The sequence below is a fragment of the Mycolicibacterium komossense genome (genome assembly GCF_025822605.1).
GTDB classification, from domain to species: Bacteria; Actinomycetota; Actinomycetes; order Mycobacteriales; family Mycobacteriaceae; genus Mycobacterium; species Mycobacterium komossense.
In genome coordinates this window covers 1-57517 of sequence record NZ_JACKTY010000018.1, presented here as the reverse complement: position 1 = coordinate 57517, position 57517 = coordinate 1, and the positions used below count along the sequence as shown (strand labels likewise).

The 57517-nt window shown below is 66.7% G+C and carries 52 protein-coding genes (1 of these 52 cut by a window edge); 19 read left to right on the top strand and 33 right to left on the bottom strand.

Translation table 11 applies throughout. The annotated features are described in order from the left end of the window. A protein-coding gene (locus H7J73_RS06510; RefSeq protein WP_264066454.1) for an ABC transporter permease crosses the window boundary here: on the top strand, positions 1-278 show its end. Its footprint begins 520 nt before the window's first position; the window shows 278 of its 798 coding nt (coding positions 521-798); its start codon lies off the left edge, out of view; its stop codon occupies positions 276-278. Here the strand turns inward: H7J73_RS06510 and H7J73_RS06505 are convergent. Then, complete coding sequence (locus tag H7J73_RS06505; RefSeq protein ID WP_264066453.1) at positions 275-1912, bottom strand: amidohydrolase; 1638 nt, start codon at positions 1910-1912, stop codon at positions 275-277. The genes H7J73_RS06510 and H7J73_RS06505 overlap by 4 nt on opposite strands. A gap of 184 nt (positions 1913-2096) precedes the next feature. On the opposite strand from H7J73_RS06505, the gene H7J73_RS06500 reads away from it, so the two are divergent. Both H7J73_RS06500 and H7J73_RS06495 read left to right on the top strand, forming a co-directional pair. Beyond that, positions 2097-3320, top strand: a complete 1224-nt coding sequence (locus tag H7J73_RS06500; protein WP_264066452.1) for an alpha/beta hydrolase — start codon at positions 2097-2099, stop codon at positions 3318-3320. Positions 3321-3362: 42 nt separating this feature from the next. Further along, positions 3363-4781 (top strand): WS/DGAT/MGAT family O-acyltransferase, encoded by a 1419-nt coding sequence (locus tag H7J73_RS06495; RefSeq protein WP_264066451.1) that lies wholly within the window; start codon positions 3363-3365, stop codon positions 4779-4781. 59 nt (positions 4782-4840) lie between these two features. Here H7J73_RS06495 and H7J73_RS06490 read toward each other — a convergent pair whose 3' ends face one another. The 3 genes from H7J73_RS06490 to H7J73_RS06480 are packed head-to-tail and all read right to left on the bottom strand — an operon-like array spanning position 4841 to position 8455. Then, on the bottom strand, positions 4841-6082 hold the full coding sequence (locus H7J73_RS06490) for an alpha/beta hydrolase (RefSeq protein WP_435405439.1): 1242 nt from the start codon (positions 6080-6082) through the stop codon (positions 4841-4843). Continuing rightward, positions 6075-7709 carry an acyl-CoA ligase FadD12 gene (fadD12, locus tag H7J73_RS06485; protein WP_264066448.1) on the bottom strand — a complete coding sequence of 545 codons (1635 nt, stop codon included), beginning with the start codon at positions 7707-7709 and terminating at the stop codon, positions 6075-6077. Before fadD12 ends, H7J73_RS06490 begins: the two co-directional genes overlap by 8 nt. Positions 7710-7714: 5 nt before the next feature. After that, entirely contained in the window at positions 7715-8455 is a 741-nt protein-coding gene (locus tag H7J73_RS06480; protein ID WP_276030997.1) for a 1-acyl-sn-glycerol-3-phosphate acyltransferase, read from the bottom strand. Positions 8456-8654: 199 nt separating this feature from the next. Here H7J73_RS06480 and H7J73_RS06475 point away from each other — a divergent pair, with 199 nt between their 5' ends. After that, on the top strand, positions 8655-9431 hold the full coding sequence (locus tag H7J73_RS06475; RefSeq protein ID WP_264066447.1) for a crotonase/enoyl-CoA hydratase family protein: 777 nt from the start codon (positions 8655-8657) through the stop codon (positions 9429-9431). Positions 9432-9496: 65 nt separating this feature from the next. After that, positions 9497-10336: an arylamine N-acetyltransferase family protein gene (locus H7J73_RS06470; protein WP_264066446.1), complete on the top strand. Its 840-nt coding sequence runs from the start codon at positions 9497-9499 to the stop codon at positions 10334-10336. Here H7J73_RS06470 and H7J73_RS06465 read toward each other — a convergent pair. The 3 genes from H7J73_RS06465 to H7J73_RS06455 are packed head-to-tail and all read right to left on the bottom strand — an operon-like array spanning position 10333 to position 13493. Further along, positions 10333-11418, bottom strand: coding sequence for an acyl-CoA dehydrogenase family protein (locus H7J73_RS06465; RefSeq protein ID WP_264066445.1), 1086 nt, complete (start codon positions 11416-11418; stop codon positions 10333-10335). The two genes, H7J73_RS06470 and H7J73_RS06465, sit on opposite strands and share 4 nt — an antisense overlap. A 60-nt stretch (positions 11419-11478) precedes the next feature. Continuing rightward, complete coding sequence (locus H7J73_RS06460; protein ID WP_264066444.1) at positions 11479-12651, bottom strand: acyl-CoA dehydrogenase family protein; 1173 nt, start codon at positions 12649-12651, stop codon at positions 11479-11481. A gap of 14 nt (positions 12652-12665) precedes the next feature. After that, positions 12666-13493 carry a PaaI family thioesterase gene (locus H7J73_RS06455; protein ID WP_264066443.1) on the bottom strand — a complete coding sequence of 276 codons (828 nt, stop codon included), beginning with the start codon at positions 13491-13493 and terminating at the stop codon, positions 12666-12668. A 71-nt stretch (positions 13494-13564) separates the two neighbouring features. On the opposite strand from H7J73_RS06455, the gene H7J73_RS06450 reads away from it, so the two are divergent. The 4 genes from H7J73_RS06450 to H7J73_RS06435 are packed head-to-tail and all read left to right on the top strand — an operon-like array spanning position 13565 to position 16895. Next, on the top strand, positions 13565-14488 hold the full coding sequence (locus tag H7J73_RS06450; RefSeq protein WP_264066442.1) for a helix-turn-helix domain-containing protein: 924 nt from the start codon (positions 13565-13567) through the stop codon (positions 14486-14488). Between the two features lies 1 nt (position 14489). Continuing rightward, complete coding sequence (locus H7J73_RS06445) at positions 14490-15035, top strand: dihydrofolate reductase family protein (protein WP_264066441.1); 546 nt, start codon at positions 14490-14492, stop codon at positions 15033-15035. Between the two features lie 47 nt (positions 15036-15082). Further along, a complete protein-coding gene (locus tag H7J73_RS06440) occupies positions 15083-16585 on the top strand; it encodes a class I adenylate-forming enzyme family protein (protein WP_264066440.1) in 1503 nt (500 codons plus the stop codon). A gap of 10 nt (positions 16586-16595) precedes the next feature. Beyond that, positions 16596-16895: a hypothetical protein gene (locus H7J73_RS06435; protein ID WP_264066439.1), complete on the top strand. Its 300-nt coding sequence runs from the start codon at positions 16596-16598 to the stop codon at positions 16893-16895. Positions 16896-16952: 57 nt separating this feature from the next. Here H7J73_RS06435 and H7J73_RS06430 read toward each other — a convergent pair whose 3' ends face one another. From H7J73_RS06430 to H7J73_RS06420, 3 genes are all read right to left on the bottom strand, one after another. Beyond that, positions 16953-18137 carry a thiolase family protein gene (locus H7J73_RS06430; protein ID WP_264066437.1) on the bottom strand — a complete coding sequence of 395 codons (1185 nt, stop codon included), beginning with the start codon at positions 18135-18137 and terminating at the stop codon, positions 16953-16955. A gap of 182 nt (positions 18138-18319) precedes the next feature. Next, positions 18320-19792: an aldehyde dehydrogenase gene (locus tag H7J73_RS06425; protein ID WP_264066435.1), complete on the bottom strand. Its 1473-nt coding sequence runs from the start codon at positions 19790-19792 to the stop codon at positions 18320-18322. A 55-nt stretch (positions 19793-19847) separates the two neighbouring features. Further along, positions 19848-20612, bottom strand: a complete 765-nt coding sequence (locus tag H7J73_RS06420) for a class I SAM-dependent methyltransferase (RefSeq protein ID WP_264066434.1) — start codon at positions 20610-20612, stop codon at positions 19848-19850. Between the two features lie 37 nt (positions 20613-20649). On the opposite strand from H7J73_RS06420, the gene H7J73_RS06415 reads away from it, so the two are divergent. After that, on the top strand, positions 20650-21828 hold the full coding sequence (locus tag H7J73_RS06415) for a glycosyltransferase family 4 protein (protein WP_264066433.1): 1179 nt from the start codon (positions 20650-20652) through the stop codon (positions 21826-21828). Here H7J73_RS06415 and H7J73_RS06410 read toward each other — a convergent pair. Both H7J73_RS06410 and pgfA read right to left on the bottom strand, forming a co-directional pair. Continuing rightward, complete coding sequence (locus tag H7J73_RS06410; RefSeq protein ID WP_264066431.1) at positions 21825-23546, bottom strand: MmpA family trehalose lipid delivery protein; 1722 nt, start codon at positions 23544-23546, stop codon at positions 21825-21827. The genes H7J73_RS06415 and H7J73_RS06410 overlap by 4 nt on opposite strands. A gap of 12 nt (positions 23547-23558) precedes the next feature. Continuing rightward, entirely contained in the window at positions 23559-24770 is a 1212-nt protein-coding gene (gene pgfA, locus H7J73_RS06405; RefSeq protein ID WP_264066430.1) for a cell envelope lipid trafficking protein PgfA, read from the bottom strand. Between the two features lie 179 nt (positions 24771-24949). Here pgfA and H7J73_RS06400 point away from each other — a divergent pair, with 179 nt between their 5' ends. Then, positions 24950-26086: an acyltransferase family protein gene (locus H7J73_RS06400; RefSeq protein ID WP_264066665.1), complete on the top strand. Its 1137-nt coding sequence runs from the start codon at positions 24950-24952 to the stop codon at positions 26084-26086. Here the strand turns inward: H7J73_RS06400 and H7J73_RS06395 are convergent. Genes H7J73_RS06395 through H7J73_RS06380 form a run of 4 tightly spaced genes read right to left on the bottom strand, consistent with a single transcriptional unit; the run spans position 26052 to position 32980 of the window. Then, on the bottom strand, positions 26052-27539 hold the full coding sequence (locus H7J73_RS06395) for an AMP-binding protein (protein WP_264066664.1): 1488 nt from the start codon (positions 27537-27539) through the stop codon (positions 26052-26054). The genes H7J73_RS06400 and H7J73_RS06395 overlap by 35 nt on opposite strands. A 1-nt stretch (position 27540) precedes the next feature. Then, positions 27541-28518 (bottom strand): phosphotriesterase family protein, encoded by a 978-nt coding sequence (locus H7J73_RS06390; RefSeq protein WP_264066428.1) that lies wholly within the window; start codon positions 28516-28518, stop codon positions 27541-27543. Positions 28519-28537: 19 nt separating this feature from the next. After that, the gene (locus H7J73_RS06385) at positions 28538-32785 is read right to left on the bottom strand and encodes an alpha-(1->3)-arabinofuranosyltransferase (RefSeq protein WP_264066663.1); all 4248 of its coding nucleotides are present in this window, start codon (positions 32783-32785) and stop codon (positions 28538-28540) included. A gap of 21 nt (positions 32786-32806) precedes the next feature. Beyond that, positions 32807-32980 (bottom strand): DUF2613 domain-containing protein, encoded by a 174-nt coding sequence (locus tag H7J73_RS06380; RefSeq protein WP_264066427.1) that lies wholly within the window; start codon positions 32978-32980, stop codon positions 32807-32809. A 178-nt stretch (positions 32981-33158) separates the two neighbouring features. Here H7J73_RS06380 and H7J73_RS06375 point away from each other — a divergent pair, with 178 nt between their 5' ends. Continuing rightward, positions 33159-34337 (top strand): glycoside hydrolase family 3 N-terminal domain-containing protein, encoded by a 1179-nt coding sequence (locus tag H7J73_RS06375; protein ID WP_264066426.1) that lies wholly within the window; start codon positions 33159-33161, stop codon positions 34335-34337. Positions 34338-34429: 92 nt separating this feature from the next. Beyond that, complete coding sequence (locus H7J73_RS06370; RefSeq protein ID WP_264066425.1) at positions 34430-35077, top strand: TetR/AcrR family transcriptional regulator; 648 nt, start codon at positions 34430-34432, stop codon at positions 35075-35077. 9 nt (positions 35078-35086) lie between these two features. Here the strand turns inward: H7J73_RS06370 and H7J73_RS06365 are convergent, their stop codons facing one another. The 3 genes from H7J73_RS06365 to H7J73_RS06355 form a co-directional block, all read right to left on the bottom strand. Beyond that, positions 35087-36163, bottom strand: a complete 1077-nt coding sequence (locus tag H7J73_RS06365; protein ID WP_264066424.1) for a GGDEF domain-containing protein — start codon at positions 36161-36163, stop codon at positions 35087-35089. A 114-nt stretch (positions 36164-36277) separates the two neighbouring features. Next, on the bottom strand, positions 36278-37132 hold the full coding sequence (locus H7J73_RS06360) for a MaoC/PaaZ C-terminal domain-containing protein (protein WP_264066422.1): 855 nt from the start codon (positions 37130-37132) through the stop codon (positions 36278-36280). Next, the gene (locus tag H7J73_RS06355; RefSeq protein WP_264066421.1) at positions 37132-38550 is read right to left on the bottom strand and encodes a 3-oxoacyl-ACP reductase; all 1419 of its coding nucleotides are present in this window, start codon (positions 38548-38550) and stop codon (positions 37132-37134) included. The genes H7J73_RS06360 and H7J73_RS06355 overlap by 1 nt, the downstream gene beginning before the upstream one ends. 95 nt (positions 38551-38645) lie before the next feature. Here H7J73_RS06355 and H7J73_RS06350 point away from each other — a divergent pair, with 95 nt between their 5' ends. Then, positions 38646-39947, top strand: coding sequence for an acetyl-CoA C-acetyltransferase (locus H7J73_RS06350; RefSeq protein WP_264066662.1), 1302 nt, complete (start codon positions 38646-38648; stop codon positions 39945-39947). A gap of 276 nt (positions 39948-40223) precedes the next feature. After that, positions 40224-41111 carry a GNAT family N-acetyltransferase gene (locus tag H7J73_RS06345; protein ID WP_264066661.1) on the top strand — a complete coding sequence of 296 codons (888 nt, stop codon included), beginning with the start codon at positions 40224-40226 and terminating at the stop codon, positions 41109-41111. Positions 41112-41133: 22 nt separating this feature from the next. On the opposite strand, the gene H7J73_RS06340 is transcribed toward H7J73_RS06345, so the two are convergent. Continuing rightward, positions 41134-42969 (bottom strand): acyl-CoA dehydrogenase, encoded by a 1836-nt coding sequence (locus tag H7J73_RS06340; RefSeq protein WP_264066420.1) that lies wholly within the window; start codon positions 42967-42969, stop codon positions 41134-41136. Positions 42970-43195: 226 nt separating this feature from the next. Between H7J73_RS06340 and H7J73_RS06335 the strand changes: the two genes are divergently transcribed. Both H7J73_RS06335 and H7J73_RS06330 read left to right on the top strand, forming a co-directional pair. Then, positions 43196-44281: an NAD(P)H-dependent amine dehydrogenase family protein gene (locus H7J73_RS06335; RefSeq protein WP_264066418.1), complete on the top strand. Its 1086-nt coding sequence runs from the start codon at positions 43196-43198 to the stop codon at positions 44279-44281. A 13-nt stretch (positions 44282-44294) separates the two neighbouring features. Then, on the top strand, positions 44295-44783 hold the full coding sequence (locus tag H7J73_RS06330) for a flavin reductase family protein (RefSeq protein WP_264066417.1): 489 nt from the start codon (positions 44295-44297) through the stop codon (positions 44781-44783). Positions 44784-44922: 139 nt separating this feature from the next. Here the strand turns inward: H7J73_RS06330 and H7J73_RS06325 are convergent, their stop codons facing one another. The 5 genes from H7J73_RS06325 to H7J73_RS06305 all read right to left on the bottom strand — a co-directional run bounded on the left by H7J73_RS06325 (position 44923) and on the right by H7J73_RS06305 (position 49135). Beyond that, entirely contained in the window at positions 44923-45102 is a 180-nt protein-coding gene (locus H7J73_RS06325) for a hypothetical protein (RefSeq protein ID WP_264066690.1), read from the bottom strand. A 75-nt stretch (positions 45103-45177) separates the two neighbouring features. Continuing rightward, a complete protein-coding gene (locus H7J73_RS06320; protein ID WP_264066416.1) occupies positions 45178-45927 on the bottom strand; it encodes a succinate dehydrogenase/fumarate reductase iron-sulfur subunit in 750 nt (249 codons plus the stop codon). Positions 45928-45929: 2 nt separating this feature from the next. After that, entirely contained in the window at positions 45930-47858 is a 1929-nt protein-coding gene (locus tag H7J73_RS06315; protein ID WP_264066415.1) for a fumarate reductase/succinate dehydrogenase flavoprotein subunit, read from the bottom strand. 45 nt (positions 47859-47903) lie between these two features. Then, positions 47904-48725, bottom strand: a complete 822-nt coding sequence (gene sdhC, locus H7J73_RS06310; RefSeq protein WP_264066414.1) for a succinate dehydrogenase subunit SdhC — start codon at positions 48723-48725, stop codon at positions 47904-47906. Positions 48726-48835: 110 nt separating this feature from the next. Then, positions 48836-49135, bottom strand: a complete 300-nt coding sequence (locus H7J73_RS06305; protein WP_264066413.1) for an Rv0250c family protein — start codon at positions 49133-49135, stop codon at positions 48836-48838. 164 nt (positions 49136-49299) lie between these two features. Here H7J73_RS06305 and H7J73_RS06300 point away from each other — a divergent pair, with 164 nt between their 5' ends. Both H7J73_RS06300 and H7J73_RS06295 read left to right on the top strand, forming a co-directional pair. After that, the gene (locus H7J73_RS06300; protein WP_264066412.1) at positions 49300-50067 is read left to right on the top strand and encodes an isocitrate lyase/PEP mutase family protein; all 768 of its coding nucleotides are present in this window, start codon (positions 49300-49302) and stop codon (positions 50065-50067) included. Positions 50068-50119: 52 nt separating this feature from the next. Further along, positions 50120-50515, top strand: coding sequence for a hypothetical protein (locus H7J73_RS06295; RefSeq protein WP_264066411.1), 396 nt, complete (start codon positions 50120-50122; stop codon positions 50513-50515). Between the two features lie 102 nt (positions 50516-50617). Here the strand turns inward: H7J73_RS06295 and H7J73_RS06290 are convergent, their stop codons facing one another. From H7J73_RS06290 to H7J73_RS06255, 8 genes are all read right to left on the bottom strand, one after another. Continuing rightward, complete coding sequence (locus H7J73_RS06290; protein WP_264066410.1) at positions 50618-51958, bottom strand: FAD-dependent oxidoreductase; 1341 nt, start codon at positions 51956-51958, stop codon at positions 50618-50620. Positions 51959-52053: 95 nt separating this feature from the next. Next, positions 52054-52599, bottom strand: a complete 546-nt coding sequence (locus H7J73_RS06285; protein WP_264066409.1) for a GNAT family N-acetyltransferase — start codon at positions 52597-52599, stop codon at positions 52054-52056. Positions 52600-52623: 24 nt separating this feature from the next. Then, positions 52624-53502 carry a 5-oxoprolinase/urea amidolyase family protein gene (locus H7J73_RS06280; protein WP_264066408.1) on the bottom strand — a complete coding sequence of 293 codons (879 nt, stop codon included), beginning with the start codon at positions 53500-53502 and terminating at the stop codon, positions 52624-52626. A gap of 2 nt (positions 53503-53504) precedes the next feature. Then, positions 53505-54116: a 5-oxoprolinase subunit B family protein gene (locus H7J73_RS06275; RefSeq protein WP_264066660.1), complete on the bottom strand. Its 612-nt coding sequence runs from the start codon at positions 54114-54116 to the stop codon at positions 53505-53507. Continuing rightward, a complete protein-coding gene (locus tag H7J73_RS06270; protein WP_264066407.1) occupies positions 54116-54808 on the bottom strand; it encodes a queuosine precursor transporter in 693 nt (230 codons plus the stop codon). The genes H7J73_RS06275 and H7J73_RS06270 overlap by 1 nt, the downstream gene beginning before the upstream one ends. Positions 54809-54851: 43 nt before the next feature. Further along, complete coding sequence (locus tag H7J73_RS06265; protein WP_435405431.1) at positions 54852-55841, bottom strand: ABC transporter substrate-binding protein; 990 nt, start codon at positions 55839-55841, stop codon at positions 54852-54854. Between the two features lie 50 nt (positions 55842-55891). Continuing rightward, the gene (locus tag H7J73_RS06260; RefSeq protein ID WP_264066406.1) at positions 55892-56689 is read right to left on the bottom strand and encodes an SDR family oxidoreductase; all 798 of its coding nucleotides are present in this window, start codon (positions 56687-56689) and stop codon (positions 55892-55894) included. Between the two features lie 238 nt (positions 56690-56927). Further along, on the bottom strand, positions 56928-57517 hold a 590-nt coding region (locus H7J73_RS06255), incomplete at its 5' end, for an HNH endonuclease signature motif containing protein (RefSeq protein ID WP_264066405.1).

Below are 57517 nucleotides of genomic sequence, written 5' to 3'. Positions count from 1 at the left end.
CGGGCCCGGTCCGGGTGCTGTTCCGGATCACCCTGCCCCTGTTGATGCCCGCCCTCGGCGCCGCAGCCGGCCTGGCCGTCGCATTGTCGATGGGTGAGCTCGGCGCCACCGTCATGGTGTACCCCGCGACCTGGAAGACGTTGCCGGTGACGATTTTCGGGCTGACCGACCGGGGGCAGGCATTACAGGCGGCCGCGTGCACGACAGTGCTGCTGTTGGTCACCCTGGTGGCCCTGCTGGTGCTTGGCCGAATCCGCGGCCGCGCCGCCCTGCGCTAACTGCGCGCGTAGACGGTGCGGCCTTCCTTGATCGTCTCCAGCACGGCGATGTCTTTGATCGCCATCGGGTCGACGGTCAACGGATTACTTTCCAGAACAACCAGATCCGCGAGCTTGCCAACCTCGATCGAGCCCTTGTCGGCCTCCTCGAAGTACTGGTGCGCCGCGTCGATGGTGATGGTCTTGAGCGCCTCCAACGCAGTGATCCGCTGATCGGCGCCGATCACCTCACCGCTGCGCGCGACGCGGTTGACGGCGGTCCAGAGCAGGAACATCTGATCGAGTGGGGTCACCACGAAATCGGTGTGATTGGTTGCCCGCAGCCCGCGGTCCAGCGCAGCACGGACCGGACTGAGGAAATCGGCCTGCTCCCGGCCGCGCAGCCGGATGTGCGCATCGCCGAAATAGAAGGTGTGTTCGGTGAAAAACGACGGGATGATCCGGTATTCGACAAACCTGTCGAGTTGGTCGGCGCGAACGAACTGGGAGTGGATCGCCACGGTGCGGCGGTCCTTGCCGGGATCGTCGCCTGCCGCGGCCGCGTGCGCGTCGAGCAGCATGTCGATCGCGGCGTCACCGTTGGCGTGGATGTTCAGCGGTAGCCCCAGGGCGTAGACCTTGGCGAACCAGTCATCGACGGTGGTCTGCGGGAAGCCTTGCTCGCCACGCCAATTCTGTTGACCATCAGGGCCTTCCACCAGGTAGGGCGTCGTGAAATACGCGGTCCGGCCCTGTGGCGAGCCATCGATGGTGATCTTGACGCCGCCGAGCTTGAACCGATCGCGGTAGGTGCCGAACGTCTCGGGCGGGTTGTCGGTGAGCACGGCGTCCAATTCCAGGATGAAGGGGAACGCGATGACGTCGATCACCGTGGCACCGCCGGCGGCGGCCCGTTGCATCAACGCGATGTCGCCGGCATGCGACAGTCCCTCATGGGCGGTGGTGAACCCGAATGACGCATACATCTGCTGCGCGGCGATACTCCACTCGATCTCCTGGGTGGGCGTCGGTTTGGGCATCGCGGCCATGATCGGCAGAAAGGCAGTCTCCATCACCAGCCCGTCGGGCTCCTGAGAGCCCGGCTTGCGCACGATGACCCCACCGGGAGGTGTCTCGGTCTCGGCCGAAATACCGTACAGCCGCATCGCCGCCGAGTTGAGCACCGCTCCATGCATCGACACGTGCCCGATCACCAGCGGATTGTCCGGGAAGTCGGCGTCGAGATCTTCTTTGTGCAGGGTCCGGCCGTCTGGCATCGCGCTGTCGTCGTAGCCGTACGCGACGATCAGCTCACCGGCCGGTATCGCGCGCGCTCCGCGAAAGTCGTTGAGCGCAGTCAGTATTGACTCCACATCGGCTCCGGGTCCGGCCGGCGGGGGGAAAAGGTTGACCTGGTTGACCACCGTGAGCGCACTCAGATAGTGACTGTGCGGATCGATGAACCCTGGGAGCAGGGTGGCGCCCTGCAAGTCTTTGACCTCGGTGTCCGGCCCGCGGTGTGCCTCGACGGCAGCGCGGTCGCCGACCGCCACGATGCGGCCGGCGGTGACCGCGACCGCTTCCGCGGCCGGATTCGCATCGTTGATCGTGACAATCTCACCGTTGGTGTAAATGACGTCCGCGTAGGCGACCATGTGTTCTTCATACCCTGCATTGCCTCATCGCGGCGTGTCGTCGATTGCACGTAGGCGTGTCGCCTCGGAAGTGGGCCTCCCCACCTCGGCAAACACCCATGACCGGAAAATCTGTAAACAACGGGGTAGACAGTTTCGAAATTTTGTCGATACCGCCAGGTGGTTCGGGGGTACTCTCCGACCCATGACGGTTCGACCGGAAACCCGCTATCCCGGGCCCACGCTGTGTTCCCGAGCGCGGTGGCTGCTCCACGCCAGTCCGGCTGACTACCTGTTGGCGGCAAGCGTGGCCTCGGCCTCACTGCCGGTGGTCGGCAAACAACTGGAACCCCTCGGCGGTTACACGGCCATGGGGGTCTGGGGTGCCCGTGTCATCCCTGAGATGCTCTCGGCCACCGTCCGCTCGTGGTTCACCCCCGGTATCGGCGAGATCCGTCAGCAGGAGCGCGACAAGACCCATGCCGTGTCCGATGCGGCACTGCGCGGTGTCGTACCCGCCGAGGACCTCGACATCGAGTGGCCGGTGCCAGAGAAGGCGCCCCCGCTCTGGAATGCACTCAAGCATCGTCGTCACCTGCACCGGGCGTCCGTGCGCTACGGAGACGATCCCGAACAACTGCTCGACGTCTGGCGCCGCACGGACCTTCCCGCCGGGCCCGCGCCAGTGATGATCTTCGTTCCCGGCGGTGCCTGGGTGCACGGCAGCCGGATCCTGCAGGGCTACGCGCTGATGTCGCACCTGGCCGACCTCGGCTGGGTGTGCCTGTCGATCGACTATCGCGTCTCGCCGAGCCATCGCTGGCCCCAGCACATGGTTGATATCAAGGCTGCCATCGCCTGGGCCCGCGCGAACGTCGACAAGTTCGGCGGTGACCGGGATTTCGTCACCATCGCCGGCTGTTCGGCAGGCGGACATCTGGCCGCACTGGCCGGGCTGACCGCGGGCGATCCCGAATTCCAGGGACATCTGCCGGACGGGTCGGACACCTCGGTCGACGCCGTGGTCGGCATCTACGGCCGCTACGACTGGGAGGACCGATCCACCGCGGAACGGGCCAGGTTCGTCGAATTCCTCGAGCGCGTGGTCGTCAACAAGAAGATCAAGCGGCACCCCGAGATCTTCCACAATGCTTCACCGATCCACCGCGTGCATTCCGAGGCACCGCCGTTCCTGGTGATCCACGGCAGCGCGGACACCGTCATCCCCGTCGCGCAGGCTCGGAGTTTCGTCGAACGCCTTCGCGCAGAATCGCGCTCGGTGGTCAGTTACGTGGAACTGCCTGGCGCCGGGCACGGCTTCGATATGACCGACGGTGCTCGCACCGGGTCGATGGCCACCGCAATCGGGCTGTTTCTCAACCAGATTCACCGCACCCGCAACATGATGAGAGCCAAAGAGGTCGTTTAACCTGCGCCCGCTTGTAGGGTCCTCCTTGAGGGAGGTGAACCGGTGAAGAGACTGACCGGGTGGGACGCTTTTCTGCTGTATAGCGAAGCGCCAAACGTCCACATGCACACCATCAAAGTCGCGGTGATCGAGTTGCAGGATCTCGGTGACCGGACCTTCGGTGTCGAGGAATTCCGTCAAGTCCTCGGCAGCCGGATGCACAAGCTCGACCCGTTCCGCTACGAGTTGGTCGATATTCCGTTCAAGTTCCACCGCGCGATGTGGCGCGAGAACTGTGACGTGGACCTCGCGTACCACATCAGGCCATGGCAGTTGCCCGCTCCCGGCGGGCGTCGTCAACTCGACGAGGCGATCGGCGAGATCGCCAGTACCCCACTGGATCGTCGCCGACCGTTGTGGGAGATGTACTTCGTGCAGGGCCTGGCCAACGGTCGCATCGCGGTGGTCGCCAAGATCCACCACGCGCTGGCCGACGGCGTGGCCTCGGCCAATTTGATCGCGCTCGGCCTCGACCTGCAATCGAGCCCGGACAGCACCGACGAGGTCTACCAACCCGACCCGCCCCCGACCAGGGGGAAGTTGTTGGGCTCGGCTTTTCGTGACCATCTGCGGCAGATCGGCCGGGTGCCGGCGACGATCAAGTACACCGCGCAAGGGATGAACCGGGTCCGGCGCAGCAGCCGCAAGTTGTCCCCCGAGCTGACGCGCCCGTTCACGCCGCCACCGAGTTTCATCAATCACAAGCTCACCCCGGAGCGACGGTTCGCCACCGCTACTCTGTCGCTGGCCGACATCAAGCAGACCAGCAAACACCTTGGGGTGTCGATCAACGATCTGGTGCTCGCGCTGTCCGCCGGGGCATTGCGAAAGATGTTGCTGCACTACGACGGTCAGGCGGAGCACCCGTTGCTCGCCTCGGTGCCGGTCAGCTTCGACTTCAACCCGCAGCGGATCTCCGGCAACTTCTTCACCGGTGTCCTGATGCCCATCCCGGTGGATCTCGATCAGCCGCTGGCGCGGGTGGAGCAGGCGCACACCACCGCGGTGATGGCCAAGGAGAGCAATCATCTGATCGGCCCGGAGCTGGTCAGCCGCTGGTCGAACTACGTGCCACCGGTGGCGCTGGAAAAGCTGTTCACGTACCTGTCGAGCCGTGACATGCAGAACAAGATACTGAACCTGAACATCTCAAATGTGCCGGGTCCGCGGGAGCGCGGCCGCGTCGGCGGGGCGCTGGTCACCGAGATCTACAGCGTCGGACCGCTGACGGCGGCCAGCGGGCTCAACATCACGGTGTGGAGCTACGTCGACCAGCTCAACATCTCGGTGATCGCCGACGGCGCCACCGTCGACGATCCACATGAGGTCACGGACGCGATGATCGACGAGTTCATCGAAATACGCCGTGCTGCAGGGCTTCCTGAGGAGCTGACGGTCGTCGAGACGGCGATGGCGCGCTGACTGCCGAGCCGACCGATTCTGCCGAGGGACGAGACAGATTAGGAGCGAGGCAACCGGAACTAGTCTTTTCGCCCGCGGGTGGCATGCACCCAGGACAGGAAGTGCTCGATCGCGTCGGCGGTGTGGTGCCCCCGCGGCGAGCCGAAGAAATCGAACGCATGCTGGGCGTATGGCGCTTCCGAATAGGCCACCGGGGACGTCGACACCTCGCGCAGCGCCTTGGCGAACGCTCGACCCTCGTCGACCGGGATGATCGAATCGTCGGTGCCGTGCAGGATGAAAAACGGTGGGGCATCGGGCCGTAACCGGGTGATCGGGGACGCGTCGAGATACTCCTGTCGGAACTGGGCGATCGGTTTCTTCACCACGAATCTCTGCAGAAATGCGATGAACTCCGGGCGGCCAGTGCCTTCGTCGGTGAACCAGTCGTAGCGGCCGTATACCGGGACCGCAGCCACCACGGAAGTGTCCGCGTCCTCGAAACCGGGCTGGTATTGCGGGTCGTTCGGAGTCAGCGCTGCCAGTGCCGTCAAATGGCCGCCGGCCGAACCGCCGCTGATGGCAACGAAATCGGGGTCACCCCCGTAGTCCGCGATGTTCTCCTTTACCCAGGCCAGGGCGCGTTTGACGTCGATGATGTGGTTGGGCCAGGTGTGTCGCGGGCTGACTCGGTAGGCCATCGAGACGCAGATCCATCCGCGTTCGGCGAGATCACTCATCAACGGGTACGCCTGCGGCCGGCGCATACCGATAGCCCAAGCGCCGCCGGGAACCTGCAGCAGCACCGGCGCTTTTCCGTCCAGCGGCAGGTCGCTGCGCCGCCAGATATCGGCGAGGTTGGCCCGGCCGTGCGGGCCGTAGCGTACGGTGCTCGACCGGGTGACGTAGCGGTGCCGAGACCACCCGGTCCGCAACACGCCGGATCGGCGGCGAGCGGCGGCCGCCGGTTGCGAAGTGGCCTGGACCGACGCGTAATCGTCACCGAGCGCCGCGCGCAGGCCGGCCTCCAACGGTTCGGCGGACTTCACATTGCGAAAGTGGATGAGCCCCAACAGGCCCCACGCCGTAGCGGTCAGCGCCAGCGCGGCCTTGCCCTGGCGGCCGGCGAAGTCACCGCGCAGTCCCCGGCGGGCGGCATCGAGCGCCGACCCGGTGAACAGCAGCGGAGCGTTCTCGCTGGTCGGCCAGCCGAGGAAGAAGATCGGGATGGTGAGATAGCCCTGACGCGCGAGTGGCCGCACGCCGTTGGCCGCCGTCAGGAGTTCTGCCACCGCACGCAGCAGCGGCCGCGGCTTACGAATCACGGGCCAGATCCTGCAGTTCCCGACGCGCCACCTTGCCGGTGTTGTTTCGGGGCAGTTCGTCGAGCACCGTAATGCTGCGCGGCACTTTGTAATTCGCGAGGTTATCGCGCACGTGCTGCTTGAGAACTTCCGGGGAGGCACTCCCACCGCTGCGAAGGACCACGAACGCGGCCAGGCGTTCGCCGTAATCCGCGTCCTCGACGCCGATCACGCTGGCCTCGGCGACATCGCCGTGGGTCATCAACGTCTTCTCCACCTCGATCGGGTACACATTCTCGCCACCGGAGACGATCATCTCGTCGTCGCGGCCGACGACGAATAGCCGGCCCGCCGAATCCAGGTACCCAACATCGCCCGAAGCCATGTATCCGTCGTGGAAATCTCTTGTGTTCCCCGAGGTGTATCCGTCGAACTGCGAGCTGTTGCGCACGTAGATGCCACCGACCTCGCCGGTCGGCACCTGCGTGAAGTCGTCGTCCAGGATCCGGATGTCGGTACCCTCCGCCGGTTTTCCTGCGGTATCGGGTGCGGCGCGCAGATCCGCCGGCGTCGCGGTGGCGATCATGCCCGCCTCGGTCGCGTTGTAGTTGTTGTAGATGACGTCGCCGAATTCGTCCATGAACTTGACCACGACGTCCGGGTGCATCCGGGAACCCGATGCGCTGGCGAATCGCAGTGAGCGCCCGCTGTACTTGCGCCGGACGTCGTCGGGCAGGGCCATGATCCGGTCGAACATCACCGGAACCACACACAATCCATAGGCTTGATGGCGGTCGACCAGTTCCAGTGTCGCCTCCGGATCGAATTTGCGCCGAGTGACGACGGTGCAAGCCATCGAGGCCGCGAACACCAACTGCGAGAACCCCCACGCGTGGAACATCGGCGCGACGACGACGACGGTCTTCTCGGTGCGCCACGGGGTCCGAGACAGGATCGCCTTCAGCTCAGCGACACCGCCGCCGGAATGCTTGGCGCCCTTGGGTGTTCCTGTCGTACCCGAGGTCAGCAGGATCAGCTTGCCGCTACTGTCGCTCTTGGCTGGATGCCGGCCCCGGTTGGCCGCGATCAACTTCTCCACAGTCGTGTCGTATGCGTCAGGCGCGTCGGTCCAGGCGATGATCCGGACGGTGTCCGCCCGGTCGGCCAGAGCGCGATCGACGGTGGCAGTGAATTCCTCGTCGTAGATCACCACGTCGACGCCCTCACGCTCGACCACCTCGGCCAGCGCAGGACCGGCGAAAGAGGTGTTGAGCAGCAGGACATTTGCGCCGATCCGGTTGGCCGCGACCAGCGACTCGACGAAGCCCCGATGGTTGCGGCACATGATCCCGACGGTGCCTGCGCCGCCGTCCAACCCCTGAAGTCCGGCGGCCAGTGCGTCGGAGCGGGCGTCGATCTCGGCGTAGGTCAGCGTGCCGAGTTCGTCGATCAACGCTGCGCGATCCGGGCAGCGCTGCGCTGACATTGCGAAACCGCTTGTGACAGACAGGCCCTCACGCTGTGCGGCGGACATGATGCGCAGGTACTTATCGGGTCGCAGAGGTGCGATCACTCCGGCGCGCACCATGGTCACCAGCAGATCGCCGACAGCGGCGGCCCGGTCCAGTCCGGGGATCCCGAGCATTCGCGCTATCCGATCACGGGTAGCCGGCGCTCTTTGGCCAACTGATCGAGTGCCTTCTGCATCACATACCGTACGTGCGCGTCGACCTCGTCGATATCGGGGTCTTCGCCGAACTCGGCGACGATGTCGATGGGCTCCAGCACCTGCTGCACGATCTTGGTTGGCAGCGGCACGTTCACCGGGAGCACTGCCGAGAGACCGAACGGGAAGCCGATCGACACCGGCAGAATCTTGGCGCGCAGCAGCTTGTCGAGGCGCAGCAGCTTGGCCACGCCGGTGCCGCGGGTCAGGTAGATCTGACTCTCCTGGCCACCGATGCCCACCGTCGGCACGATGGGGACGCCGGCGTTGAGCGCCGCTCGGACGTACCCGGTGCGGCCGCCGAAGTCGATCTTGTTCCTGGCAGTGGTGGGCCGGTAGACGTCGTAGTCGCCGCCGGGGAAGACCACGACGACGCCCCCGGTGCGCAGTGCCTCGTCGGCGTTCTCGTGGTTGGCCGGAATGAACCCGGTTTTGCGGAAGAAGTCCGCGGTCGGTCCGGTGAAGATCAGGTCGAAGCTCAGTGTGTAGACGGGGCGGTCGTAGCCGAAATAGTCGTAGAACCCGGTGGCGAACACCGGCACATCCATCGCGAACAGGCCCCCGGAGTGGTTGGACACCACCAGTGCGCCGCCCGGCGGGAAGGACTCCAGGCCGCGGACCTCGGATCGGTGCCAGCCTTTGATCACCGGTCGGAGCAGGCCCATCACCCGTTCGGTCAGGCCCGGATCCCACTTCGTGACCGCCCCCGCGGTCTCGGTGATGTCCACGTCGCTCGGTTCCACGGGGCCCCCTTGCGGATTGAAACGTGTTCTAGTTTTGTATCGTACCGAGGGTGCTGGTTTGCGGGAACGCCGGGTTCGGGTCGGATCCCGTCAGTCTTACTGTGCGGTTTACGATGTGCGCGTGAGCGAAGAAGCGGCAGAATCCGAAGTCCTCGTCGAGCAGCGTGACCGGATCCTGGTCATCACCATCAACAGGCCCAAAGCCAAGAACTCGGTGAACAAAGCGGTCAGCCAGGGACTGGCCGACGCGATGGACCGGCTCGACGCTGATCCGGACCTCTCGGTTGCTGTGTTGACGGGGGCCGGCGGCTCGTTCTGCGCCGGAATGGACCTCAAGGCTTTCGCCCGGGGTGAGCGCTGCGATATCGAAGGCCGCGGGCTGGGCTTCACCGAGCGCCCGCCGGTCAAACCGCTGATCGCCGCGGTCGAAGGCTATGCGCTGGCCGGTGGCACCGAGGTTGCGCTCGCCACTGACCTGATCGTCGCCGCCAAAGACGCCGCGTTCGGCATTCCCGAGGTCAAGCGCGGCCTGGTCGCCGGCGGTGGCGGCCTGCTGCGGCTGCCGCAGCGCATCCCGTATGCCGTCGCAATGGAGCTGGCGCTGACCGGCGACAACCTACCCGCCGCGCGCGCCTACGAGCTGGGCCTGGTCAATGTGCTGGCCGAACCGGGCGGCGCGCTCGATGCGGCTCTGGCGCTGGCGGAGAAGATCACCGCCAACGGACCACTGGCCGTCGCCGCGACCAAGCGGATCATCGTCGAGTCGCGCAACTGGTCGCCCGAAGAGCAGTGGAAAGAGCAGATCAAGATCCTGATGCCGGTGTTCGCGTCCAAGGACGCCACCGAAGGTGCGGTGGCCTTCGCCGAGAAGCGCCCGCCGAAGTGGACGGGCACGTAGGCGGTCAGCTGCGACCGCCAAAAATGGCTTGACCTCAACCCGACTTGAGGCGGCACCATGTACCCATGGCGGACCTGACGGGCTATTTCACCCGTATCGAATACACCGGGCCGACCGATCCGACGACAGACACCCTGGCGGCACTGGTCACCGCACACGGCGAGCACATCCCGTTCGAGAACCTCGACCCCCTGATGGGCATCCCGGTCGCCGATCTGAGCGTTGACGCTCTGGTCGACAAGATGGTACGCAGACGTCGCGGCGGCTACTGCTACGAGCACAACGGGCTGCTCGGATATGTGCTGGCGGACTTGGGATTCGAAGTCGAGCGGTTGACCGGCCGGGTGGTATGGCGCAACCAGGTGTGGCTCGACGGTCCGCCGCCGGCGGAGACCCATCAGGTGCTGGCGGTGCGCCCTCCCGGCGACTCCGAGCGCTACCTGGTCGACGTCGGGTTCGGCGGGCAGACGCTGACTTCGCCAATCCGGTTGGTGGCCGACGAGATTCAACAAACCCGTCATGAGCCCTACCGGTTACGCCGATACGGCAACGGTCCGGCCGACGGGTATGTGCTGGAGGCGTCGATCCGTGACGAGTGGCGCGCGCTGTATACCTTCACCGACCAACCGCGGCTGCAGATCGATCTGCAGCTGGGCAGCTGGTATGTGTCGACCTACCCGGAGTCGACGTTCGTGGTGGGGCTGAGTGCGTCGCTGATCACCGCGGCCGCCCGCTGGAATCTGCGGGGCCGCAACCTGACTGTCCACCACCGGGACGGGCCCACGGAGAAGACTCGGCTCGACAATGCCGCTCAGGTGCTGGATGTGCTGATGAACCGGTTCGGCATCGACGTCGGCGGTATCGGCGACGTGCATGCCCGCATCACCGAGGTACTGGATTCCTAACGCGCTCCGGTCAGGACGTCCCACAGTTCGCCGTCGGGCGCGTCGAGAGCGGCTCGTCCGAGGCGGCGTGCGTAGTGCCCGGTGCTGCCGAACTCGTCGATCCAACTGTGTGCGCGGTTCGTCGACGACCACAACTGGTGCTCGATGGTCACCCCGATCGCACCGTGCAACTGATGCGCGATGGTGTTGACGACGGGCACCACGCGACCGAGTACCACTTTCGCCACGGTCACCGCGTAGTCGGTCTGGGGCGCCGCGAAGCCGTGATCGGCGGCCGCCATCACCGCCAGAGTTGTTGCGGCCCTGGCTCGTTCAATCTCGCCAGCCAGCCCGGCCAGGGAATGCTGCACGGCCTGGAACTTACTCAGGGGACGGCCGAACTGCACCCGGTCCCTGGTGTAGGCCACCGACAGCTCTGCCGCCGCGTCGAGCGCGCCGATGATCTGCACGCATCGCGCCCATGCTCCGCGCCGCGTCAGTTCCTTGGCCGCCACTGGTCCCACCGGGAGAAAGTCCTCGGCGAACAGCTCGAACTCGATATCGTCGCGCGGCTCTCCGCCGAGGTTGCAGCCGTCGGTGATGGTCAGGTCGTCCGGACGGGCGGCGCCGACGAGAAGTCCGTCGTCGATCGGGATTGCCAGCACCACCGTGGAAGCGGCGCGCGTCCACGGCACCCGCGCAGCGGAGCCGATCACCCGGCCGTCGGTCACCGTGGCGTCGGCGACCACCACCGTCAGGGGACCCGTTTCGGAAACCTCGACGCCGGCCTCGGCGGCCAGCCACGCGGCCAGCAGGTCTGTCTCCGCGATCGGTGCCGCGACGGCATGACGGGCCAACCCGCGCAACAGAACTGCCGACTCGATCGGGCCCGCACCGAGATCCGGCGTGGTGGTGAGCCGGGTCAGTCCGGTGTCTTCCAGGTTGCCCCATGCGGTGTCGTCGAACTTCTCGGGCAGGCCGCGCCGGCCCAGCCGTGCCTCGAAGGACCTGGAGCCGATGTCGTCGACGAGGGCGCGAAGGTCGGCGGTGTCGTCGTCACCGGTGGACCCGGCGAAGACACCGCCGGCCAATACGTCGCTCATCTGGCTTTTCCGCTCTTCGCGCAGGCGCTCATCTGGCTTTTCCGCTCTTCGCGCAGGCGCTCATCGCAACCCCATCCCTCTCGCGATCACACCACGCAGCACCTCGTTGGTCCCGCCACGCAATGTGAATGCCGGTGAATGCGCTCGCGCGGTGGCGAGCATCGCGCGTAAGGCCGGCTGCGCAGCCGAATTGGCGTCGACATAGTCCAGCAGATCGGCGACGAGCACCACCGAGTCTTGTTCGAACCGGGTGCCGAGATCCTTCACCAGGGCCGCCTGGTTGGCTGCCGACTCACCTGCGGTGAGCGCGCGGGCCACCGACACCGACAACTGGCGCAGCGAGATCAGCCGGGCGACGAGATCACCCACCTCGGCGGCCGTGCGCTCGTCGACGGCCTGCTGCGACAGCGCACGGATGAGGCCGAGGATCAGCGGGGCCGTCGAGAGGATCCGTTCCGGCCCGCTGCGTTCGAACGACAACTCCGCGGTGACCTGATGCCAACCGTCGCCGATCTTGCCGATCACCTCGGAGTCGGCCACGAACACGTCGGTGAAGGTCGTCTCGTTGAAGTGGTGGCCGCCGTCCATCATCACGATCGGCTCGACGGACACCCCGTCGGCATCCAGCGGCACCAGGAACTGGCTGAAGCCGGCATGTCGATGCTCGGTGTCCAGCGGGGTGCTGCGGGCCAGTACCACGATCGCGTGCGCCAGATGCGCGCCACTGCTCCAGACCTTGCGGCCGTTGAGGATCCAGCCGCCGTCGGTTGCTACGGCGCGCGTGGTGGCGGCGGCCAGATCAGAGCCGGCCTGCGGTTCGCTCATACCGATGGCGGAGAAGAACCGGCCCGCGGTGATCTCAGGGAGAATCCGTCGGCGCTGCTCCTCGGTGCCGTAGGCCAACAGTCCCGGGGCTACCTGCCGGTCGGCGAACCAGTGCGCGGCCACCGGCGCCCCGGCCAGCAGCAGCTCTTCGGTCACCACGTAGCGGTGCAGATGGCCCAGCCCGTGCCCCCCATACTCGGTGGGGATGGTCAGCCCGAGGAAACCCGCACCGCCCAGCCGGGCGCTGAAGTCTGCGTCCCACTGGGAAAGCCAGGCGTCGACCGCCGGCTGCCAGCCGAATTCGGCACGGTCGGCGGCCACGAAATCGCGTATCGACGCTCGCAACACCGACAGCTCGGGTTCATTGGCGCACAGCGCAGCAAAACTGGATTCAGCACCCACAAGCATTGTCTACACCGTCCTCACACGTAGGCGGTGAGCCGGGCGGCCAGAGCCACCTTCCCGCTGTCATCGACGGCGGTGGCATCGGCGACGGCGGTGTTGCGGCCGATCCGCATCGCCGTCCCCAGGTAGCGCGACTGCGCGCCGGAGAAGAACGGGCGCAGGAAATTGACCCGCAGTGACGCGGTCCGCATCGGCGCAGGGCGCCCGGTGTTGATGGCGGCCGAGGCTGCCAGTTCCAGCCCGGCCGAGGCGACACCACCGTTGACGATGCCCAGTGAGTTGTTCAAGATCGGGTCGACGCACTGCGCCAGTACGGTCGATCCGTCTTCGTCGTCGCGCACCTGGACCGCCATCAGATCGGCCAGTGGCGCCCGAGGCGTCGGGAGCGCGAACGGCGGCGGCGTCTGGGGCATGCCTTCGCCGGCCGGGAGATAGAACGAACGCACCGTGCCGCCGCCGACGGTGACGTCGCCGCAGGTGAAGACGCAGACCGACAACGCCGTCGCGCCTTTGGGCCCGAGCGGTCGGGAGTTGGCGATCACCGGGAGTTCCGGGTTGCCGAAGATGACCGCGGCACCGTCGGGGCTGAGCTCCACGGTCAACTCGCTGGTGACCGTCCATTCGGTGTTGGAGCGCCGGTAGTGGTTGCTGTTTCCGCCCGCGGCGTCGAGCAGGATTGCCAGCGGCCCGATGGTCGGGGCGCCGGTGAAGGGGTTCAGCAGATCGGCCACGGGCATCGACAGAATCGAAATACCCTCGGCCACATCATTTTCCAGATGCCGGATATCGAAGCGCCGCAGAATGTTCTCCGGTGTCTCGATATCGTGCTGGTCGGCGTCGCTCACTCGAGGCAGATTATCGGTTCAGCAGGAATTGTCATGTCCTATGTCGGGGCCGGCGACGATACTCGGTGACTGTGAGCGCAGAACCGACTTCGTGCGCACCCGGCCGCGACCGGTTGCGCGAACTGCTCGACGCCGTAGTGGAGGGCGGGAACACCAGCGTCGAGGGGATGGCCCGCAGCACGTATGTGTCCGAATTCCACTTCTCGCGCGAGGTCAGGAGGCTCAGCGGAGAGTCTCCCGCGGCGCTGCGCCGGCGGATCATGCTGGAGCGGGCAGCGTGGCGACTGCAGCGCGGCGAGGCGGTGGCGACCGTGGCGGCCGACGAGGGCTGGTCTTCGGCCGAGGTGTTCTCCCGGGCTTTCCGGCGCAGCTTCGGGATCCCGCCATCGCGGGTCGGCGCCGAGTTCCGGCTGCCTGCGCCCAACGGACTGCACTTTCACCCGCCGCATTCACTGTGGCTCGACGGAAACACCGCCTCGGCTGATATCCCGGCGTTGATGATCGCCCACGACATCGCCGATACCGGCTACCTGATCGGACGAGCCGCCGAATTGTCGAATACTCAATGGCGGCAGCCGCTTTCACCCAATCAAGTGGTGCTGGACTGGGACGGTCCCGAGTCCAGCGTTGCCGCGGTGCTTTGCGGGACGGTCTGGGCCAAAGAGGTCTGGTTGGCCAGCATCGAAGGCCGGGACTTCCCGTCGCGCGCTGCCACCGACCCGGCCTCTGTCGACGCGCGCTCGCTGGCGGTCCACCACGACGACATCGGCGCGCACTGGTCGGCAATGGTGGCCACCATGACCGCCGACGGCCGGCTGGCCGACACCGTCATCGACGCCCTGTGTGATCCGCCGGAGTCGTTTCAGCTCTACGGCATCGTCGCGCACGTGCTGACCTACGCGGCGCACCGCCGAGAGCTGGTCCGCGCGCTGCTGTCCCGCCTTGATGTACCGACCCGGCCCGGCGACCCGCTGGACTGGATGAGGGGCAACTGAAATGTCGACCGTCTATTTCACCGCGTCCAGCCTGGACGGTTTCATCGTCGATGACGCCGGCAGTCTGGACTGGCTGCTATCCCGGGATATCAACGCCGGCGAGGAACTTTTCGGATATGAGGCGTTCGTCGAAACGGTCGGTGCCCTGGTGATGGGATCGACCACTTATGAATGGCTGGTCGAGAACCAGCCGGGGGAGTGGATGTACGAGCAGCCCACCTGGGTGCTGACCCATCGCCCGCAGATCGTGGCCGACGGTCATCGGGTGCACGTGCACGCGGGGTCGGTAGCGAGTCTGCATCCGGAGTTGGTGGCGGCGGCCGCACCCAGAGACATCTGGGTGGTCGGCGGCGGGGATATCGCGGCGCAGTTCGTGGCGGCTGACCTGGTCGACGAGATGATCGTCTCGTATGCACCGTGCAGCCTGGGTTCCGGCGCCCCGGTGCTGCCCGTTCGGTCCGAGTGGGCACTGGCCGAGTCGGGGGTGAACGGCGACTTCCTCTGTGCCCGCTGGGTGCGCGGGGCGGGACCGTCCGTACCCACATGAGAATGTTATTCTCCAAATATGGCTAACTGCGTTCACGTCGGGGCGCGATGAGTATCTCGCTGCTGCTGGAGATGGCGCTGTCGGGCGATCCGGACCGGGTGGCCGTCGTCTCCGGGGACGTCCGGCTGACCACTCAGGAGCTCAGCGACCTGGCCGACGGGGGCGCCGGCGTCATTGCCGAATCGGGCTGCGAACACGTGGCCTACGTCGGCGCGGGTGGCGTCATGCTGCCGCTGCTGCTGTTCGCCTCGGCGCGGGCCGGCCGCACCTTCACCCCGATCAACTACCGCCTTTCCGGTGACGGCATCCAGGCGCTGATCGAGCGACTGCCTGCCGCCCTGGTCGTAGTCGAGGCCCGCTACCGCGAGATGATCGGCTCTGCGGGCAAGCAGCTGATGGATTCGGATGACTTCCTCGCCGCCGCCCGCACTGCGGAGCCTGCCGCGGAGTTTCCCGACCCGGACGACGTCGGGGTGGTGCTGTTCACCTCGGGTACCACATCCAAGCCCAAGGCCGTCGAACTCACTCACAACAACCTGACCACCTATATCACCGGCACCGTCGAGTTCGCCGCGGCCGAGGAATCCGATGCCGCGCTGATCTGTGTGCCGCCGTACCACATCGCCGGAGTGAGTGCGGCTCTGTCGAATCTCTACGCTGGCCGAAAGATGGTGTATCTCAACAACTTCGACGCGCGTGAGTGGGTGCGCCTGATCCAGGACGAGGGCGTCACCAGTGCGACGGTCGTCCCGACCATGCTGGACCGGATCGTCACGGTGTTGGAGACCGGCGAGCATGCGTTGCCCACCCTGCGCAATCTCGCTTACGGCGGATCGAAGGTCGGACTTCCATTGGTGCGCAAGGCTCTTGAGCTTCTTCCCGATGCCGGTTTTGTCAATGCCTATGGCCTGACCGAGACCAGCTCGACGATCGCGATGCTCACCCCTGACGATCATCGTGCTGCGCACGCGGCGGCCAACGCCGGCACCGACCCGGCCGCGGCGAAACGACTGGGCTCGGTCGGGCGGCCCGTGCCGGGTATCGAACTGCAGATCCGCGACGAGGACGGCACTGTCCTCGGGCCGGGAGAGACCGGCGAGCTCTACGTCCGCGGTGAGCAGGTCTCGGGCACGTACACCGGAATCGGTTCGGTGCTCGACGAACAGGGCTGGTTTCCCACCAGGGATATCGCCACCGTCGACGAAGAGGGCTTCCTGTTCATCGGTGGTCGCTCCGATGACACGATCATTCGCGGGGGCGAGAACATCGCGCCCGCCGAACTCGAGGATGTGCTCGTCGAGCATCCGCATGTCCACGAGGTCGCCGTCGTCGGCACGGACGACCCGCAGTGGGGGCACGCGATCGTCGCGGTGGTGGTTCCCGTCGCCGGAATCACCCCTGACCCAGAAGAACTGCGCGAGCATGTGCGCAAGAGTCTTCGCGGTTCACGCACTCCGGACCGGGTGGTGTTCCGCGACGAGTTACCGACCAATGCGACCGGCAAGATTCTGCGACGCGAGATCGTCGCGAGTCTGAACCCAGACAAGTGAGGACGAACCGATGGTAAAGAACGGCACCCGCCTGCAGAGCCAGGTCGACGACACCCAGGTGATCGTGGTCAAGACCGCCGACAGCCTCGACGATCTGCGCTGCGGCGGCGCGGCGATGATCCCGCTCGACAGCGAGAAGTCCGGCGCCGGTATCGATCCCAAGTTTGCCGAGGGCACCGCGATGGGCAAGCGCTACGTCGACGCCGGCGGGGCCGAGGTGCTGGTCACCAAGGCCGGCCAGGGCACGCTGGCCATCGGTGACGAACCGCTGAACCTGAAGGAAGCCAAGCCGCTGCCGGCCAGCGACTGACCGCTCGGCGGATCTGCAGACCGCACTGCCGACGGTCGCTGTATGGCTCGGCCGGAGCTAGGCCACCTCGATGACCATCGCGGCACCCATGCCGCCACCCGCGCACATCGACAACACACCGATACCGCCCCCACGTCGGCGCAGCTCGTGGATGGCCGAGGTGACCATCCGGGCACCGGTCGCGGCGATGGGGTGGCCCAGGCTGATACCCGAGCCGTACACGTTGACGATCTCCTCGTCCAGGCCCAGCTCGCGGGCACACGCCACGGCCTGCGCGGCGAACGCCTCGTTGATCTCGAACAGCGCGACATCGTCGAGTTTGCGGCCGGCCAGTTCCAGCGCTTTCGGGATGGCGGTAATGGGAGCGCTGCCGGTGCGGTTGGGATTCACGCCGACCTGCGCCCACGACAGGATGCTGGCCAGTACGTCCTGCTGGGTGTCGGGGGCGGCCAGTGCGAGCACGGCGGCGGCGTCGTTGGTTCCCGACGAGTTGCCCGCGGTGACGCTGAAGCCCTCGATCTCGGGATGCAGCACCTTCAGGCCGGCCAGGCTTTCCATCGAGGTGCTCCGCCGCGGGTGCTCGTCTTGGGCGAAGGTGATCGTCGACCCGTCGGATTGAGGCACCTGGATCGGCACGATCTCATCGACGAACGATCCGGCGTCGATGGCCTTGACCGCGCGCTGGTGGCTGCGCAGCGCCCAGGCGTCCTGGTCCTCTCGGGTGAGGCCGTACTGCTGAACGCAGTTCCAGGCGACTGTGATGGACATGTCGAACGGGGGAGCGTCCGCGGCAGGCGGGTTCGACATCGGTGACCAGCGCTCGTAGTCCTCGGCAGCCTTGCCCGCAGTGAAGGCCTTGCGCTTGGTCATCACCGGCATGGTCGACAGCGACTCCATGCCACCGGCCAGGATGGCGCGGCTCATGCCGGACGCGATCTGGCCGGCGCCGATCGCGATGGCCGAGAGGCTGGATGCGCACTGACGGTTGACGGCCACGCCGGGGACGTCGGTCATGCCGAGGTCCACCGCGATGTAGCGGGCGCTGTCGCCGCCGCCCTGCAGGCTCTCGGCCAGCACGAAATCATCGAAATCCGCGGGGTCCAGGCCGGACCGGTCCACCGCGGCCGACACGATCGGTTTTGCGATCTCGATCGGCTGCATATCAGCCAGCGAACCCTTGCGGGCGGTGCCGATGGCGGAACGGGCTGCCGCGACGATCACGGCCTTGCTGCTGGCGGTCATGTTTTCTCCCAGGGGGCGAACTGTCTGCAGAACAGTTACGAGAACTCTGTTCTGTTATACAGAGAATCAATGTACCGCGTTACATCGGGGTGGAAATTCGTCACCTACACGCGGTTGAGACAGAGCTGGCTGCGACTTCTGCTCGAACGAAGTCGCAGCCAGCTCTTGGCGAACTCGGAGCTCTACTCGGGCGTGTACCCGAACGGCAGCAGCACGCTCTTGGCCTGCGTGTACTGCTCGATACCCTCGGGGCCGTTCTCGCGGCCGATGCCGGAGTTCTTGTATCCACCGAACGGGGCGCCCGGGTCGAAGGCGTACATGTTGACCGCATACGTACCCGTGCGGATCTGCGCGGCGATCTTCATGGCCTTGTCGTTGTCGGTGGTGTAGACCGAGCCGGCCAGCCCGTAGACGGAGTCGTTGGCGATCCGCACCGCGTCTTCCTCGGTGTCGTAGGGGATCACGACGAGTACCGGTCCGAAGATCTCTTCCTGCGCGATGGTCATCGCGTTGTCGACGTCGGCGAACACCGTCGGCTGCACGAACCAGCCACTGTCGAGCCCTTCGGGACGGCCGCCGCCGGTGACGATGCGCGCGCCTTCCTCGACGCCCTTCTTGATGTAGCCCTCGACGCGCTCACGCTGGCGCTCCGAGATCAGCGGGCCGATCATCGCGCCGGCGTTATCGGGCAGGCCCACGGGCATCGCCGCGACCGCGCCGGAGAGTTTTTCCACGACCTCGTCGTAACGCGAGCGCGGCGCCAGGATGCGGGTCTGTCCGACACAGGCCTGCCCGCAGTTCATCAGGCCGGAGAACACCAGCATCGGCAGCGTCGAGTCCAGGTCGGCGTCCTCGAGGATGATGGCCGCGGACTTGCCGCCCAGCTCCAGCGTGCACGGCTTGAGCTTCTCGGCGGCGATCTTGGCGATCTCCTTGCCGACCGCGCTGGACCCGGTGAAGGTGAACTTGTCGATCTCGGGGTTGGCGGTCAGCGCACGACCGGTTTCCGGACCGCCGGGGACGACCGAGAGCACGCCCTCGGGCAGCCCGGCCTCGGCGAAGATCTCGGCCATCGCGAACAGTGACAGCGGGGTCTCGGCGGCGGGCTTCACGACGATCGTGCAGCCGGCCAGCAGCGCGGGGCCGAGCTTGTTGGCGGCCAGGAAGAAAGGGACGTTCCATGCCGTGACGGCGGCGACGACGCCGATCGGCTCGCGCAGCACCATGGTCTGGCCGTAGATGCCGGTCCTGATATCGCGCCAGGTGAACTTGTCGGCGGCGCCGGCGAAGTACTGGAACGACGACATCGCGGCGCCGTACTGCATCATGTCGACGATCGTCGGCGGCTGGCCGGTCTCGGCGGCCAGCAGGAACTTCAGCTCCTCGGCCCGTTCTTCGAGGATCTTGACGGCGCGGCCCAGGATCTCGCCGCGCTCGGCGGGCGACATGTGCGGCCAGGGTCCTTCGTCGAAGGCCTTGCGGGCGGCTGCGCAGGCGGCGTTCACGTCGGCTTCGGAGGCCAGCGGCACCTTGCCCACCAGTTCGCCGGTGGCGGGCGAATGCACTTCGATGACGTCGGAGGTGGCCGGCTCGACCCACTTGCCGCCAATGAACAGCTGGTCCCATTCGGTTTTGAAAGCCGTGCTCTGTGTCATGAGCGTCACATTACCCACCGAAACGCAAAACGAGAACCTGTTGCATTTCAGTGGTTCAGGTCGGCTGCAACACCAGCACCAGGTTGCTGACGAGAAACTCCCGCAGTACCGGCAACCGGGTCATGGGCCAGGCCCATCTCGGGTGGTAGCGCGGGAATGCGGCGATCAGAGTGCCGGTCGCCGTCGCCCATTCCAGGCCGTCGGCAGCGGACACCTCGAAAAGTGACGATCCGTAGTTGTTCTTCGGTGGATGGCCGTGCTTGCGGGTATATCGCGCCGCGGCCCGCGCTCCGCCGAAGTAGTGCGTCAGGCCCATCTCGTGCCCGCCGAAAGGTCCCAGCCAGACGGTGTAGGACAACACCGCCAGCCCGCCCGGTCGCGTGACCCGCAGCATCTCGGCGCCCAGTTGCCAGGGGCGCGCGACGTGCTCGGCGACATTGGACGACAAGCAGATGTCCACGCTGTCGTCGGCGAACGGCAACGCCAGGCCCGACGCGCGAACGAAGGTCCCGGCCGTCCCGCCGGAGCTCGGCGCCGCGTGCATCTCCCGCGGGTCCGGCTCGACCCCGATATACGACAGCCCATGAGCGGCGAAGGCGTCGGCGAAGTACCCCGGCCCGCCCCCGACATCGAGTACGGTCCGGCCTGACGGGGTCCCCTGATGCGCACCGCGCCACAGGTCGGCGACCATCAGAGCAGTGTCTTCGGCCAGTGCGCCATAGAACCGGGCCGGATCGCGCTGCTCGAAGCGGAACTCGCTGAGCAGCCGCAACGAACGGGCCAGCGTCGCCTGTCGCAGGAAGAGGTCGGTTACGGCCATCGGGTGACACCCTACGCAGCGGTTAGGCTTGCTACCGATGTCCACTGCCCCCACACGCCAGCCCGACGGTATCCGTTCGGCGCTGCTGTTGTGCTGGCGCGACACCGGCCATCCGCAGGGTGGTGGCAGTGAGGCGTACCTGCAGCGGATCGGGGCGCAACTGGCGGACTCCGGCATGACCGTCACGCTGCGGACCGCCAGATACCCGGGTGCGCCGCGACGCAGCGTCGTCGACGGCGTCCAGATCAGCCGCGCCGGCGGCCGCCACAGTGTCTATATCCTGGCCGGCCTGGCGATGGTCTTCGCCCGGATCGGGCTCGGGCCGCTGCGCCATACCAAGCCTGACGTCGTGATCGACACGCAGAACGGTCTGCCGTTCCTGGCCCGGCTGGCCTTCGGCCGCCGGGTCGTGGTGCTGGTACACCACTGCCATCGCGAACAGTGGCCCGTGGCGGGTCGGGTGCTCAGCCGGTTCGGCTGGTTCGTCGAGTCGCGGTTGTCGCCGTGGATCCACCGCACCAACCAGTACGTCACGGTGTCGCTGCCGTCGGCGCTCGACCTCGCCGAACTCGGCGTGGACCTGGACCGGATCGCGGTGGTACGCAACGGTCTCGACGAGGCCCCGGCGGACACCCTGACCGCCGGCCGGTCCGATACCCCGCGGGTGGTGGTGCTGTCGAGGCTCGTGCCACACAAGCAGATCGAGGACGCTCTCGACGCTGTTGCGCAGCTTCGCGACGACGTTCCCGGTTTGCGTCTCGATATCGTCGGCGACGGGTGGTGGCGCCAGCCGTTGGTCGAGCGGGCCGAGCAGCTGGGCATCCGCGACCTCGTCACCTTCCATGGCCATGTCGACGATGCGACCAAACACCATGTGGTGCAACGTGCCTGGGTTCACCTGCTGCCATCGCGCAAGGAAGGCTGGGGACTGGCCGTGATCGAGGCCGCCCAGCACGGAGTGCCGACCATCGGCTACCGATCCTCGGGTGGGCTCAACGATTCGATCGTCGACGGCGTGACCGGGATGCTCGTGGACGACCAGCCCGAGCTGGTGCGACGGCTGGCCGAACTGCTGACCGACCCGGTGCTGCGCGATGAGCTCGGCCGCAAAGCGCAGCTGCGCAGCGGCGACTTCTCCTGGCGCCAGAGTGCTGAGGCGATGCGCAGTGTGCTGCTGGCCGTCCACAGTGGTCAGCGGGTCGGCGGCCTGGTCTAACCGACCTGCGCTGACCTCGCCCGCGTGACGGCCATTCCCGCGGCGCCCAACACCAGCATCGCCAGCCAGATCAGGTGTGCGGCGGTGACCTGTGTGCGTAGCGCGTTCGGCGCTCTCGGTGCGTCACCACCCACCCGGTACAGCGTGATGTCCGCATCGTGATAGGCCACCGGTAACTGGGCGAGCGTGGTTGCCGCCGAAGCGATTTCGCCTCCGGTGCCGGATTCGACCACCAGCCAGCCGACTCCGGCCTCACGCAGCCGGGTCGGATCGGATCCCGCCAGCAGCAACTCCTGGACGGCCCTGGCGTTGGCGCCCTCGCCGAGGATGGTGTGCCCCGAGATGGTGAGGTCTCCGGTGGTCAGGACATCGGCGCGGATCCACCGGGGCAGCGGGTCGAGCACCGGGGCCTCGCCCGACCAGCGGAACTGACGCATCGAGTCGGCGGGTAGCACGGCGACGGGCCGGGGGTCGGCGTTGATCTGTGCGGTCATCGCGGTCCAGCCCGGCGGATACTGGACAGCGGTCATCCGTCCTGCCGCCCCCCACGCCAGATCGGGCAGTGTCAGTACCACTGCCGCGCAGCAGGCCACGGCCGCCGCAGCAGAGGGCAATCCGGGGCGCGCCCGCGACAACGTCAGCACCGCCCCGCCCGCGGCCAGGGCGTATGCCGGCATGGCCAGCGCCACCCACTTCTGCCCGTCGCGCAGCACACCCAACCCGGGGACGGCCTCCACCACCGCGCGCAGCACGGCCAGGCCGGGCCCGCTGGCCATCAGCGCGGGCAATACGACGGCCGCCACGGCCAAGGCCAACAGCGGCCAGGCGCTGCGGTGGCGCAGCACAGCAGGCACCCCGGCCGCCACCACCGCCAACAGGACGATGGTCGCCGTGATTGCGAAAACTGTTGAGCGCGAACCGGGTACGGCCTCCGCATTCCAGATGCCTCCGAGACCGGCCAGGCTGCCCAGCGTACCGAGACCGGGTTCGGCCCTGGCGGCGAAGGCGCCGACGCCGGGCACCCCCGACGCCTGATAAGCCGACAGCGAGTGGGTGACCGCCGACGCCACCAGCCACGGCAGCGCTCCCAGCAGCGAGAAGCCGGCAGCGGCCACCGCGCACAGCCACCGGGGGCTGCCCGCACCCGGGACTGCCACACACACCAGCGCGACCATCGCGGCCAGCAGCAGGCCGGTGGGCGTCAGGCCCGCCAGCGCAATCCAGAACGCCAGGGCGGACAGACCACCGAGGCGCCCCGCGTCGCCGCAGCGCAGCCGCAGCATGGTCGTCGCCACCCACGGCAGGGCGCCGTAACCGACGAGCAGGCTCCAATGTCCCTGCAGCAGTCGTTCCGCCACATAGGGATTCCAGATCGCGACGGTCACCGCCACGAGTTGTCCGGCCAGCCCTGCCTCGGGCAGTACGTGCGCGGTCAATCGTGCCGCGCCCCAGCCGGCCGACCACAGCCCGGCCAGCAACAGCACTTTGACCACCAGCCCGCCGTCGACCAGTTGGGACGCCAGGGCGATCGCGAAATCCTGTGGTAGCGCGCGTGGCGCCGCCTCCGTCAACCCGAGGGCGGCGTCGGACAGATATGACCGCGGCGTCGAGACCGCGTCACGCAACAGCAGATAGCCCGGCGCCCATAGCGGCGCCGTGACGATAACCGCGAGTGCCAGTGCATATCCCGGCACCGCCCAGCGGCGTGTCCGGGACATCGGCACTCGCTATTACCGGTCGGGGGGACCGGGATCTGGATGCAGGTCCGGCCGCTGCGCAGGCAGCTTCTCCGTCGCGGCCTCGGCCGCAGGCATGGGGCCGGTGTCTTCGTCGCGGCGGAAGAAGCCGCCCACGTTGGCGCCGTCGAGACCCGGATCGATCAGCGCCGACTCCGCGCGCACACTGAACGAGCCGAGCAGCGCGCCGGCCACCAGCGCGACCAGGCCGGCAGCGGTGAACGTGATGGGCAGCACCCGAGACCACAACGCCACCCGGTCCCGCTCGTCCCTGGCCGCGGCGACCTGGTTCTCGACGGTCTGTTCGGTCGAGGTCACCGTGTAGTCGACCAGCGCGAACTCCGGCTTGAGGCCGTCGCGGGCGTAGTAGTGGTTGGCGCGTTCCTCGGCCTTGACGATGGTGCCCGACACCGGGTCGACCCAGAAGGTCCGCTGGGCGGCGTAGAAACGCGTCATCGTGATCGGCTCGTCCGGGTCACCGGGCAGGCCCCACAGCGACGCGCGGGCGGTCACCACACCGTCCTCGGCGTCGTCGTAGAGCGAGGCGTACTTGAGGGGCTCGACGAGCTTGCCGTCGGCGTCGTAGCCGACGTTCTGCTTGAAGCGGTAGGTCGTCAGGCCGTTGACATCTTCTTCGCCCTCGTAGTTGGCGTCGAACGCCTTCTGCGCGATCGGGTCGAAGTAGGGATAGGTCTTCTTCTCCGTGCTGAACGGGAACCGGTAGGACAGACCGTCGTGCGTCAACGCGATGTTCGTCGGCGGCTTGGTGTCCTCGATGCTGCGGGGCTTCTGCACGGCGCCGCCGGGATGCGTGTCGTCGGACACTGCCATGGCGGTGCTGCGGTTCAACGTCACCGAGTCGACCATGGCCAGCATCAGGCCGTTGTCCTGCTGCTTGTCGGTGCGCCGGATCGTGGTGCCGACCTGCAACGTCACCACATCGGCGTTGGCCGGCGTCTCGACGCTGAGCTGCTGCTGCGAGACCAGCGGGACGTTTCTGTCGATGACGAAGTGCTGTTCCGACAGCGACGCCGGATCCAGCGCGGTGCCGGTTCCGTTGCTCACCAGCGTGGTGTCGATGTTGAGCGGGATCTTCTTGATCTTGCCTGCGGTATAGGTGGTCAACAGCAGCGCGGCGACCAAAAGAGCGGCTCCGAGGCCCAAAATGCCACACGCGGCGATACGCAACATGACTGCACGATTCAAGCTGCCGTACCTTCTTTCCGGTCCAGGTAGCGGAGGCAAACCCGTTTTCAGACCCTAACAGCAGAACGTAAGGCGCAGCCCTTGGTCCTCGCGTTGCCAGGTCGGGGTCGTGCACACTTGTCCGGGTGAACGGCGCACAGGTAGGCGGAACGCGCAGCTTCCTGCCTGCGGTCGAAGGGATGCGCGCGTGCGCCGCCATCGGCGTGGTCATCACGCACACCGCGTTCCAGACCGGGCACTCCACCGGCATCGGCGGGCGGCTGTTCGGCCGCTTCGACCTGGCCGTCGCGGTGTTCTTCGCGCTCTCGGGTTTCCTGCTGTGGCGCGGGCACGCCGCCTCGGTACGGGGTCTGCGGCACACGCCGGCGACCGGGCACTACCTGCGGTCGCGCATCGTGCGGATCATGCCGGGTTACCTGGTGGCGGTGATGGTGATCCTGTTGCTGCTGCCCGACGCAGACAACGCCAACCTGACGGTGTGGCTGGCCAATCTGACGCTCACCCAGATCTATGTGCCCTTGACGCTGACCGGCGGCCTGACCCAGATGTGGAGCCTGTCCGTCGAGGTCAGCTTCTACCTGGTGCTGCCGCTGCTCGCGTTGTTCGCCCGGCGGCTGCCGGTGCGGGCCCGGATACCGATGATCGCGGCCGTCGCCGTGGCCAGCTGGGGTTGGGGTTTCCTGATGGCCGCGCTGCCGTACGACGCGCCGGTCGGGATCAACCCACTGAACTGGCCACCGGCCTTCAGCTCCTGGTTCGCCGCGGGCATGCTGCTCGCCGAATGGACCGTCAGCGCACCCGGCCTGGCTCACCGCCTGGCGCGGCGCCGGTGGCTGATGGCCGGTGTGGCCGTCGTGGCGTATCTGGTGGCGGCCTCACCGGCGGCCGGTCCAGAAGGGTTGATTCCGGGTACCGCCGCTCAGTTCGCCCTCAAGACCGCGATGGGCGCGGTGCTGGCGGGTGTCTTGATCGCGCCGTTGGTGCTCGACCGGCCCGACACCACGCACCGCGTCCTGGGCAGCCCGGTGATGGTGACGCTGGGCCGCTGGTCCTACGGCCTGTTCGTCTGGCATCTGGCCGCTCTGGCGATGGTTTTCCCGGTGATCGGGGAGTTCGCCTTCAACGGGCACCTGCCCGTGGTGCTCGTGCTCACGCTGATCTTCGGATTCGCCATCGCTGCGGTCAGTTACGCGTTGGTCGAATCGCCGTGTCGTCAGGCGTTGCGGCGTTGGGAGTACCGGGCCGCCATGACTGGGAAGGCACCCCCGCTGGACAGTTCGGTCAGCGACTCGCCTGAGCCTGCAGTCGCGACATGACCTCGACGCAGGCCGCGGAGCGGCGCGCCTTGCCTGCGTCATCGCGCAGCGGGGTGTCGACGAATTCCACCCACCGGGGTACTTTGTGGCTCTCGAGGCGCTGCCGCAGGAATTCGGTGACGCCGGGCCCGTCGAGCCCAGCGCCGGTGGCGGCCTGCACCTGCACGTAGGGCAGCTGGCCCAGGTCGCCGGAATTCGGGTCGGGGACCCCGAAAGCCAAGCAGGACAGCACATCCGGGTGAGCGCCGAGGGCCGACTCGATCTCGGCGGGATATACGTTGCGACCGCCGACGGTGAACATGTCCACCCGGCGATCCGACAGGTACAGGAACCCGTCGGCATCGAAGTGGCCCAGGTCGCCGAGTGAATCCCAGCCGTCGCGGGACTTGGGCTCCGAGCCGACGTAGCGGTAGGTCGGCCTGCTCCCCGGGGTCGGCCGCATGTAGATCTCCCCCTCCTCGCCGGGCGCGCATTCGCGGCCGCTGTCGTCGAGCACTTTCATCTCGCCGCTGACGACGATGCCGACCGAGCCGCGATGGGTCAGCCACTGTGCGCCGTTGATGAACGTCAGCGCCTGCAGTTCGGTGCCGCCGTAGAGCTCCCAAAGCGCTTCGGGCCCAACCAGTTCGATCCAGGCTTCCTTGATAGCGGGCGGGCAGGGCGACGCGAGGTGCCAGAACCGCCGGATCGACGACAGATCGTAGGCGTCGGGGTCGGCCCGGTACGCCGGCAAGAGCCGCTGCATGATCGTCGGCACCGTCGCCAGGAACGTCACCCGGTGCTCGGTGACCAGTCGCAGGAACTCTCCTGCCTCGAATCGGGACATCAACACCAGGTGGTGGCCCATCAGCAGGCCGACCAGCGCCATCGTGCACCCGGTGTTGTGGCTCAGCGGCACCGATACCAGGTTGACATCGCCCTCCTGCGCGCCCAGCGGTGCGCCGATGGCCGCGGGCACTCGGCTGTCCCCACCGGCTTCGATGAGCTTGGGCCGCCCGGTGCTGCCGCCGGAGGCCATCGCCTTCCACGCCGGGGACACCGCCTCGGGCAGCGGGTCATCAGGCAATGCCGGGTCAGGCGCGAAACCCATGGGGACACTGGGGATTTCACTGTCCGGGTCGACGCGACCGACGATCAGTGCGCGTGGCCGCAACGCCAACAGGGCGGCGAACTCCGGATCGGGCATCCGCGGGGCCAACGGCTGCGGCACCGCCCCCAGCTTCCAGCACGCCACCGCGGCCTGGATCCACTCGATCGAATTGGGCACCGCGATCGTCACGTAATCGCCCACTCCCACCCCGATTTCGGCGTAGGCGCGAGCCAGCCGGTTGGTGCTCGCGTCCAACTCGGCGCGCGTCAGCGTCCGGCCGCCGGCGGTGACGGCAGGCGCTTCGGGGTCCAGGGCGGCCAGCGCGGAGATCTGCGTGCCGATCGGCGGGGTGGACTCGGCCATCTCAGTACCCGCCATTCGTGGCAAAAATCCTGCGCGGGTTGTGGATCAGCATGGTGTCGATCTGCTCATCGGTGATCCCGCGCGCCCGTAGGGCGGGCAGCACGTCGTTGTGGATGTGCAGGTAGTGCCAGTTCGGTGCGACCGCCGGGATCATGTCTTCGGGCAGCGCATCGAAGAAGCACATCGCGTCGTGGGAGAGCACCATCTTGTCGGCGTGACCGCGTTCGCACATCGTCGCGACGGTGGCGACCCGGTCCTCGAAGGGCAGCAGCAGATCGAGCCCGAACCGGTCCATCCCGAGGTAGGACCCGCCGGCGATCAACTCCTCGAGATAGCCGATATCGGTGGAATCCCCGGAGTGCCCGATGATCACCCTCGACAGGTCGACGCCCTCCTGCTCGAAGATCCGTTGCTGTTCCAGCCCGCGACGGGTGCCGGCGTGGGTGTGCGTCGAGATCGGTACCCCGGTCTGACGGTGCGCCACCGCCACCGCGCGCAGCACCCGCTCGACTCCCGGCGTGATACCCGGCCGATCGGTGGCGCACTTGAGGATCGCGGCTTTGACCCCGGTGTCGGCGATGCCCTGCTCGATATCGCGGACGAACAAGGCCGTCATGGTCTCCTCGCCGCCCAATTCGGCTCCGGGGCCGACGTAATGGAAATGCATGGGCACGTCATTGAAGGTGTACACCCCGGTCGCGACGAGGATGTTCAGCTCGGTCTGCGCGGCGACGCGGGCGACCCTGGGCAGATACCGGCCAAGCCCGATGACTGTCAGGTCGACGATGGTGTCGACGCCGCGTGCCTTGAGCTCATTGAGCCGGGTGACCGCATCGGCGACGCGGGCGTCTTCGTCACCCCAGGACTCCGGATAGTTCGCCATGATCTCCGGCGAGAGAATGAAGATGTGCTCATGCATCAGCGTGACGCCCAGCGCATCGGTGGTGACAGGTCCTCGTACGGTGTTTACCGGTGACACTCAGCCGATGCTAGGGCGGTCACGGCCCCGGTTCGGCGGAATCGGTCGGTCTGCCCCAGATGACTACCGACGCGGCGAGTAGGCCCACCGCGATCAGCGCCAGGAACTGAACCCCGGCGGAATGCCCGGCGTAGCCGTCGACCGATCGCCAAGGATGTCGGGCCAACACTGCCCCGGACAGGATGAATCCACCGGTGGTGCCGCCGAGGGTGAGCAGCCGGTCCCACCGCGCCCGGTCCCGCACCGCGTACAGCGCTGCCGCTGCCGCCCCGAATACCAGTGCGCCGACCAGTCCGGCGATCAACGCTCCGGCCACCACGACGGCGGCGGCCGCCCACGGGCCTGGATTCCAGGGCGCGACGGGCTGATCGTCGCGTCGCGGGCGCCGCGGCGGCACCAGCGCCAGCAGGAGCAGCAGCGGCAGCAGTGCGAGGCCACCCGCCAGTCCGATGCGGTACAGCGTGTTGGAGTCGAAGCTCAGCGTGACGGTGGTGGAGGCGCCTGCGGGCACCACCCAGCCCTGTTGCCAGCCGTTGACCGTGATGGGCGTCAGCGCGGATCCGGCTGCGGTCTTCGCGGTCCACCCCGGGCTGATGCTCTCGGGTACGACGAGTACCCGCGGTGCGGTCGCGGCGGGCACCCGGATCTCGCGATGATCTGGTGTCCAGGCCCCCGTCTCCACGGGAATCTTTGTCGCGCTAGGTAATTGGGTGCCCAACGGGCCGGTCAGCGTGGCACCGTCGACGGTGAACGTGGCGCGGGGGCTGATCAGCAGCTCCTGCTGCCCGGCGGGCAACAGCACGGGCTCCCGTTCGCACGGTTGCGCCGCGATGAGCGCACCGTCGAGCAGCGCGCCGACGGTGGTGCGGATCGAGGTCTGGATGAACCGGCCGGCCACCGCGATCACGGGTCCCTGACCGCACGCCACGGTGATCGCCCTGGCCCGGTTGACCGCGGCGTCGGCGGCGCCGATGGCGGTCCCGTCGGGACGTAGCGCGACAACTTCGGCCAGGCCAGGTGGTTTGACCTGGTCGAAGCCCAGCGCGGTCCGGTCGATGACGTCGTCCCAGTCCAGGAGGCTGATCTTGATGCTGCCGGTGACTCGTGGTTTGAGCGCGATCGTCTGGGGGCCGTCTGGGCCGAGTGCACGGACCTGGGGCCCGTCGCCCAGATCGACCGCCACCAGCCGCGGATGGGTGGGCAATGGCGAGGCGCTGGGCGTCAACGTCAGGGCGGCGACCTCGGTGGGCTGCGGCAAGGTCAGTGTCAGCGACGGTGCCGAGTGCTGTCCGACACCGCGCTGCGGGGCGGTCCAAGCCGTGCGCGGGTCACCGTCGGTGGCCGCGTACGCCGACCCCAGCACGTCGATGACATCCGAGTCGCCGTCGGCGTGGGTGGTGCCCGGCTCCCGGATCAGGTCGGCCAGATTTGGTCCTTGCCTGCCGTGCACCCAGACAGTCGGCAGCACGCTGATCGGTGCGGGCACGGTCAGCATCCGGCTGAAGTTGACCTGTTCTTCCGGGGCGAGAGCCATCGACGCCGCGCAGTGCACCCCGTCCGGTGCCGACGCGCATCCCGGCCTGCCCTGCAGCTCAGAACCCAAGTCCCACTGGGCAACCTGCGATGCCTGTGGTGGGCCCGGGATTAGCAGGGTGTGGCGCAGGCTGACGGGTTGGGCGAATCCGGCGGCGTCGTACTGCGTCAGGGACAGGTCGGTGATACCGAACTGCACTCCGCTGGACCCGTCGGTGGTGCCGACCGCGGTGATCCGCACCCACGGCGTCTCGCCGACGGGCAGCGCCACCGTCAGCGGGGTGCCGGGTTCGTCGATCTTCACCGTGGAGGTGCCGTTGGCGGTCGAGACCTGAACCCTGTCGACCTGGGCGCCGACCGCCGTCGGGCTGGGTGTCAACGTCAGCGTCGCGTTGGTGACGGGGTGGTCGAGGTCGACTTGCAGCCACTGGCCCACCGCCGCCTGCAGGCTGTTGGACACCCAACTGGTGCCGCTGTCCCCGTCGATCGCCGCGGCGGGCCCGGTTCCCGGCGCGACATAGGGCAGTGCGGTGGAATCCGCCGCCGAGCTCGACGCCGTCAGCCGGCCTCCGGACCAACCGCCCTCGACCGGCGCGGCGCCGGGCGTGGGATAGTCCGGCACCCGGTTGAAGGTATGACGCTGATCGTCGTTGGCGCGGGCCGCCGACGAATGGTCGTCGACGCGGCCGTAGTCGGTCTCTCTGACCACTGGGGTGTCGGTGACGGTGACGACGGGCACCGGCAGGCCGGCACGCTGCGCGTCGGCGGTCAGCAGGGCCGGGCCCAGCAGCGGCTGGTTGCGTAGCCGTCGCCGTTCATCAAGGCGCAGAAGAACTTCGGGCCCACCATCGACACGGGCCATCGAGTCGCTGTCGGTCAGATAGGGCGCTGCGGGGTTGGTCGGCGTATCGACCCGGTAGATCTCCACCGCCGGATATCGTGGCCGAAGCCCGCTGTCGGTGATGAACCCCTCCAGCGTCCCCGGACCGGTGGGGTCGCCGAACTGGGCCGCCTTCTCCAGTCCCGGCGACCCGTCGATGGTGCGGTGCACCAGGATCGGCCGCGCCGAGCGGGAGGTGTCGGGGTCCAGGTCGTTTCGTACCACCAGATACGAAATTCCTTGCCTGGCAAGGGTGTCGGCGAGTCCGGCGGACGGCCGACCCGCCGCGAACAGGCGTTGCACCGAGTCCAGCGCGCGAATCGTCTCGGGTGGGTTGAGTGGAATGGAATCGCGTACCCCCCACGGGCTTTCGCCCAGTACCTGGAGTGGCTCATCGTGGCTGGTGCCCCAGACCTGGGTGGCGAACGGCGCACCGGGAACCACCAGGACGCGGCCCGGCGTGGGGGTACCGGTGTTGTGCTCGGTCAGCCAGTCTGCCGCGGCGTGCCAATACTGCGGAATCCCGGTGAAGGCGCCTGGCGGGGTCAGCCGTCCCGTCCAGGCGATCGAGGTGCCGACGGTGAGCGCGACGAGCACCACGATCCCGACCGCGACCCGTTTGTCATCCTCGGGATGGGCGAAGGCGCGAATCCACACCGGCCTTGGTGCGCTGCCCGGCAGCGGGATGCGGCCCAGCAGGTGCGCCAGCCCCAGCGTCAGCGGCAGCCGCAGGACCGGTTCGAGCTTGTGCACATTGCGCAGCGGAGCGCCGCCGGCATCGAGGAACAGCTGCACCTGGTGGGCCAGCGGTGAGCCCAGCCCACCCGAATAGCCCAGCGCCAGCAGGACGACACCGATCAGCAGCATCGTCACCAGCCGGCCGCGGGCAGGCATCGACCGCGACGCCAGGCCGGCCAGTCCCGCCGCGGCCACCAGAGTGGTCGCGAGGATCGCCGCCGGACCGGTGACCAGCGAGGCGCCCGCGGTGGCCGTGGGCGCGACGAACGGGGTCCAGCTGTCGGTACCGCGCAGCATCTCGGTCAGCGATGCCCACTGCGTGGTCACGCCAGAGGATTCGATGAAGTCCAGGAACGGCGGGCTGATTCGGCCCAGGAGCACCAGCGCGACGGCCCACCAGAGCACCGCCAGCACGCTGGACAGCAACCACCACCCGCTGAAGCGCAGCCACTGCCGGTTCGGGCGGTGACAGGCCCACCAGATGATGGCGGGCAGACAGCCGGTGAGGGTGGCGACCGCATTGACCGCACCCATCAGTGCCAGGGCCAACCCCGCGCGGGCCGCCAGGACCCGCAGCGGTCTTTGATTGTCACCGCGCAGCGCCGTGATGACCGGCAGCAGCACCCAGGGCGCCAGCATCATCGGCAGGGTTTCCGACGATATCGAGCCGAGGGTGGTCAGCACCCGCGGCGACAAGGCGAACGCCACCGCAGCGATGAGCCGCGACGGCGTCGTGCCGATGTTCAGTTTCTCCGCGACCCGCAGCAGGCCCCAGAAGCCGGCGGTCAGCAGCAGCGCCCACCACAACCGCTGGGTGACCCAGCCCGGCAGCCCGAGCAGGTCACCGGCCAGGAAGAACGCCCCGTGCGGAAAGAGATAGCCGTAAGCCTGATTCTGGGCCTGGCCGAACGGCAGCTCGCTGTTCCACAGATTCGCCGCCCTGGCCAGGAACCGCAGCGGGTTGGCGGTGAGGTCGAGTTTGGTGTCAGGAGAGATGAGGCCCGGGGACTGGGCGAAGGCCAGCGCCAGTGCGACGGCGCCGACGAGCCACAGCCACCGTCGGGAGAGAGCTGTCGAGAGGGGAGGCGTAGCCGACCCGAGGGCCGGTTCGGACAGAACGCTCAGGACAAATCCGGCCTAGCCGCGGTCGCCGTACTCGACGCGGTTCAGCACCGACGAAGCGGGATCACCCGCGACCAGCGGCGGCTTGGTGTCTTGCTGCACCATCAGCGTCACCCCGAAAACCCCGGCTGCACCGAGCAGCAGACCGACCACAATGCTGGCGACGGCCGGCACCACGAACCGGGTCATGCGGGCTCCTCGCTGTGTGACAGGGATAGGCGGGTCGCCCGCCAAACTAGCACGGGAGCGGTCGGGGCCCGGATCGCGCGATCGGCCGGCGCCGTCGTGCCGATCCGGAAGCCCGGTCGGCATGGCGCGTTCGACAGCTACCGACCGGGCGGCCCGAGGGGCCATGACACAGTGGGGCATGGCTTTCTGGAGACTGCGGGCGCACACGTTGGTGTCCCTGGCGGCGCCGCTCGCCCTGTTGATGGCGTGCTCATCGGGGCCGCACCCGGCCTCGGCCACCCCCTCCTCGGAGGCTTCCGCGCCGGCCTCCACCTCGGCGCCCGCCGCTCCGGCCACTCAGGCCTGTGGTGATCCGGCGGCCATGCTCGGCGCCATGTCGACCCGCGACAAGCTCGCTCAACTGCTGATGGTCGGGGTCACCGGCGCCGACGATGCGCGCGCCGTGGTGACCGACTATCACGTCGGCGGAATCTTCATCGGCAGCTGGACCGACCTGTCGATGCTGTCGGACGGAGCACTGACCGCGATCACCGCCGGCGCGGGCCCACTGCCGCTGGCGGTCAGCGTCGACGAGGAAGGCGGCCGGGTCGAGCGGCTGGCGAAGCTGATCGGGGACCAGCAGTCGCCGCGGGTCCTGGCACAGACCCAGACGCCCGACCAGGTGTATGCGATCGCCCTGGCGCGTGGCCAGGCGATGCGGAAGCTGGGCATCACCGTCGATTTCGCGCCGGTCGCGGATGTCACCACCGAGCCCGACGACGACGTGATCGGCGACCGGTCCTTCGGTTCGGACCCGGCCGTCGTCACCGAATACGCCGGCGCCTACGCCCGCGGGCTGCGGGACGCCGGCCTGTTACCCGTGCTGAAGCACTTCCCCGGCCACGGCCACGGCTCCGGCGACTCGCATACCGGCGGCGTGGTGACGCCGCCGCTTGCCGACCTGCAGAACAACGATCTGGTCCCGTACCGGACGTTGACGACGCAGGCCCCGGTCGCGGTGATGGTCGGGCACCTGCAGGTACCCGACCTGACCGGCACCGATCCGGCGAGTCTGAGCCGTCCCGCCTACGACCTGCTGCGCAACGGCGGCTATGGCGGTCCGCCGTTCGACGGGCCGATCTTCACCGACGATCTGTCGTCGATGGCGGCGATCAACGCCCATTACGGGGTCGCCGAGGCGGTGCTGCGCAGCCTGCAGGCCGGCGCGGACGTCGCTCTGTGGGTGACCACCGAGGAGGTACCAGCGGTGCTGGATCGACTGGAGAAAGCCGTCGCCGCCGGCGAACTTGCGATGCCTGCCATCGACAACTCGGTGCTGCGGGTGGCGTCGTTCAAGGGGCCCAACCCGCACTGCTGAGAGGCCTACGTCGCGAGCTTGTCACCCATGCCGGCTCTGCATTGCCTACCCTGAAGTCAGCGGGCAGTCAGGTCAGGAAGGAACGATCACGTATGGCAGGTGGTACCAAGCGGTTGCCGCGTGCCGTCCGGGAGCAACAGATGCTCGACGCCGCCGTGCAGGTCTTCTCCATCAACGGCTATCACGAGACGTCGATGGATGCGATCGCCGCCAAAGCCGAGATCTCCAAACCGATGCTGTATCTGTACTACGGCTCGAAAGAGGAACTGTTCGGCGCCTGCCTGTCCCGGGAGCTGGGCAGATTCATCGAGGCGGTGCGGGCGGACATTGATTTCAAGCTGCCGCCCAAAGACATGCTGCGCGGCATCATCTTGTCCTTTCTGAGCTATATCGACGCCAACCGGGCTTCTTGGATCGTGTTGTACACCCAGGCCACCAGCTCGCAGGCCTTCGCGCACACGGTGCGCGAGGGCCGTGAGCGGATCATCGACCTGGTCGCCAGGATGCTCAGCGCAGGCACTCGGAATCCGGAGCCGGAGGCCGACTTTCAGATGATGGCGATCGCGCTGGTGGGTGCCGGTGAGGCGGTGGCCACCCGGGTCAGCGCAGGCGATGTCGATGTCGACGACGCGGCCGAGCTGATGATCAACCTGTTCTGGCGCGGCCTGAAAGGAAAACCCGCCGAGCGGGACGGCGTCGAGGCGAGCTCGGCACCGGGCTCGGTATCCGCGCATTTGTGACGAAGCTCGTCAGTTCATGGTGCCATGATGGTGAAAGCGGTTGCCGCCGAATCGTTTAGCGCGGTACATCGCCTGGTCGGCGGCGGTCACCAGACCGTCGATCAAAGCCTGGTGCTCGCCGTCCTGGGCGTCGTGCAGAGGGGCGCAGGCAGTTCCGATACTCGCCGTCACCGGGATCGGCAGATTCGCGATCGCATTGCAGATCCGTGTCGCCAGGGGTCCGGGGTCACTGGCATAGGACGTGTCGACGACGATGAATTCCTCGCCACCACTGCGCGCGGTGATCGCCGTATCTCTGGTGCTCGCGCGCAGCGCATTGGCGACCTGGACCAGTGCCTGATCGCCGGCTGCGTGGCCGTGACGATCGTTGAGCGATTTGAAGTTGTCCAGGTCGACCACCACGACCAACAGGAACATGTTGGGCGCCGGGCGGGCCAACAGGAGTCCCAGCGCTTTCTGCTGAAATGCCCGCCGGTTGAGCAGACCGGTGAGTGGGTCACGGTCGGCGTGGGCGAGGTCGTTGCCGAGCGCGCGGATCAGCACCGTGATGGCCATCGGCAAGGCGATGTTGACCTGGAGCACCAGGAAGAGGTCGACCGCGGCCATCGCGAGATGTCCGGCCCTCGCCAGCCTGATCGCCTGGTACAGCGCAACGCCGGCGGCGACGGCGAAGTTGTAGAACACGTATTTGGAGGTGTGGAAGAAGGCGATGTACGCGCCGCTGGTCGCGAAGGCGATACAGCCGACGAGGCCGGCCAGCGGATTCGGATGAGCCAGACAGGCCAGCGCGATCGACGTGTTGGTCACCACCGCAAACGCCAGGGATTGTGCCCGGGTCGGCCAGCGCGTCACCCACAGTGCGACGCCGAACATCCCGCCCGCGAAGGCTGTCCACGTCATCCCCACCGGTACCGCGCCGACCGCCCCATCTGCGCTGGTCAGCAATGCCACCAGGCACAGCGACAGCGTCAGTGAGATCGACGCCATCATGCACCTGGCCGCGCCGCTCATTCGGCGGGCATGCAGGTATCCACTGAGCCAGTCGTAATGAGTCGGTTGCTGCCACCACCGCTTCAGCAACGTCACCGTCACCGTCTCCGCCCCGTTCAGCAATGATGCGCGGCCCCAGCACATGCCAGGAGGGCCGAGTAGCTAACTGAATTTCGAGACTACCAAGTGACGCGTCGTGCTCGTGGCGAGTTAGAGACCCCGAATGCTGCCGGTCAGGTGGGGATAGCCCTTCGACATGTTGCGCAGGATCAGGTCCCAACCGTTCTCTACGTGTTCGACGTAGAGCCCTGCGCTCGCGGGCAGCAGTACCGGCTTACCGAATTTCACCGAGTACCGGACCGCCGGCGGCAGCTGGCCTTCGATATTGGCCAGGACTGCGGCCGCACTGAACATGCCGTGGGCGATGACGGTGGGGAAGCCGAACAACTTGGCGGCGATGGCATTCATGTGGATCGGGTTGAGGTCGCCACCGACCGCGCCGTACCGCCGGATCTGGGCGGGGGAGATGCGCAGGATGGAGTTCGGCGGCGGCAGCTTGTGCTGCTTCTGGGGCGGAGGTTTGGGTTCATCGGACAGGCTGGTCCGCTGTTGGTGCAGGAACGTCGTGACCTGGTGCCAGACCGTCTCGTTGCCCACGTTGACGTCGGTGACCAGGTCGACGAGCAGGCCCTTGCGGTGTTCGCGCAGGTTCTCGGCGTGCACGGCGACTCCGACGGCGTCGGTGACCGCGATCGGGCGGTACTGCGTGATGTGGTTCTCGATGTGGACCGATCCCATTGCGGCAAAAGGAAAGTCGAAGCCCGACACCAGCGACATCATGATCGGGAAGGTCAGCGCGAACGGGTAGGTCAGAGGCACGGTGTCGCCGTACCGCAGCCCGGTGATGGCGGCATAGGCCGCGACATTTTCGCGGTCGATGGCCAGCTCGGGCACCGTCACGGTGCGCCGTGGCAACTCGTCGCCGCGCGGGATGAAGGGCAGCGCGCCGGCCGCGGCGCGCACCATGTTCATCAGGCCGCTGGGCTCATCTCCAGTGCTGCTCATCAGGCCCCCAACATGGCCTGGCCGCACACCCGGATCACGTTGCCGGTCACGGCATTGGAGGCGGGGCTGGCGAAGAACGCGATGGCTTCCGCGACGTCGACGGGTTCACCGCCCTGGAACAGGGAGTTCATTCGCCGCCCGACCTCGCGGGTGGCCAGCGGGATCGCAGCAGTCATGGCGGTCTCGATGAACCCGGGTGCGACGGCGTTGATGGTGATGCCCTTGTCTGCCAGTACCGGCGCGAGTGCCTGTGTCAGGCCGATCATCCCGGCTTTGGTGGCAGCGTAGTTGGTCTGGCCACGGTTGCCGGCGATGCCGGCCATCGATGACAGACCCACGATCCGGCCGCCGTCGGTGATGCTGCCGTTGGCGACCAGACCTTCGGTGAGTTGTTGCGGCGCAAGTAGATTCACGGCGACGACGGCGTTCCAACGGGCGTCGTCCATATTGGCCAGGAGCTTGTCGCGGGTGATGCCGGCATTGTTGACCAGTACGTCGGCCCGCCCGGCATGGTGTTCTCGCAGGTGTTCGGTGATGCGGTCGACGGCGTCGGCGGCGGTCACGTCGAGAGCCAGCGCGGTGCCACCGACCTTGGCGGCCTGCGTGAAGAGAGCATCGGAGGCACCTGCCGGACCTTCGACGTCGATGGCGACCACCTTGGCGCCGTCGCGGGCGAACACCTCGGTGATGGTGGCGCCGATACCGCGCGCGGCGCCGGTGACGATGGCCACTTTGCCGTCCAGCGGCTTGTCCCAGTCGGCCGGCGGGGTCGAATCGGCGGGCCCGACGTAGTAGACCTGGCCGTCGACGTAGGCCGACTTCGCCGACAGGATGAATCGCAGCGTGGACTCCAGGCCCGTTGCGGCGGGTTTGGCGTCCGGTGAGAGATACACCAACGACACGGTGGCACCGCGCTGCATTTCCTTGCCGAGTGAGCGGGTGAAGCCCTCCAGCGCGCGCTGCGCGATGTGTTCGTCGATGGAGCCGGTCCGGTCAGGGGTGGTACCGACCACGACGATGCGGCCGGAGTGGCCGATGTTGCGCAGCAGCGGCGTGAAGAAGTCGTGCAGCGCCTTGAGTCCCACGGGGGTGGTGATCCCGGTGGCGTCGAACAGCAGCCCGCCGAACGAATCCGCCCAGCGGCCGCCGAGGTTGTCCCCGACGAGGTCGTAGTCCTCGGCCAGGGCGGTGCGCATCGGCTCGGCGACGCGGCCCGTACCGCCGATCAGCAGCGAGCCGGCCAGCGCTGGTTCGCCGGCGCGGTAGCGCCGCAGGTTCTCGGCCTGGGGAACGCCCAGCTGTTTGGCCAGGAATGACCCGGGGCCCGAGTTGACGACTTGGGAGAACAGATCGGTAGCCACTGCGCTGCCTTTCGTGGATATGGGTACTTCGTCGGGTGGGGGTACCCGGGTTGTCATATGAATCACGAACTTACTCCAGAGTAAGAACGGTGGGTAGTATGACTCTCGACACGTGGAAGTCTCTCGTCATACAGAAAGAACTGGAGAAAACCGTGGCCGATACCAAGTCCGTCCGCCGAGTGGCCATTCTCGGCGGTAACCGGATCCCGTTTGCGCGATCCGACAGCGCCTACGCGCAGGCGTCCAACCAGGACATGTTCACCGCGGCGCTGACCGGCCTCATCGACCGGTTCCACCTCGAAGGAGAGCGCCTCGGGGCCGTCGTCGGAGGCGCGGTGCTCAAACACAGCCGGGACTTCAACCTCATGCGGGAATGCGTGCTGGGCAGCGCGTTGTCGCCCTACACCCCGGCCTATGACCTGCAGCAGGCCTGTGGCACCGGGTTGCAGTCCGCGATCGCGGTTGCCAACGGCATCGCGCTCGGCCAGTACGACTCGGGAGCGGCAGGCGGGGTGGACACCACCTCCGACGCCCCGATCGCCTTCGGCGACGACCTGCGCCGGGTCCTGCTCGGCCTGCGTCGCGGGAAGTCGAACGTCGACCGGCTCAAACTGGTCGGCAAGTTGCCCGCCGCACTCGGCGTCGAGATCCCCACCAACGGCGAACCGCGCACCGGCATGTCGATGGGCGAGCACGCCGCCATCACCGCCAAACAGATGGGCATCAAACGCGTCGACCAGGACGCCCTCGCCGCGGCCAGTCACCAGAACATGGCCGCCGCCTACGACCGCGGTTTCTTCGACGACCTCGTCAGTCCTTTTCTGGGGCTGTACCGCGACAACAACCTGCGTGCCGACTCGACAGTCGAGAAACTGGCGAAGCTCAAGCCGGTCTTCGGGGTGAAGAACGGCGACGCGACGATGACTGCGGGCAACTCGACACCGTTGACCGACGGCGCCTCGGTGGCGTTGCTGTCGAGTGACGAATGGGCGCAGGAGCGTTCGCTTCCGGTGCTGGCCTACTTCGTCGACGGTGAGACCGCCGCAGTGGATTATGTCAACGGCTCCGACGGCCTGTTGATGGCGCCGACCTACGCGGTGCCGCGACTGCTGGCACGCAACGGCGTGACCTTGCAGGACTTCGACTTTTACGAAATTCACGAGGCATTTGCGTCAGTGGTGCTGGCCACGCTGGCGGCATGGGAGTCCGAGGAGTACTGCAAGGAGCGGCTCGGCCTGGACAGCGCGCTGGGTTCCATCGACCGGTCCAAGCTCAACGTCAACGGTTCGTCGCTCGCCGCCGGCCATCCCTTCGCGGCAACGGGCGGCCGGATCGTCGCGCAACTCGCCAAGCAGCTGGCGGAGAAGAAGGCGGAGACGGGCAAGCCGGTCCGCGGCCTCATCTCGATCTGCGCGGCCGGCGGCCAAGGCGTTGCTGCAATTCTCGAAGCCTGACGTCAGAGCGCTGCCAAACGTTGCCCAAAATAGTTCGAAAATTAGTCGTGGGTTTCGTAACGTCGGCGCTCGGGTAAGCGATGATATGGATAGCTCCGTGTTGCCGTCTGACCCCCCGACCCGACGGCAACACGGGGCATCCTCTTATCCGGGCCCGATCTCGACGCGGATAAGAGACCGCCGCTGGACGTGAGGGGAATCCAGCGGCGGTCATCCGCGACATCAATATCAGTTTCGCGGTGCTTGCCGAGCGTGGACAATCGCGGCGTGGACGATATGCCCCTGTTCTGCGGTACGAGCCTGGCACGGCGCATCGAATCAGCCGAAGCTCATCTCATCCTGGCCGCGACCGAGGCTGCCCGCCGGAGAGGTGCCAAGGGTCTGGCCATTCCCGTGGCTGGCGGTTTCGCGTGCTTCGCCGAGAGTGCTTCGCCCATGAACAAGGTTGTGGGGTTGGGCTTCGATGGGGTTCCCGACGGCGCCGCCTGGGACGAGATGGAACGGGCAATGTTCGCCTGCGGCGTCGCCGTCCAAGTTGAGCTATCCAACCTCGCAGACCCGGATGTGGCTGCGCTGCTGGCGGATCGCGGCTACCGGCTGGTCGGATTCGAGAACGTGCTAGGTCACGGTCTTCGGCTGAATGCCGAGCCCGCCGCACCCCACGGGATCGAGGTGCGTGCGACCAACGATATCGACGCGTGGGTCGACGTGGTGGTGGAGGGCTTTGCTCATCCCGACTCTGCTGATTCCGCCAACGAGGGGGTGCCCAGCCACGAGGAGTTTCCGCGGGACGTCATCGACCGTGCCGAGCGTGACTTCGAGCAGGCCGGGGCCATCGCCTATGTCGCGATGTGCGACGGCGTCATCGCTGGCGGCGGCAGCGTCCGTCTGACAGACGGCATCGCCCAGCTCACCGGCGCCGCCACCGCCCCGGCGTTCCGGCGCCGTGGCGTACAGACTGCGCTGTTGGCGGCCCGGCTGTGGAAAGCCGCCCAGGCTGGATGCGATATCGCGGTCGTCGCCACCGCGCCCGGCTCGACCTCGCAGAAGAACGTCCAGAACAACGGCTTTCAGCTGCTGTACACCCGTGCGGTGATGGTCAAGGCGCCCCCACCTGCCTTACCCCGCGAACACAAAAGGCCCCCGCCGAAGCGGGAGCCTTGAGCGTCGAGGCTGAGGTCCAGGCTTAGAAGGACGCCTCGTCCAGTTCCATGACCTCGTTGTCGATGTTCTCGAGGACGATGCGCGTGCTGGTCAGCAGGGGCAGGAAGTTCTTCGCGAAGAACGACGCCACCGCGATCTTGCCCTCGTAGAAGGACTTCTCCGAGCCCGTCGCACCGGCGTCGAGCTTCTCGATGGCGACTGCGGCCTGACGCTGCAGCAACCAGCCGATCATCAGATCGCCGACGCTCAGCAGGAAGCGCACCGAACCGAGGCCCACTTTGTAGATGCTGGCGGTGTCTTCCTGCGCGGCCATCAGATAGCCGGTCAGCGAAGCGGCCATCCCCTGCACGTCGACCAGGGCGGTGGCCAGCAGTTCGCGCTCGGTCTTGAGGCGGCCGTTGCCGGACTCGTTCTTGACGAACGTGTCGATCTGACCGGCCACATGGGCCAGCGCCACACCCTTGTCGCGGACGATCTTGCGGAAGAAGAAGTCCTGCGCCTGGATGGCGGTCGTGCCCTCGTAGAGGGAGTCGATCTTGGCGTCACGGATGTACTGCTCGATCGGGTAGTCCTGCAGGAAGCCCGAACCGCCGAAGGTCTGCAGGCTCTCGGTGAGCTTGGCGTACGCCTGCTCGGAGCCCACACCCTTGACGATCGGCAGCATGAGGTCATTGACCTTCACCGCCAGCTCGCCATCCACATCGTGCAGGGCCTTGGCGACCTCGGCGTCCTGGTAGGACGCGGTGAACATGTACAGCGCACGAAGGCCCTCGGCGTAGGCCTTCTGGGTCATCAGTGAGCGGCGCACGTCCGGGTGGTGGGTGATGGTGACGCGCGGTGCGGTCTTGTCGGTCATCTGGGTCAGGTCGGCGCCCTGGATACGGCTCTTGGCGTACTCCAGAGCGTTGAGGTAGCCCGTCGACAGCGTCGCGATGGCCTTGGTCCCGACCAGCATGCGGGCCATCTCGATGACGTCGAACATCTGCGCGATACCGTCGTGGACCTCGCCGACCAGCCAGCCCTTGGCCGGAACGCCGTGCTGACCGAAGGTGAGCTCACAGGTGGTGGAGACTTTGAGGCCCATCTTGTGCTCGACGTTGGTGACGAAGGCGCCGTTGCGCTCGCCCAGTTCGCCGGTCTCGGGGTCGAAGTGGAACTTGGGAACGAAGAACAGCGACAGACCCTTGGTGCCCGGGCCCGCGCCTTCCGGCCGGGCCAGGACCAAATGGAAGATGTTCTCGAACATGTCGTCGGAGTCGGCAGAGGTGATGAACCGCTTCACGCCGTCGATGTGCCAGGAGCCGTCGTCCTGCTTGACGGCTTTGGTCCGACCGGCGCCGACGTCGGAGCCGGCGTCCGGCTCGGTCAATACCATGGTCGAGCCCCAGCCGCGCTCAGCTGCGATGATGGCCCATTTCTTCTGCTCTTCGGTGGCCAGCTTGTAGAAGATGCTGGCGAAGCCTGCGCCGCCGCCGTACATCCAGACCGCGGGGTTGGCGCCCAGCACGTGCTCGGCGAGTGCCCAGACGAGTGCGCGGGGCATCGGCGTGCCACCGAGCTCCTCTTCGATGCCGACCTTGTCCCAGCCGGCCTCGATGACTGCGGCGACCGACTTCTTGAAGGACTCCGGCAGCTTCACAGAGTGGGTCTCGGGGTCGAAGACGGGCGGATTGCGATCGCCGTCGACGAAGGATTCGGCGACCGGGCCTTCGGCGAGGCGGCTCATCTCGTGCAGCATCTCGCGCACGGTGTCGGTGTCCACGTCGGCGTAGGAGCCATGACCGAGTGCCTTCTCGAAGCCGAGTACCTCGAAAAGGTTGAACTCCTGGTCGCGCACGTTGGGTTTGTAGTGGCTCACGATGCTTCCTCCTCGATGAGAATGCCGGCTGGCTTCAGGGCTTTTGTGGCTTCACTCTGGTTGGGTTCTAGGGTTAAGTTACCCACCAGTAACCCCCCTGACTATACCGGCCGGTAACCCAATTGCAAGTTGATGTGAGCAACCCAACCCACTGGTTGGGTTGGGTCTGGTGAACGACCTGCTGATTCTGCTCTTTTCCCTGGCCAGTGGGGGTTACGGTGGGCGAATGCGACAACGTGTAGCGGTATGGGGAACAGGCAATATGGGGGCGACGGCGATCAGGTCGTTGCTGGGTTTCCCCGGTCTGGAACTGGCCGCCGTGATTACGTCCTCGCCGGAGAAGGCAGGGCGTGACGCCGCCTCGTTCGCCGCAGTCGCGGAACCGACCGGAATCACGGCGACCACCGATGCCGACGCCGCCCTCGCCGGCTGTGATGCGGTGGCCTATATGGCGTCCGGTGACATCCGGCCCGACGAGGCCGCGGACGACGTGGAACGCTGCCTGCGGGCCGGCTTGCATGTCGTCACCCCGGCCTTGTACTCCCTCTACGACCCGACCTCCGCGCCGGCTGAACTGCGCGAGCGACTCGCCGACGCAGCCGAGGCCGGCGGTGGGACACTGCTTGTCAGCGGCGTCGACCCTGGTTGGGGGAACGACGCCTTGGCCGTGGTCGCGGCGGGCCTGTGCACGAGGATCGACACCATTCACTGCCAGGAGATCTTCGACTACTCCACCTACGACCAGCCGTACGCGGTCCGGGTCTCCTGCGGGTTCGGCGGGCCCATGGACGAGACCCCGATGATGCTGCTGCCGTCCGTTCCGACGATGGTCTGGGGTGGGAACATCCGGCTGATCGGGCGCGGGTTGGGCCTGGAGATCGACGAGATCACCGAAGAACTGGAACGTCGGCCGCTCGAATCGGCCGTCGACAATGTGATGGGCCATTTCGAGGCCGGTACCCAGGGGGCGTTCTGGCTCAAGGTCATCGGCTCGGTTGCCGGCCGGCCGCGCGTCGTCATCGACCACATCACGCGAATCGACCCGGCATGCGCGCCGGACTGGCCGCAGCCCGACGAGGGCGCAGGCGATCACCGCGTCATCGTGTACGGGGATCCGGTGCTGAGCATGGTCGTGCGCGCCGACCTGCCCGGCGGTTCGCGGGCCGACGGCGGAAACACCACCGCGGCCAATCGCCTGTTGGGGGCCATCAGCTGGCTTGCCGAACAGAAGCCGGGTATCTACGACGGACTCGACGTGCCACTTCGGCAGGATCGGGCGCCTGCAGTCGAGGCGCAGCGCTGGGCGGACTAATCTCTCGAGGAGTATGAACACCAACAGCAACCTGTCGCCTGCCGCTCTGCGAGAGGCGTTCGGGCACTTCCCGTCCGGTGTGATTGCGATCGCCGCGGAGGTTGACGGCGAGCGGGTGGGATTGGCCGCGAGCACCTTCGTCCCGGTATCGCTCGAGCCGCCGCTGGTGTCATTCAGCGTGCAGAACACCTCGACGACCTGGCCCAAGCTCAAGGACCTGCCCAAGCTCGGGATCTCCGTGCTCGGAGAGTCACATGACGCGGCCGCGAAAACACTCGCCGCCAAGACCGGTGACCGGTTCGCCGGCCTGGAGACGACCTCGACCGAGGGCGGTGCAGTGTTCATCCATGGCACCAGCGTCTGGATTGAGACCGCTATCGACCAGCTGGTGCTGGCAGGGGATCACACGATCGTGGTGTTGCGAGTCGAAGACATCACCGTGCACGACGATATCGCGCCGATCGTGTTCCACCGCAGCGCATTCCGGCGGTTGGGCACTTAGCGCCGGAGGTCGCCGGTTGTTGCCTGATTGTTCGGCTCCTCGGCTGGGCTCGTTCCTCGCCCCGCATCGGTCGCCGGTTGTTGCCTGATTGTTCGGCTCCTCAGCTGGGCTCGTTCCTCGCCCCGCATCGGTCGCCGAACTAGGGCCGCTGCGCGAGTTCCTCCCGATAGCCCTGGACGCGCTTCTCGATTTCCTCGGCGTCAGCCGGGCGGCCCTCTTTACGAGCCAGCTCCGCACGGGCCGATAACTCCCGGATCGCCGTGCGAATGTCGTTGACGCTGGCGGTTTCTCGGGGATTCGTCGCTTTTCGAATATTCACAGTGCAGCCTTTCGACGTTGACTGGCGGCTGACCCGAGCCTACGCCGCCAATCCACGTCTACCGGCTTATCGCCCTCATCGCCTGAAGAGTTTGTTACCCAGCCAGACGATCGGGTCGTACTTCTTGTCCGCCACGCGCTCCTTCATCGGGATCAGCGCGTTATCGGTGATCTTGATGTGCTCGGGGCAGACCTCGGTGCAGCACTTGGTGATGTTGCACAGGCCCAGACCGTTCTCCTCCTGCGCCATATTGCGGCGATCCAGCGTGTCCAAAGGATGCATCGAGAGCTCGGCCTGACGCATCAGATACCGCGGACCAGCGAAGGCTTCCTTGTTCTCCTCATGGTCGCGGACGACGTGGCAGGTGTTCTGGCACAGGAAGCACTCGATGCACTTGCGGAACTCCTGGCTGCGGTTCACATCCTCCTGCTGCATGCGGTAGTCGCCTGGCTGCAGATCCTTCGGCGGGGTGAACGACGGGATCTCCCTGGCCTTGGTGTAGTTGAACGACACATCGGTGACCAGGTCGCGCATCACGGGGAAGGTCCGCAGCGGCGTGACGGTGACGGTCTCGTCCTCGCCGAACGTCGACATCCGGGTCATGCACATCAGCCGCGGCCGGCCATTGATCTCCGCCGAGCAGGAGCCGCACTTGCCTGCCTTGCAGTTCCAGCGCACGGCGAGGTCATTCGCCTGGGTGGCCTGCAGACGGTGGATGATGTCGAGCACCACCTCACCGTCGTTGACCTCGACGGTGTAGTCCTTGAGCTCACCGCCGTCTTCGTCGCCGCGCCAGACCCGCAGACTCGCGTCATAAGCAGCCATCGTCAGCCCTTCCGTTCGGGATGCTCGGTCAATTCGGCGTCGGTGTAGTACTTCTCCAGCTCCGAGAGCTCGAAGGTCTCCAGAAGGTCTGGTCGCATCGGCACCTGCTGCTCGGGTTCGACGGTCACCCGGGGCACCATCGCCTCGGCGCTCGCGGCCTCGGTGGTCTTGCAGACCAGCAGCGTGTTGCGCCAGTTGGCGTCCATCGCCGGGTAGTCGTCGCGGGTGTGCCCGCCGCGGCTCTCCGTGCGCTGCAGCGCGGCCTTGGCGACGCATTCGCTGACCAGGAGCATGTTCCGCATGTCGATGGCCAGGTGCCAGCCCGGGTTGTAGATCCGGCCACCCTCGACAGCGACGTTCTGCAGGCGACCTCGCAGCTCGTCGAGCTTGACCAGCGCCTCCTCGACCTCTTCCTTCTTGCGGATGATGCCGACGAGGTCGTTCATCGACTGCTGGAGCTCGGCGTGCAGCGTGTACGGGTTCTCGGGGTTGTCGTGTTTCTCATAGGGCGCCAACGCCATCTTGGTGGCCTCTTCGACGGCCTCCTCGGGGGGCTTCGGCCGGTCGGCCAGTGCCCGCACGTAGTCGGAGGCGCCGAGCCCGGCACGGCGGCCGAACACCAGCAGGTCGGACAGCGAGTTGCCGCCGAGGCGGTTGGAGCCGTGCATGCCGCCGGAACACTCACCGGCCGCGAACAGTCCGGGAGTCGCCGCGCCACCGGTGTCGGGATCGACCTCGATGCCACCCATCACGTAGTGACAGGTCGGGCCGACCTCCATCTCGTCCTTGGTGATGTCGACCTCGGCCAGCTCGAGGAACTGGTGATACATCGACGGCAGCCGGCGTCTGATCTCCTCGGTAGGCATCCGGGAGGCGATGTCGAGGTAGACGCCGCCGTGCGGGGTGCCGCGGCCGGCCTTGACCTCGGCGACGATGGCGCGGGCGACCTCGTCGCGGGGGAGCAGGTCAGGGGTGCGGCGGGCCGAGTCGTTGTCCTTGAGCCACTGGTCGGCTTCTTCTTCGGTCTCGGCGTACTGCCCCTTGAACACCGGCGGGATGTAGTCGAACATGAACCGCTTGCCCTCGGAGTTCTTCAGCACTCCGCCGTCGCCGCGGACGCCCTCGGTTACCAGGATGCCCTTGACCGACAACGGCCAGACCATCCCGGTCGGGTGGAACTGGATGAACTCCATGTTGATCAGGTTGGAACCAGCCCGCAGCGCCAGGGCGTGGCCGTCGCCGGTGTACTCCCAGGAGTTCGACGACACTTTGAACGACTTGCCGATACCGCCGGTGGCGAGCACCACTGCCGGTGCCTCGAACAGGATGAAGTTGCCGCTTTCGCGCCAGTACCCGAACGCGCCGGCGATCCGCCCTTCGCTTCCCGAATTGTCCTTGATCAGGTCGGTGATGGAGCACTCGTGGAAGACCTTGATCCGGGCCTCGTAATCGCCCAGCTCCTTGAAGTCCTCCTGCTGCAGCGAGACGATCTTCTGCTGCAGGGTGCGGATGATCTCCAGGCCGGTGCGGTCGCCGACATGGGCCAGCCGCGGGTAGGTGTGGCCGCCGAAGTTGCGCTGGCTGATCTTGCCGTCCTTGGTGCGGTCGAACAGTGCACCGTAGGTCTCCAGCTCCCACACCCGGTCGGGCGCCTCCTGCGCGTGCAGTTCGGCCATCCGCCAGTTGTTCAGGAACTTCCCGCCGCGCATGGTGTCACCGAAGTGCACCTGCCACGAGTCTTTGCTGTTGACGTTCTTCATCGCCGCCGCGCAGCCACCCTCGGCCATCACGGTGTGCGCCTTACCGAACAACGACTTGGTGACCACCGCGACCTTCAAGCCCCGTTCGCGGGCCTCGATGACCGCACGCAGTCCCGCACCGCCGGCACCGATGACGACCACGTCGTACTGGTGCCGTTCGAGCTCAACCATTGACCACCCTCGCTACATTTTTGACGACGCTTGTGAATTGACTTGTTAACCAATGAATCTGAGATCGGAAATGGTTCCGCTAGCTACCAGCATGACGTAGAAATCGGTCAGCATCAGGGTGCCGAGGGTGATCCAGGCGTACATCTTGTGCCGGGTGTTGAGCCTGCTCACCTGTGTCCACATCCAGTACCGCACAGGGTGTTTGGAGAAGTGCTTGAGCTTGCCGCCGACGGCGTGCCGGCAGGAGTGGCAGGAGATCGTGTACACCCAGAGCATGATGACGTTGATCACCAGAATGATGTTGCCCAAGCCGAAGCCGAAGCCGGACGGCGAATGGAAGGCCTCGATGGCGTCGTAGGTGTTGATCACCGAGATGATGGCCGCAATGTAGAAGAAGTAGCGGTGCGTGTTCTGGATGATCAGCGGAAGTCGCGTCTCGCCAGTGTATTTCGCGTGCGGTTCGGCCACCGCGCAAGCGGTCGGTGACTGCCAGACCGATCGGTAGTAGGCGCCGCGGTAGTAGTAGCAGGTCAGCCGGAACAGCAGCAGGAACGGCAGTGAGAGCGCCGCGTACGGCAGCCACCAGACGTCGGGCAGGATCTGTGGCCAGAAACCGCTGGCCTCCGGCGTGCACCCGGTGCTGATGCACGGGGAATAGAACGGCGTGAGGTAGTGGTACTCGGGAACAAAGTAATTGTTCTGGAGGAAGGCTCGCACCGTGGCGTAGATGACGAACGCCGCGAAGCCGAGATCGACGATCAGTGGCGAGCGCCACCAGGCGTCGGTTCGCAGCGTGCGCTGCGAGATCTGGGCACGGGTCGGCGAGAAGACACCGGTCGCGTTGCGGTCCGACGTGGGCGCGCTCATCTAATCGGTTCCCTTTCGGAGAAAATCAAGTGCTGCAGAACTGCTGCTGGCACGACGAGATGACGCAGACCGGACCCTCAGGGAGATCGGAGAGATCAGCGAGATAAGGATCATCGGGTTCTGTTGTGGCCGCCCACGCCTTCGTCATCGACATCGCGCCAGAAATCGCTGTCGTACTGGGTGTCCGGGATCGAAATTTTCTCGCCCGACTGTTGCACGGTGCAGCGGGCCAGATCGAGATCGCTGGCATCACTGTCGAGCATCTCGACATCGTTGAGGATCCGTTCGGCGTCGAGGACGATGCGGCGCATCGCCGGGCTGTCGCCATAACGGGACCGCAGCGACGTCACACAGCGGCGCAGACCGCCGATGAGATCGTGGAGTTCGGCAAGATCGGTGGTGGTGGACAAGTGACCTCCTTGGGCTGAAGGTGTCATGGATCACGTTACGACACCCAATGCTAGCCACTTCACAATCCAGACGTGACCCGCATCACGTCTCGGAATGCCGCAGTCCTTACCGCGATTGGCTGTAGCGACCCGCTTTGCGGCCGACGACCACCAATGGAGATTCGATGAGTACCGACGCGCACGACTCACTCGCGGCGAAGGCCGACGCCCTACTCGCGCTGCATCAGCCGGGCAATCCGGTGTTACTGCCGACGGTGTGGGACGCCTGGTCCGCGGACCTGTCGGTGGCCGCGGGTTTCGCCGCCCTGACCGTCGGTAGTCATCCGGTGGCCGATTCGATCGGCAAGGAAGACGGCGAGGGTATGGCGTTCGAGGATCTGCTGACCCGCGTCGGGCAGATCACCGCGAAGGTGGACGTCCCGATCTCGGTGGATGTCGAATCGGGTTACGGCCTGCCCGCCGAGGAGTTGATCTCCGGGCTGCTGCGGGCCGGTGCGGTAGGGCTGAACATTGAGGACACCGTGCATAAGGAGGGCAAGCGGTTGCGCTCGTCGAGCGAGCACGCCGCCCTGGTCGGCGCGCTGCGCACCGCCGCTGACGCGGCCGGGGTACACGTCGTCGTCAACGCCCGGACCGACCTGTTCATCCGTAGCGACGGCGACGATACCGACCGGGTGGACCGCGCTATCGCGCGTCTGAAGGAGGCGGCCGAGGCCGGTGCGGACAGCCTCTATCCGGTGGGCAGGCACACCCCGGACGTCATGCGCCGGCTGACCGGCGAGTTGCCCCTGCCGGTCAATGCGATCGCGCTGCCCGAGTCCGACGATCCGGCATCGTTCGGCCCGCTCGGGGTCGGGCGGATCAGCTTCGGGCCGTTCTTCCAGAGGGCGCTGTCGGCCCGGGCCAACGAGATTCTGGCCCGGTGGGCCTGATCGCCTCGGCAGTTTCCGAACTGTTCGGCTGCGTAGCCTACGATCCCCGGCCGTGAACGACAGCGATGGCCCCGATGCCCAGGGCGGTTGGCACAACCAACAGTCGGTGGTGTGGAGCGCCGGGGTGGCCGCCGTTGTCCTGCTGGGTGTGCTGATCTATGCCGTGGTCCAGATGGCGAGCGGACCGGACCGGCCATCTGGACCGCCGCCGCCACTGCCCACCTATCAATCCGCGTCGAAAACCCCGGAATCGACATCATCGTCGACGACCACCTCGTATCCGGTGCCGAGTGTGCAGACCAGTCAGGATTTCCCGGGCGCCGTCATCAGCCCCACCGATCAGCCCTCGACAGATGTGCCTGCCCCGGATGTCCCGACTACGCAGACGCCGACGACGATCTACAACCCATATGTGACCACCACGAACCCGGCGGCGGGTCACGTCTGACCGGCTCGAGCAATCGAAGCGGCTGCCGCAGCCCTTCGCTGATGGCGTCGACCCAGCCGAGGCGTTCACTCACTGAGCCTCATCGCCATCGGTCGAGAGGCGTCAGGCCCGGCCGGCGCGAATCATTTCGTCGCGGGAGACCACTTTCATCCGCTCCCGTCCCCGATGGCCGCCGAGGGTGATCTCGTGGGCGTCGAGCCGTTCCCACTCCCGCCACGTGGTGAAGTCGATTCCGTTGCCCGCCAGGTGATCCAGCACGGCATCGGGGTCCGACGTCTCCGGCGGGGTGAGACCGGGCAGGTCAGCCAGCAGGCTGGCGACAGTTTCGGCGGCATCGGATTTGGTGTGCCCGATGAGTCCGATCGGGCCGCGCTTGATCCACCCGGTGACGTAGGCGTCGCTGATCGGGACCCCGTCGATATCGAGCACCCGGCCCTTGTCGTGAGGCACCACCCCGGCGTGGTGGTCGAAGGGCAGATCCGCCAGATGTGACGACAGATAACCCACCGCGCGGTAGACCGCATCGACCGGCCAGTCGGTGAATTCGCCTGTACCCCGGACGGTTCCATCACCGATCAGTTCGGTGCGTTCGGTGCGAAGTCCCTCTACCCGGCCGTTGCCCAGCACCGCGACAGGGGACTGGCACAGGTGGAGGTGGATCCGGTGCGGCGCACCGGTGGGCTCTCTGTCCAGGTAGCGCATCATCGTGTCCACCACCAGCTTGGTCGACTTGCTGGTGTTGATGGCCTGCTGGCTGGCCTCGTCGATCTCGAAACCCTCTGGGTGCACGATGACGTCGACGCTGGGTGAGTGTGACAGCTCGCGGAACTCCAGCGGAGTGAACTTGATCTGAGCGGGGCCGCGGCGGGCGAACACGTGTACATCGGTGGCCTGATTCGCGGCCAGGCCGCGGTACACATTGTCGGCGATCTCGGTGGTCAGCTGTTCGTCCGCGGGTTTGGCCAGCACGCGGGCGATATCGAGGGCCACGTTTCCCGCCCCGAGCACCGCGACGGTCTTCGCGGTCAGCGGCCAGTCGCGCGGCACGTCAGGGTGGCCGTCGTACCAGGAGACGAAATCGGCTGCGCCGTAGTTGCCGGGCAGGTCGATGCCGGGAAGGTCCAGTGGCCGGTCCGCTCGCGCGCCGGTCGAGAAGATGACGGCGTCGTAGAAGTGCCGAAGATCGGAAAGCTTGATGTCGCTGCCGTAGTGGACGTTGCCGATGAAGCGAATATCGTTGTGCGACAGCACTCGCCGCAACGCCTTGATGATCTCCTTGATTCGCGGATGGTCGGGGGCGACTCCGTAGCGGACCAAGCCGTACGGGGCCGGAAGGCGGTCGAAGACGTCGACCTTGGCCCGTTCGTACTCCTTGGTGAGAATGTCGGCGGCATAGATGCCCGCCGGTCCTGCGCCGATGACCGCCACTCGGATCTGCCTCATTACCCGCCTTCCATGTTAGGTAAGGCAAGCCTAAATATTAGAAGAGGGGCGTCAAGATGTCCGTCCGAGATCCGTGTCACATCTCCGGGTCGGGACTACCAGACGTCGCCGTCGCGCCAGTCGCACATCAGCGGAGCGCTGGTGTCGAGCTCGACGGTGACCGGCAGGACGAAGATGTCGGCGTCGTCGTCGGGTGTGCGTGTCGGTCCGGTCAACGCCAGCACGGACGTCTCACCGACCCACGGCAGCCAGCCGCGCGAGGTGTAGAGCGGGCGGCCCAATGCCGATGACGACAGCGCCCCGAGTTCGTAGGCGCCACGGATGACCTGTCCGACGGCGTCCATCAACGCGCCGGCCAGTCCTTGTCCGCGCCAGTCCTCGCGGACCGCGACGGCCTCGACATAGCCGCAGCGCAGGGCCTGGCCGTTGTAGAACAGCCGGCGTTGCACGACGGCGGCATGACCGATCAGGGCACCGTGATAACCGATCAACGCGTGCATACCGCCCAGGGCGTGCTCCCAGTCGGTAGGTGTGAAGGTGTCGCCGAAGGCGTCGAGCACCATCTGGCGAGCGCCGGCGCGCGTCTCGGCGTCAAGATCGGCGGTGTGAACCAGGCGGGCGGTGTGGACCTGGGTGTGCACCAACCCGGTTTACCAGGCCGGCCGTCAGGAAGCAGCGGAACGGACGCGCGCCCAGCGGATCTGCACGGGTTGTCCTGGCCGGATCTGCGCCACCGTGTCGATATCGGCGTCGATGACGACTCCGACGACCGGGTATCCGCCGGTGACCGGATGATCCGGCCCGAGGATGACCGGCTGCCCGTTGGGTGGAATCTGGATGGCACCGCGGGTGGCGCCTTCGGAGGGTAGTTGCCGTCCGGGCCATCGGTGGCTCAGTGCCGTGCCGGTCAGCCGCATGCCGACACGGTCGCTGCGCTCGGATGCCACCCATCTGGTGTTGACGAGCGCGTCGGGCTCGACGAGCCAGTCGTCGCGCGGGCCGGGCAGCACGGACAAGTCGACGACGCCCGTTTCGATGCCGGCCACCGGGGCCTGGTCCAGCTCGGGATAGCTGACCGGATGGCTGCCGATCGGAAGGACGTCCCCCGCGCGCAACGGTGCAGGTCCGAGAGCGGAGAGCACGTCATGGCTGCGGGAGCCCAGGACCGGCGCGACGTCGATCCCGCCGCGCACCGCCAGATAGCTGCGCAGTCCCGAACGGGGGCGGCCGAGGGTGATCACATCACCGGGAAGCGCGTGATGAATGCTGTTGGTGCCGAAGGGAATCCCGTTGGCGGATGGGTTGGCGTCGGCCCCGGTCACCGCGATCTCGACGGCGCCCCCGTCCACTCTTACCGAGAATCCGCCGAAGGTCACTTCCACGGTGGCCGAGTCGTCGGAGTTGGCCACCAGCCGGTTCGCCAGGGCGTGGTTGCGACGGTCGGCGGCGCCGGAGCGGGTCACGCCCAGGTGGGCCAGGCCGGGGCGGCCGAGATCTTGCACCAGCGCAAGCGGGCCGGTGTCCAGAATGTGCAACGTGGTCATCGTCAGACTGCCCTGAACTGCACCCACATACCGGGCGCGAGCAGCGCGGGGTTGGGGCGATCGATGTCCCAGAGCGCAGCCTCGGTGTGCCCGATCAGTTGCCAGCCGCCTGGGGACTGCCTGGGGTAGACGCCGCTGAACTCGCCGGCCAGACCGACCGCGCCCGCAGGCACTGTGGTCCTGGGCTCGCTGCGGCGCGGCACTTCCAGACGGGGGTCGCCCTCGACGAGGTAGGCGAATCCCGGTGCGAAGCCACCGAATCCGACCCGCCACGGTGTTCCGGTGTGGGCTGCGACCACGTCGGCGGCGCTCAGCCCCGTGAGCCGACCGACCTCGGCGAGATCGGCACCGTCATAGACGACGTCGATGACGACGTCGGCGCGGCCGCCAGCTGGTGCGTGCTGGATGTTCTCGAGGCGGATGCCGGCCAGCTGTCGACGGGCCGAGGTCTGGGCGCGGGGCGCGGCGAGCGTCACCAGGACGGTGCGGGCGGCGGGGACGATATCGAGAACGTCGGGCAGGTCGGCCTCCTTGATGGCCTTCGCCCAGGCGAGGACTTCACCGGTGCTGTCGCACTCGAGGAGCAGAGCCTGATCGCCGTAGTCGCGAAGCATCACACCATTGGTTCGTACGTGGGTTCGCGCCGTTTGATGATGGCGATCACCCGGTAGGTGATCGGGAGGAAGACGATCTCCACTGCCGTCTTATAGAGCCAGCCCAGCGCGGTGTACACCGCGAAGTCACGGAACGTGGTGATGCCGATGGCGCCCGCGGCGATGGCGCAGAACACCAGGGTGTCACCGAGCTGACCGGCGAAGGTGGAGCCGACGAGGCGGGCCCACAGGTGCTTCTCTTTGGTGCGTTCCTTGATGGCGACGACGACCCAAGCGTTGATGGTTTGGCCGACGATGAAGCCGGCCAGTCCTGCGATGATCAGCTGGGTGTAGGCGTGCACGACGTTCTCCAGTGCCGCCTGGTTCTCGTAGAAGTCGGCCGCCGGGAGATAGATGGTCACCCAGAACGCGGCCGCGGCGAGCACATTCATCGAGAAGCCCAGCAGGATCGCGCGCCGCGCCGCCTTGAAGCCGTACACCTCGGACAGCACGTCGCCGATGATGTAGGTGAGCGGGAAGACGATGAAACCGCCGTCGGTGATGACCGGACCGAACGCGACGCCCTTGGTGGCGGTGACGTTGGAGATGATCACCAGGGCCGTGAAGATCGCAACGAGGATCGGATAATAGGCAGACCCGACCAGGGCGAAGCCAGTGCGTTCGGTGGGTTTGTCGAGTTCGTTGCTTGTCACGGGGCTATCCAAGCAGATCGGGCTGTCAAGCTCGACGGACAATTCAGGCGAGAGCCTTGGCGATCAGCGGAGGCAGCTGCTGGGTGACGACGGGCAGGCTGAGCGCCGAGGAAAACGCCATCGCACCGGCGAGGTCCTTGGTTGTGAAGACGTTGTGGTTCTCCTTGGTGGCCTTCAGTGCGGCGATGTTCGGATCAGCCAGCAGCTTGGCCACCTCGTCATCGCTCTCGGTGGACCAGACCAGCACGTCGGCGGCGTCGAGCACCGGGCCGATCTGGTCGAGCGGGATGACAGCGCGGTCGTCGCGGGCGAAGGCGTTGATGCTGTCCGGGATCGCGAAGCCCATCTGGGTCAGGTACTCGGTGCGCCAGCCGGGCAGCTTGGCGATCACGCTGTTCTCCCAGAAGGTGTTGCCCTGCAACAGAAGTATCTTCTTGTCTTTGAACTCCGGGTGGTTGGTGGCCACCGCCTTGAAACCGTCGTCGATCGCGCTGACGAGCGATTTCATCTTGTCCGACTGGAACGTCGCCACCCCGATGGTGTTGGCCTGGTCTTTCCACGGTTCGAAAAACGCGTCGTGGCCGCCCTGCGGAATCGTCGGGGCGATGGCGGTGAGCTTCTGGTAGGTATCGGCGTCGACGCCTGCGTTGATCGCCACGATCAGGTCCGGCTTGAGGGCCGCGACCTGATCGATCTGGATGCCGTCGGCGAGGCTGAGCACCGCCGGCTGCGCGGTACCGAGCTGTGGCTGAGCCCACGGCCAGACGGCGAACGGCTCGCCGCCGAACCACTCGGTGGTCGCGATCGGCACCACTCCGAGGGCCAGCAGGTCGTCCTGTTCGGTGAAGCCCGCGCTGACAATCCTTTTGGGCGCCGACGGGACCGTCGTCTCACCGAACGCGTGCTTGATGGTGACTGTGCCCCCGCCTTGCGTACCCGTGGCAGGTTTCTCCGAAGAGCAGGCCACTGCGACCAACAGCCCGGCCGCGCCTGCTGCGCCGAAGAATCCTCTCCGGCTCCACTGTTTCTGCACGGCGAGAGCGTATAACTGACCAGCCCGGATTGCTGGGATACCAACCGATGTCAGGCCTGTGCGAGCCGTTTGTTGAGTAATCGGCTCAGCCAGGCCGGAATGAATCGGGAGCTCGTCATCATGAACGTGGTCTGATCGCCGACCGGGAAGTGCACCTGGTGCACTGCCCGGCGCAGCCGTGAGGGCTCGAGCGCCGCGACGATGGCATCTGCGACGTCCTGGGCGGTCAGCTGGATGCCGAGCGATTTGGTGGTGCCGGTACTGATGCCGTGGGTCATCGCGGTCTGTACGTACAGCGGCCATATCGCGATGACCCTGATGCCGTAGCGGCCCCACTCGATGTCGAGCGCCTCGGTGATACCGCGGACGAAGAACTTCGTTGCGCTGTAAGTGGCGAGTTCAGCCTGGCCGTAGATCGCCGAGGCCGACGCCAGGTTCACCACTGTCGAGCGCGCGGTGGCCTGGAGGTAGGGGAATGCCGCGTACAGGCCGTTGACGACGCCCTTGGTGTTGACGTCGATCTCCTTGAGCTGGGCGGCCACGTCGATCTCCTGGAAGCGGCCGGCCAGCAGGATCCCGGCGTTGTTGATCATCACATCCAGGCGGCCCTCGGTTTGCGTGGTGAATTCGTTTACACACCTGGCCATTTCGTCGGAATCGGTGACGTCGAGGTGGCCGGTGACGATCGTCGCGCCGAGGCGGCCGATCTCGTCGGCCAAGCTTTGCAGTCCCGCGCTGTCGATGTCGTAGGCGCCGACGACGTAACCCTTGGCGGCGAAGTTCAGCGCGGTGGCCCGGCCGATCCCGGCCGCGGCCCCGGTGATGAATACCGTTTTCCTGTTGCCCATGGCCACCACCATGCCAGACGCGGTGACGCATCTTCGAGATCTTCGAGATCTTCGCGAGTACGTCGACGCTCTGGAATTTCTGGGCGAGCTCCAGCCCGTCGACGTCCAAGCGGCACCTGACCTGGAGGCGGACCCCATCATCCGTCGGTGTTACGAAAATGCCTCCCCGATAAGATTATTCAATAATCTCTCGGGTGTTGGGGTGGGCGTGGGATTTCGTGCCCGAGATCAGTGCGCGTTAGTTCGGCCCGTCTGCCTCGGGGTGGAGGAGTTCCTCGGGGTGGTGGTGTTTGTTGATGCGGCCTTGGCCGGTGTCGAGGTGTGGTGGTGGGATCCATTCGGTGCGGCCGTCTTTGAGTTCCTCGGGGTGGTGGTGTTTGTTGATGCGGCCTTGGCCGGTGTCGAGGTGTGGTGGTGGGATCCATTCGGTGCGGCCGTCTTTGCGTTTCCGGGTCCGCCAGCCGCCGGGTGTGACGAGCCGATTGTGGGGGCCGCACGCCAGGGTCAAATCGTTGATGTTGGTGTGGCCGTCATCAGCCCAGTCGCATTCGGCGTGGTGCACCTCGGTCAAAAACCCGGGGACGGTGCAGCCGGGGAATGTGCAGCCGCGGTCTTTGGCGTGCAACACGATCCGCTGATCGGCCGAGGCGATCCGCTTGCTGCGACCCAAGTCCAGTACCCGCCCCATNTGGTCGAAGATCACCAGGTAATGAAACGCGTGGGAGGCCAACCGGACGACGTCGGTCATCGGCATCCGGGTCCCACCCGAGGTGACCGCCAGCCCAGCCCCGGATTCGAGTTCTGTGAGGGTGGTGGACACCACGATGG

What these genes read in the sequence shown, in the direction of transcription:
- H7J73_RS06470 (WP_264066446.1), top strand. Translation starts at nt 9,497, where the DNA reads ATGGCGGACCTGACGGGCTATTTCACCCGTATCGAATACACCGGGCCG.
- H7J73_RS06280 (WP_264066408.1), bottom strand. Translation starts at nt 53,502, where the DNA reads ATGACCACGTTGCACATTCTGGACACCGGCCCGCTTGCGCTGGTGCAA.
- H7J73_RS06320 (WP_264066416.1), bottom strand. Translation starts at nt 45,927, where the DNA reads ATGGCTGCTTATGACGCGAGTCTGCGGGTCTGGCGCGGCGACGAAGAC.
- H7J73_RS06300 (WP_264066412.1), top strand. Translation starts at nt 49,300, where the DNA reads ATGAGTACCGACGCGCACGACTCACTCGCGGCGAAGGCCGACGCCCTA.
- H7J73_RS06425 (WP_264066435.1), bottom strand. Translation starts at nt 19,792, where the DNA reads ATGACACAGAGCACGGCTTTCAAAACCGAATGGGACCAGCTGTTCATT.
- H7J73_RS06355 (WP_264066421.1), bottom strand. Translation starts at nt 38,550, where the DNA reads ATGACAACCCGGGTACCCCCACCCGACGAAGTACCCATATCCACGAAA.
- H7J73_RS06275 (WP_264066660.1), bottom strand. Translation starts at nt 54,116, where the DNA reads ATGCTTCGCGACTACGGCGATCAGGCTCTGCTCCTCGAGTGCGACAGC.
- H7J73_RS06290 (WP_264066410.1), bottom strand. Translation starts at nt 51,958, where the DNA reads ATGAGGCAGATCCGAGTGGCGGTCATCGGCGCAGGACCGGCGGGCATC.
- H7J73_RS06500 (WP_264066452.1), top strand. Translation starts at nt 2,097, where the DNA reads ATGACGGTTCGACCGGAAACCCGCTATCCCGGGCCCACGCTGTGTTCC.
- H7J73_RS06415 (WP_264066433.1), top strand. Translation starts at nt 20,650, where the DNA reads ATGTCCACTGCCCCCACACGCCAGCCCGACGGTATCCGTTCGGCGCTG.
- H7J73_RS06260 (WP_264066406.1), bottom strand. Translation starts at nt 56,689, where the DNA reads ATGGGCAACAGGAAAACGGTATTCATCACCGGGGCCGCGGCCGGGATC.
- H7J73_RS06380 (WP_264066427.1), bottom strand. Translation starts at nt 32,980, where the DNA reads ATGACCCGGTTCGTGGTGCCGGCCGTCGCCAGCATTGTGGTCGGTCTG.
- H7J73_RS06375 (WP_264066426.1), top strand. Translation starts at nt 33,159, where the DNA reads ATGGCTTTCTGGAGACTGCGGGCGCACACGTTGGTGTCCCTGGCGGCG.
- fadD12 (WP_264066448.1), bottom strand. Translation starts at nt 7,709, where the DNA reads ATGCTCGGGATCCCCGGACTGGACCGGGCCGCCGCTGTCGGCGATCTG.
- H7J73_RS06420 (WP_264066434.1), bottom strand. Translation starts at nt 20,612, where the DNA reads ATGGCCGTAACCGACCTCTTCCTGCGACAGGCGACGCTGGCCCGTTCG.
- H7J73_RS06430 (WP_264066437.1), bottom strand. Translation starts at nt 18,137, where the DNA reads ATGACCGCCAGCAGCAAGGCCGTGATCGTCGCGGCAGCCCGTTCCGCC.
- H7J73_RS06335 (WP_264066418.1), top strand. Translation starts at nt 43,196, where the DNA reads ATGCGACAACGTGTAGCGGTATGGGGAACAGGCAATATGGGGGCGACG.
- H7J73_RS06460 (WP_264066444.1), bottom strand. Translation starts at nt 12,651, where the DNA reads ATGCTTGTGGGTGCTGAATCCAGTTTTGCTGCGCTGTGCGCCAATGAA.
- H7J73_RS06330 (WP_264066417.1), top strand. Translation starts at nt 44,295, where the DNA reads ATGAACACCAACAGCAACCTGTCGCCTGCCGCTCTGCGAGAGGCGTTC.
- H7J73_RS06345 (WP_264066661.1), top strand. Translation starts at nt 40,224, where the DNA reads ATGCCCCTGTTCTGCGGTACGAGCCTGGCACGGCGCATCGAATCAGCC.
- H7J73_RS06465 (WP_264066445.1), bottom strand. Translation starts at nt 11,418, where the DNA reads ATGAGCGACGTATTGGCCGGCGGTGTCTTCGCCGGGTCCACCGGTGAC.
- H7J73_RS06395 (WP_264066664.1), bottom strand. Translation starts at nt 27,539, where the DNA reads ATGGCCGAGTCCACCCCGCCGATCGGCACGCAGATCTCCGCGCTGGCC.
- H7J73_RS06480 (WP_276030997.1), bottom strand. Translation starts at nt 8,455, where the DNA reads ATGGGCCTGCTCCGACCGGTGATCAAAGGCTGGCACCGATCCGAGGTC.
- H7J73_RS06360 (WP_264066422.1), bottom strand. Translation starts at nt 37,132, where the DNA reads ATGAGCAGCACTGGAGATGAGCCCAGCGGCCTGATGAACATGGTGCGC.
- H7J73_RS06445 (WP_264066441.1), top strand. Translation starts at nt 14,490, where the DNA reads ATGTCGACCGTCTATTTCACCGCGTCCAGCCTGGACGGTTTCATCGTC.
- H7J73_RS06440 (WP_264066440.1), top strand. Translation starts at nt 15,083, where the DNA reads ATGAGTATCTCGCTGCTGCTGGAGATGGCGCTGTCGGGCGATCCGGAC.
- H7J73_RS06435 (WP_264066439.1), top strand. Translation starts at nt 16,596, where the DNA reads ATGGTAAAGAACGGCACCCGCCTGCAGAGCCAGGTCGACGACACCCAG.
- H7J73_RS06505 (WP_264066453.1), bottom strand. Translation starts at nt 1,912, where the DNA reads ATGGTCGCCTACGCGGACGTCATTTACACCAACGGTGAGATTGTCACG.
- H7J73_RS06315 (WP_264066415.1), bottom strand. Translation starts at nt 47,858, where the DNA reads ATGGTTGAGCTCGAACGGCACCAGTACGACGTGGTCGTCATCGGTGCC.
- H7J73_RS06410 (WP_264066431.1), bottom strand. Translation starts at nt 23,546, where the DNA reads ATGTCCCGGACACGCCGCTGGGCGGTGCCGGGATATGCACTGGCACTC.
- H7J73_RS06370 (WP_264066425.1), top strand. Translation starts at nt 34,430, where the DNA reads ATGGCAGGTGGTACCAAGCGGTTGCCGCGTGCCGTCCGGGAGCAACAG.
- H7J73_RS06400 (WP_264066665.1), top strand. Translation starts at nt 24,950, where the DNA reads ATGCGCGCGTGCGCCGCCATCGGCGTGGTCATCACGCACACCGCGTTC.
- sdhC (WP_264066414.1), bottom strand. Translation starts at nt 48,725, where the DNA reads ATGAGCGCGCCCACGTCGGACCGCAACGCGACCGGTGTCTTCTCGCCG.